The 56,859-nt window shown below is 57.8% G+C and carries 50 protein-coding genes and 2 tRNA genes (1 of these 52 only partly in view); 27 read left to right on the forward strand and 25 right to left on the reverse strand.

Features of this window, described 5'->3' with window-relative positions; translation table 11 throughout:
* Together RZA33_RS10775 and RZA33_RS10780 are read left to right on the forward strand one after the other, a co-directional pair.
* Positions 1–77: transfer RNA gene (locus RZA33_RS10775), tRNA-Arg, on the forward strand.
* Between the two features lie 65 nt (positions 78–142).
* A tRNA-Arg gene (locus tag RZA33_RS10780) sits at positions 143–219 on the forward strand.
* 194 nt (positions 220–413) lie between these two features.
* Here RZA33_RS10780 and RZA33_RS10785 read toward each other — a convergent pair.
* Entirely contained in the window at positions 414–1,412 is a 999-nt protein-coding gene (locus RZA33_RS10785; protein ID WP_317507844.1) for a tRNA-dihydrouridine synthase family protein, read from the reverse strand.
* 140 nt (positions 1,413–1,552) lie between these two features.
* Here RZA33_RS10785 and RZA33_RS10790 point away from each other — a divergent pair, with 140 nt between their 5' ends.
* From RZA33_RS10790 to RZA33_RS10800, 3 genes are all read left to right on the forward strand, one after another.
* On the forward strand, positions 1,553–1,810 hold the full coding sequence (locus tag RZA33_RS10790) for an OadG family protein (RefSeq protein ID WP_317507720.1): 258 nt from the start codon (positions 1,553–1,555) through the stop codon (positions 1,808–1,810).
* A 91-nt stretch (positions 1,811–1,901) separates the two neighbouring features.
* Positions 1,902–3,722, forward strand: coding sequence for a sodium-extruding oxaloacetate decarboxylase subunit alpha (gene oadA, locus RZA33_RS10795; protein WP_317507721.1), 1,821 nt, complete (start codon positions 1,902–1,904; stop codon positions 3,720–3,722).
* A 9-nt stretch (positions 3,723–3,731) separates the two neighbouring features.
* Positions 3,732–5,054, forward strand: coding sequence for a sodium ion-translocating decarboxylase subunit beta (locus tag RZA33_RS10800; protein WP_317507722.1), 1,323 nt, complete (start codon positions 3,732–3,734; stop codon positions 5,052–5,054).
* Between the two features lie 264 nt (positions 5,055–5,318).
* Here the strand turns inward: RZA33_RS10800 and RZA33_RS10805 are convergent, their stop codons facing one another.
* A complete protein-coding gene (locus RZA33_RS10805; RefSeq protein WP_317507723.1) occupies positions 5,319–5,945 on the reverse strand; it encodes an IMPACT family protein in 627 nt (208 codons plus the stop codon).
* Positions 5,945–6,349, reverse strand: coding sequence for a LexA family protein (locus RZA33_RS10810; protein WP_317507724.1), 405 nt, complete (start codon positions 6,347–6,349; stop codon positions 5,945–5,947). Before RZA33_RS10810 ends, RZA33_RS10805 begins: the two co-directional genes overlap by 1 nt.
* 197 nt (positions 6,350–6,546) lie before the next feature.
* Between RZA33_RS10810 and ccmA the strand changes: the two genes are divergently transcribed.
* From ccmA to RZA33_RS10875, 13 genes are all read left to right on the forward strand, one after another.
* Complete coding sequence (ccmA, locus tag RZA33_RS10815) at positions 6,547–7,167, forward strand: cytochrome c biogenesis heme-transporting ATPase CcmA (protein WP_317507725.1); 621 nt, start codon at positions 6,547–6,549, stop codon at positions 7,165–7,167.
* 117 nt (positions 7,168–7,284) lie between these two features.
* Positions 7,285–7,953 carry a heme exporter protein CcmB gene (gene ccmB, locus RZA33_RS10820; protein WP_317507726.1) on the forward strand — a complete coding sequence of 223 codons (669 nt, stop codon included), beginning with the start codon at positions 7,285–7,287 and terminating at the stop codon, positions 7,951–7,953.
* Positions 7,954–7,968: 15 nt separating this feature from the next.
* The gene (locus tag RZA33_RS10825) at positions 7,969–8,721 is read left to right on the forward strand and encodes a heme ABC transporter permease (RefSeq protein ID WP_317507727.1); all 753 of its coding nucleotides are present in this window, start codon (positions 7,969–7,971) and stop codon (positions 8,719–8,721) included.
* The gene (gene ccmD, locus RZA33_RS10830; protein WP_317507728.1) at positions 8,721–8,912 is read left to right on the forward strand and encodes a heme exporter protein CcmD; all 192 of its coding nucleotides are present in this window, start codon (positions 8,721–8,723) and stop codon (positions 8,910–8,912) included. Before RZA33_RS10825 ends, ccmD begins: the two co-directional genes overlap by 1 nt.
* Complete coding sequence (ccmE, locus tag RZA33_RS10835; protein ID WP_317507729.1) at positions 8,909–9,418, forward strand: cytochrome c maturation protein CcmE; 510 nt, start codon at positions 8,909–8,911, stop codon at positions 9,416–9,418. The genes ccmD and ccmE overlap by 4 nt, the downstream gene beginning before the upstream one ends.
* A 46-nt stretch (positions 9,419–9,464) precedes the next feature.
* The gene (locus RZA33_RS10840; RefSeq protein ID WP_317507730.1) at positions 9,465–11,471 is read left to right on the forward strand and encodes a heme lyase CcmF/NrfE family subunit; all 2,007 of its coding nucleotides are present in this window, start codon (positions 9,465–9,467) and stop codon (positions 11,469–11,471) included.
* Positions 11,468–11,995: a DsbE family thiol:disulfide interchange protein gene (locus RZA33_RS10845; RefSeq protein ID WP_317507731.1), complete on the forward strand. Its 528-nt coding sequence runs from the start codon at positions 11,468–11,470 to the stop codon at positions 11,993–11,995. The genes RZA33_RS10840 and RZA33_RS10845 overlap by 4 nt, the downstream gene beginning before the upstream one ends.
* On the forward strand, positions 11,986–12,456 hold the full coding sequence (locus RZA33_RS10850) for a cytochrome c-type biogenesis protein (RefSeq protein ID WP_317507732.1): 471 nt from the start codon (positions 11,986–11,988) through the stop codon (positions 12,454–12,456). The genes RZA33_RS10845 and RZA33_RS10850 overlap by 10 nt, the downstream gene beginning before the upstream one ends.
* A complete protein-coding gene (gene ccmI, locus RZA33_RS10855; protein ID WP_317507733.1) occupies positions 12,453–13,700 on the forward strand; it encodes a c-type cytochrome biogenesis protein CcmI in 1,248 nt (415 codons plus the stop codon). Before RZA33_RS10850 ends, ccmI begins: the two co-directional genes overlap by 4 nt.
* Positions 13,701–13,724: 24 nt before the next feature.
* On the forward strand, positions 13,725–17,219 hold the full coding sequence (gene smc, locus RZA33_RS10860) for a chromosome segregation protein SMC (RefSeq protein ID WP_317507734.1): 3,495 nt from the start codon (positions 13,725–13,727) through the stop codon (positions 17,217–17,219).
* A 373-nt stretch (positions 17,220–17,592) separates the two neighbouring features.
* A complete protein-coding gene (zipA, locus tag RZA33_RS10865) occupies positions 17,593–19,317 on the forward strand; it encodes a cell division protein ZipA (RefSeq protein ID WP_317507735.1) in 1,725 nt (574 codons plus the stop codon).
* Between the two features lie 142 nt (positions 19,318–19,459).
* Positions 19,460–21,496 carry an NAD-dependent DNA ligase LigA gene (gene ligA, locus RZA33_RS10870; RefSeq protein ID WP_317507736.1) on the forward strand — a complete coding sequence of 679 codons (2,037 nt, stop codon included), beginning with the start codon at positions 19,460–19,462 and terminating at the stop codon, positions 21,494–21,496.
* Complete coding sequence (locus RZA33_RS10875) at positions 21,496–21,771, forward strand: YheU family protein (protein WP_317507737.1); 276 nt, start codon at positions 21,496–21,498, stop codon at positions 21,769–21,771. The genes ligA and RZA33_RS10875 overlap by 1 nt, the downstream gene beginning before the upstream one ends.
* 653 nt (positions 21,772–22,424) lie before the next feature.
* Here RZA33_RS10875 and mnmC read toward each other — a convergent pair.
* Together mnmC and RZA33_RS10885 are read right to left on the reverse strand one after the other, a co-directional pair.
* On the reverse strand, positions 22,425–24,431 hold the full coding sequence (mnmC, locus tag RZA33_RS10880; RefSeq protein ID WP_317507738.1) for a bifunctional tRNA (5-methylaminomethyl-2-thiouridine)(34)-methyltransferase MnmD/FAD-dependent 5-carboxymethylaminomethyl-2-thiouridine(34) oxidoreductase MnmC: 2,007 nt from the start codon (positions 24,429–24,431) through the stop codon (positions 22,425–22,427).
* A gap of 158 nt (positions 24,432–24,589) precedes the next feature.
* Complete coding sequence (locus tag RZA33_RS10885) at positions 24,590–24,889, reverse strand: YciI family protein (RefSeq protein ID WP_088700669.1); 300 nt, start codon at positions 24,887–24,889, stop codon at positions 24,590–24,592.
* Between the two features lie 149 nt (positions 24,890–25,038).
* Here RZA33_RS10885 and RZA33_RS10890 point away from each other — a divergent pair, with 149 nt between their 5' ends.
* Both RZA33_RS10890 and RZA33_RS10895 read left to right on the forward strand, forming a co-directional pair.
* Positions 25,039–25,953 (forward strand): PHP domain-containing protein, encoded by a 915-nt coding sequence (locus RZA33_RS10890; protein WP_317507739.1) that lies wholly within the window; start codon positions 25,039–25,041, stop codon positions 25,951–25,953.
* A gap of 87 nt (positions 25,954–26,040) precedes the next feature.
* Positions 26,041–26,664: an L-threonylcarbamoyladenylate synthase gene (locus RZA33_RS10895; protein WP_317507740.1), complete on the forward strand. Its 624-nt coding sequence runs from the start codon at positions 26,041–26,043 to the stop codon at positions 26,662–26,664.
* Between the two features lie 118 nt (positions 26,665–26,782).
* On the opposite strand, the gene RZA33_RS10900 is transcribed toward RZA33_RS10895, so the two are convergent.
* Positions 26,783–27,682: a CYTH domain-containing protein gene (locus RZA33_RS10900; protein WP_317507741.1), complete on the reverse strand. Its 900-nt coding sequence runs from the start codon at positions 27,680–27,682 to the stop codon at positions 26,783–26,785.
* Positions 27,683–27,819: 137 nt separating this feature from the next.
* Between RZA33_RS10900 and RZA33_RS10905 the strand changes: the two genes are divergently transcribed.
* The 3 genes from RZA33_RS10905 to argA all read left to right on the forward strand — a co-directional run bounded on the left by RZA33_RS10905 (position 27,820) and on the right by argA (position 31,305).
* On the forward strand, positions 27,820–28,500 hold the full coding sequence (locus RZA33_RS10905) for a TIGR00153 family protein (protein WP_317507742.1): 681 nt from the start codon (positions 27,820–27,822) through the stop codon (positions 28,498–28,500).
* Positions 28,501–28,510: 10 nt separating this feature from the next.
* Entirely contained in the window at positions 28,511–29,776 is a 1,266-nt protein-coding gene (locus RZA33_RS10910) for an anion permease (RefSeq protein ID WP_317507743.1), read from the forward strand.
* Between the two features lie 215 nt (positions 29,777–29,991).
* A complete protein-coding gene (gene argA, locus RZA33_RS10915) occupies positions 29,992–31,305 on the forward strand; it encodes an amino-acid N-acetyltransferase (RefSeq protein ID WP_317507744.1) in 1,314 nt (437 codons plus the stop codon).
* Between the two features lie 30 nt (positions 31,306–31,335).
* Here the strand turns inward: argA and RZA33_RS10920 are convergent, their stop codons facing one another.
* The 16 genes from RZA33_RS10920 to RZA33_RS10995 form a co-directional block, all read right to left on the reverse strand.
* Entirely contained in the window at positions 31,336–31,893 is a 558-nt protein-coding gene (locus tag RZA33_RS10920) for a carboxymuconolactone decarboxylase family protein (RefSeq protein ID WP_317507745.1), read from the reverse strand.
* A 60-nt stretch (positions 31,894–31,953) separates the two neighbouring features.
* A complete protein-coding gene (locus RZA33_RS10925) occupies positions 31,954–33,279 on the reverse strand; it encodes an aspartate aminotransferase family protein (protein ID WP_317507746.1) in 1,326 nt (441 codons plus the stop codon).
* Between the two features lie 122 nt (positions 33,280–33,401).
* Positions 33,402–34,862 (reverse strand): NADH-quinone oxidoreductase subunit NuoN, encoded by a 1,461-nt coding sequence (gene nuoN / locus RZA33_RS10930; protein WP_317507747.1) that lies wholly within the window; start codon positions 34,860–34,862, stop codon positions 33,402–33,404.
* The gene (nuoM, locus tag RZA33_RS10935; protein WP_317507748.1) at positions 34,862–36,394 is read right to left on the reverse strand and encodes an NADH-quinone oxidoreductase subunit M; all 1,533 of its coding nucleotides are present in this window, start codon (positions 36,392–36,394) and stop codon (positions 34,862–34,864) included. The genes nuoN and nuoM overlap by 1 nt, the downstream gene beginning before the upstream one ends.
* The gene (gene nuoL / locus RZA33_RS10940) at positions 36,391–38,259 is read right to left on the reverse strand and encodes an NADH-quinone oxidoreductase subunit L (protein ID WP_317507749.1); all 1,869 of its coding nucleotides are present in this window, start codon (positions 38,257–38,259) and stop codon (positions 36,391–36,393) included. Before nuoL ends, nuoM begins: the two co-directional genes overlap by 4 nt.
* The gene (gene nuoK / locus RZA33_RS10945; RefSeq protein ID WP_317507750.1) at positions 38,256–38,564 is read right to left on the reverse strand and encodes an NADH-quinone oxidoreductase subunit NuoK; all 309 of its coding nucleotides are present in this window, start codon (positions 38,562–38,564) and stop codon (positions 38,256–38,258) included. Before nuoK ends, nuoL begins: the two co-directional genes overlap by 4 nt.
* Positions 38,561–39,106, reverse strand: a complete 546-nt coding sequence (gene nuoJ, locus RZA33_RS10950; RefSeq protein WP_317507751.1) for an NADH-quinone oxidoreductase subunit J — start codon at positions 39,104–39,106, stop codon at positions 38,561–38,563. Before nuoJ ends, nuoK begins: the two co-directional genes overlap by 4 nt.
* A gap of 18 nt (positions 39,107–39,124) precedes the next feature.
* A complete protein-coding gene (nuoI, locus tag RZA33_RS10955) occupies positions 39,125–39,694 on the reverse strand; it encodes an NADH-quinone oxidoreductase subunit NuoI (RefSeq protein WP_317507845.1) in 570 nt (189 codons plus the stop codon).
* A 9-nt stretch (positions 39,695–39,703) separates the two neighbouring features.
* Complete coding sequence (gene nuoH / locus RZA33_RS10960; protein ID WP_317507752.1) at positions 39,704–40,681, reverse strand: NADH-quinone oxidoreductase subunit NuoH; 978 nt, start codon at positions 40,679–40,681, stop codon at positions 39,704–39,706.
* Positions 40,678–43,395, reverse strand: coding sequence for an NADH-quinone oxidoreductase subunit NuoG (nuoG, locus tag RZA33_RS10965; RefSeq protein ID WP_317507753.1), 2,718 nt, complete (start codon positions 43,393–43,395; stop codon positions 40,678–40,680). Before nuoG ends, nuoH begins: the two co-directional genes overlap by 4 nt.
* A gap of 61 nt (positions 43,396–43,456) precedes the next feature.
* A complete protein-coding gene (gene nuoF, locus RZA33_RS10970; RefSeq protein WP_317507754.1) occupies positions 43,457–44,854 on the reverse strand; it encodes an NADH-quinone oxidoreductase subunit NuoF in 1,398 nt (465 codons plus the stop codon).
* Positions 44,851–45,366 (reverse strand): NADH-quinone oxidoreductase subunit NuoE, encoded by a 516-nt coding sequence (gene nuoE, locus RZA33_RS10975; protein ID WP_416337862.1) that lies wholly within the window; start codon positions 45,364–45,366, stop codon positions 44,851–44,853. The genes nuoF and nuoE overlap by 4 nt, the downstream gene beginning before the upstream one ends.
* Positions 45,366–47,138, reverse strand: coding sequence for an NADH-quinone oxidoreductase subunit C/D (gene nuoC / locus RZA33_RS10980; protein ID WP_317507755.1), 1,773 nt, complete (start codon positions 47,136–47,138; stop codon positions 45,366–45,368). Before nuoC ends, nuoE begins: the two co-directional genes overlap by 1 nt.
* Positions 47,139–47,188: 50 nt before the next feature.
* Positions 47,189–47,866 (reverse strand): NADH-quinone oxidoreductase subunit B family protein, encoded by a 678-nt coding sequence (locus tag RZA33_RS10985; RefSeq protein WP_317507756.1) that lies wholly within the window; start codon positions 47,864–47,866, stop codon positions 47,189–47,191.
* Positions 47,863–48,264 carry an NADH-quinone oxidoreductase subunit A gene (gene ndhC / locus RZA33_RS10990; protein WP_317507757.1) on the reverse strand — a complete coding sequence of 134 codons (402 nt, stop codon included), beginning with the start codon at positions 48,262–48,264 and terminating at the stop codon, positions 47,863–47,865. Before ndhC ends, RZA33_RS10985 begins: the two co-directional genes overlap by 4 nt.
* Before the next feature lie 197 nt (positions 48,265–48,461).
* Positions 48,462–49,316 (reverse strand): SDR family oxidoreductase, encoded by an 855-nt coding sequence (locus RZA33_RS10995; protein WP_317507758.1) that lies wholly within the window; start codon positions 49,314–49,316, stop codon positions 48,462–48,464.
* A 381-nt stretch (positions 49,317–49,697) separates the two neighbouring features.
* On the opposite strand from RZA33_RS10995, the gene RZA33_RS11000 reads away from it, so the two are divergent.
* A complete protein-coding gene (locus RZA33_RS11000; RefSeq protein ID WP_317507759.1) occupies positions 49,698–49,847 on the forward strand; it encodes a hypothetical protein in 150 nt (49 codons plus the stop codon).
* Positions 49,848–49,917: 70 nt separating this feature from the next.
* On the opposite strand, the gene RZA33_RS11005 is transcribed toward RZA33_RS11000, so the two are convergent.
* The 3 genes from RZA33_RS11005 to RZA33_RS11015 form a co-directional block, all read right to left on the reverse strand.
* On the reverse strand, positions 49,918–50,895 hold the full coding sequence (locus RZA33_RS11005) for a hypothetical protein (RefSeq protein WP_317507760.1): 978 nt from the start codon (positions 50,893–50,895) through the stop codon (positions 49,918–49,920).
* A gap of 79 nt (positions 50,896–50,974) precedes the next feature.
* Complete coding sequence (gene xseA / locus RZA33_RS11010; protein ID WP_317507761.1) at positions 50,975–52,324, reverse strand: exodeoxyribonuclease VII large subunit; 1,350 nt, start codon at positions 52,322–52,324, stop codon at positions 50,975–50,977.
* Positions 52,325–52,328: 4 nt separating this feature from the next.
* On the reverse strand, positions 52,329–52,919 hold the full coding sequence (locus tag RZA33_RS11015) for a DsbA family oxidoreductase (protein ID WP_317507762.1): 591 nt from the start codon (positions 52,917–52,919) through the stop codon (positions 52,329–52,331).
* Positions 52,920–53,088: 169 nt separating this feature from the next.
* Between RZA33_RS11015 and guaB the strand changes: the two genes are divergently transcribed.
* From guaB to RZA33_RS11030, 3 genes are all read left to right on the forward strand, one after another.
* Positions 53,089–54,558 (forward strand): IMP dehydrogenase, encoded by a 1,470-nt coding sequence (guaB, locus tag RZA33_RS11020; protein ID WP_317507763.1) that lies wholly within the window; start codon positions 53,089–53,091, stop codon positions 54,556–54,558.
* A 96-nt stretch (positions 54,559–54,654) separates the two neighbouring features.
* A complete protein-coding gene (gene guaA / locus RZA33_RS11025) occupies positions 54,655–56,232 on the forward strand; it encodes a glutamine-hydrolyzing GMP synthase (protein WP_317507764.1) in 1,578 nt (525 codons plus the stop codon).
* 181 nt (positions 56,233–56,413) lie between these two features.
* A protein-coding gene (locus tag RZA33_RS11030; RefSeq protein ID WP_317507765.1) for a Fic/DOC family protein crosses the window boundary here: on the forward strand, positions 56,414–56,859 show its 5' portion. 166 nt of this gene lie beyond the right edge of the window; only the first 446 of its 612 coding nucleotides appear in the window; its start codon is at positions 56,414–56,416; its stop codon lies beyond the right edge, outside the window.

Genomic DNA, 56,859 nt, shown 5'->3' on the forward strand with positions numbered 1-56,859 from the left:
GCGCCCGTAGCTCAGCTGGATAGAGTACCTGACTACGAATCAGGGGGTCGGAGGTTCGAATCCTCCCGGGCGCACCACTTTTAGTTAGTAGTGAATAGCTAGCAGTTTGCACTAAACGTTATTAGTCAACGTTGTCAATTATGCGCCCGTAGCTCAGCTGGATAGAGTACCTGACTACGAATCAGGGGGTCGGAGGTTCGAATCCTCCCGGGCGCACCAGATTCCAAAACCCGCCTTCTCATTGAGGGCGGGTTTTCTGTTTGTAGTCTGATCGCCTGTTCTTAGCTTGATCGCCTATTTCTGGCTTGACCGGAAGTGGCTCGCGCCCCGGTCATGTGATCGTGTTTAACGCCCCCGCTTCGCGGTAGGGCGTTTTTTTTGGCTATGAGGGTGGGGTTGGTAGATAGAGAGGTTTAAGCCAGCGCAGCGTGCGGCTCATCCTCTGCCACAAGGCTGTCGAGCAGTTGATCTAGCTCTGTGAGGCGCTTTACGCGCTGAAAGTTCTGCTCAGCTTCGCTACTGCCTTGGCGCATTTGCGCAAGCCACTGCTTTACCAGCGACACCACGACGCGGTCAGGCAGCTGTTGGCGCTGTCGTGCAGCGTATTCTTTGAGCACGTTGGCGCGCATCGCCCAGCTACTTTCAGGTAGCCGCTCGCCGGTTTGCAACCAGTGGCGAATGCGTGGCGCCAGCCACGGGTCCGCAAGCGCGCTACGCCCTAGCATCACATCGCGACACCCCGAAAGCGTACGGGCTTTCCAATAATCTTCCAGCGTCCAGATATCGCCATTAGCCACTACCGGGATGCTGACGTGGCGGCGAATTTTACCGATCCATTCCCAGTGCGCCGGTGGGCGGTAGCCTTCGTCTCTGGTGCGTGCATGCACCACCAGCTGTGCGGCGCCGCCTGCTTCAGTCGCTTGAGCGCAGGCCACCGCCAAGCGGCGATTGGCGAAGCCCAGGCGAATTTTGGCGGTCACCGGAATTTCGCCATCCAGCGCCTCATGAACGGCTTTAACCGCTTGATAAACACGGTCGGGTTGGCGTAGCAGTGAGGCGCCGCCGTCGTGGCGGTTAACCAGTTTGGCTGGGCAGCCAAAATTAAGGTCAACGCTTACCGCGCCCAGGCTAAGCGCTTGGCGTGCGTTAGCCGCCAGCGTGGCTGGGTCAGCGCCGAGCAGCTGTAAATGCACGGGAATGCCGCTCGGCGTTGCCACCTGGGAGTGCGCTAGCTCCGGGCAGTGCTTATAAAATACCCGGGGAGGCAGGCGAGCATCGACAACACGCACAAACTCCGTGACCGTCCAGTCGAACCCCGCATGGCGGGTCAACAGGTCGCGGGTCAGTGCATCAATCACCCCCTCCATGGGGGCTAGGCCGATTCTGCCGTTTTGTAGTAAATTAACAACCATGACTTCCACTATCGCGCCATTGCATTCTATTCTGGGTGTGGCAGGTTAGTGGATTACCTTCACTGCGCCAAGCGCCTTTCAATATCGTAGGCGTAATGAGGCGCGTATAAGCCATACGTATGAATCAAGGAGAGCGCCGTATGCAAGATCCAGGGTTGTTGCAAGACGGGCTAGAGTTAATGACGCTCGGAATGGGTTTTGTGTTTGTTTTTCTTACTGTTTTGGTTATTAGCGTTACGCTAATGTCCAGGTTGATCGGCCGCTATCAGCCGGTTCCGGCTGCGCTAAGCACGGATAAAAACATGCATAAGCCTGCTGCTACCTCCTCTCAAGACGACGAGGTGATGGCGGTGATCAGTGCTGCAGTGCATCGTTACCGAACGACACGACGTAGTTAACTTTCTCAATTTTGTCTATTTCAGTCATCTATTGGCTGTTTTTTTGTTATTTTTACTACAGACTTATAATTCTCTACGGTGAGCTAAGACCATGAACGAAATAAAACGCCCCCTAGGCATTACCGATGTCGTGCTGCGCGATGCTCATCAATCGCTTTTTGCCACGCGTATGCGGCTTGACGATATGTTGCCGATTGCCGAAAAGCTGGATCGCGTCGGCTACTGGTCACTAGAAACCTGGGGCGGTGCTACCTACGACGCCTGTATTCGTTATCTGGGTGAAGACCCCTGGGAGCGTATTCGTGCGCTGAAAGAAGCCATGCCCAATACGCCTCAGGCCATGCTGTTGCGTGGCCAAAACCTGCTGGGTTACCGCCACTACGCCGACGACGTGGTGGACAAGTTCGTTGAGCGGGCTAAAACCAACGGCGTAGACGTCTTTCGTGTCTTCGATGCTATGAATGACCCGCGTAATCTTGAGCGCGCCATTCAAGCCGTACGTAACGTAGAGGGCCACGCCCAGGGCACGATTTCATACACGGTAAGCCCGGTGCATACCCTGGATAGCTGGGTCGATCTCGCCAAAACAATTGCTGGTTTGGGCGCGGATTCTTTGGCTATCAAGGATATGGCGGGGCTGCTGACGCCCTACACAGCGTTTGATCTAGTCACCCGGCTGAAGAAAGAACTGTCGATTCCGGTGCACCTTCACTGTCATGCCACCACTGGCCTCTCCACGTCGACCATTTTGAAGGCGGTAGAGGCGGGCATCGATAACGTCGATACCTCGATCTCATCCATGTCGATGACCTATGGCCACAGCCCCACCGAGTCCGTGGTGGCCATGCTGAAAGACACCGGCCGTGATACCGGTCTGGATCTTGAGCTGCTGGAAGATATTGCCGGTTACTTTCGCGAAGTACGTAAGAAGTACGCCGCCTTTGAAGGTTCGCTGCGCGGTATTGATTCGCGCATCCTGATTGCTCAGGTGCCCGGCGGCATGCTGACCAATATGGAAGGTCAGCTGAAAGAGCAGGGCGCGGGCGATAAGCTGGACGACGTACTGAGTGAGATCCCCCGTGTGCGTGAAGATCTTGGCTTTATTCCGTTGGTGACGCCCACCTCGCAAATCGTCGGCACCCAGGCGGTCATGAACGTGATGATGGGCGAGCGCTACAAATCGATCTCCAAGGAAGTCCAGGCGCTGCTCAAAGGTGAATATGGTGCTGCCCCTGCGCCCTTCAACGCCGAGCTGCAAAATCGTGTGTTGGAAGGCGGCGAGCCGATTACCTGTCGCCCGGCGGATAACCTTTCGCCGGAAATGGATCGATTGGCCACCGAACTCAAAGAGAAAGCCGACGCTGAAGGTATTCGTTTAGCCGAAGGCAAGCGCGAAGTCGATGACGTGCTGACCTATGCGCTGTTCCCACAGATTGGTTTGAAGTTCCTTAAGAACCGCGATAATCCCGATGCCTTTGAGCCTGTACCCCAAGCAGCTGAATCAAGCGCTGAAGTGCCGGCTAAGACGGAAGACAAAGCGCCCGTGGCCAGCAGTGGCCCCGAGACCTATACCGTTAAGCTCAACGGCAAGTCCTTCGTGGTGGAGGTGTCTGAAGGCGGTGAGTTGGGCGAAGTGCAGGAGCAAACAGCCAGCAGTAACGCCCCGAAAGAGGGAGCGTCTGCACCCAGTGGTGAAGGTAGTGGAGGGAGCATTGATGCACCGCTGGCCGGCAATATCTTCAAAGTCAATGTAAGCCCTGGCAAGCAAGTCGCTGAAGGGGATGTGGTGATCATCCTTGAAGCGATGAAAATGGAAACCGAAGTGCGCGCCAGCAGCGCAGGCACTGTCTCGAAGGTCAATGTTAGCGAGGGCGACAGCGTAGCCGTGGGCGATACGCTGATCGAGCTCTAAGGGCATCCAATGGATAATTTAGTAACGCTATGGGAAGGCTCTGGGCTGTATAACCTTGAGCTTGGCCAGTTTGTCATGATTATGGTGGGGCTACTGCTGCTCTACCTGGCCATCAACAAGAAATTTGAGCCGCTGCTGCTAGTGCCGATTGGTTTTGGCGGCATCCTTGCCAATATCCCTGAAGCGGGGCTAGCTATTTCAGCGCTCGAACAAGCGATTGAGGTGGCGAAACCTGCGGTGCTGCAGCAGATGGCGGCAGCGCTGGGCGCGACGCTTGATCCGCTAGCGAATGCGGAAGCCTGGCGTGAATCGTTAAAAGCGATTGCCCACGATGGCGCCGCACCGGATCAACTGCGCGCCGCACGGGATGTTGCGGTGGGCGTTGGTTACAGCGACGGTATGCTTTACAACTTTTACAAAGTAGCGATTGGCTCGGGTGTTGCGCCACTGATTATCTTTATGGGCGTGGGCGCCATGACCGACTTTGGCCCTCTGCTTGCCAACCCACGAACGCTGTTTTTAGGGGCCGCCGCTCAGTTTGGTATTTTTGCCACGCTGTTTGGCGCGGTGGCGCTGTCGTCGCTGGGGATAATGGATTTCTCGCTCAATCAGGCCGCTGCCATCGGTATTATCGGCGGCGCGGATGGCCCAACCTCGATTTACGTTTCCAGCGTGCTAGCGCCTGAACTGCTAGGGGCAATTGCCGTTGCTGCCTACGCCTATATGGCGTTGGTGCCGCTGATCCAGCCGCCAATTATGCGTTTGTTGACGACCCAGAAAGAGCGTCAAATCAAGATGACTCAACTGCGGCCGGTGTCCAAGCTGGAAAAGATCGTCTTCCCGCTGATGCTGCTGATTCTGGTGGCGCTGTTTCTGCCCGATGCGGCGCCGCTATTGGGCATGTTCTGCTTCGGTAACCTGATGCGCGAGTGCGGTGTGGTTGAGCGGTTATCAGACACAGCGCAGAACTCGTTGATCAATATCGTGACGATTATCCTGGGTCTGTCGGTGGGCTCCAAGCTAATGGCCGGGAGTTTTTTGACTTTTGAGACGCTGGGAATATTAGGCTTAGGGATTGTGGCATTCGGGATCGGCACCGCCGCCGGGGTGTTAATGGCTAAGCTGATGAACCTGGTGAGCAATATGCCCATCAATCCCTTGATCGGAGCCGCAGGCGTTTCCGCAGTGCCCATGGCAGCACGGGTGGCGAACAAGGTGGGCCTCGAGTCCAACCCTCATAACTTCCTGCTGATGCATGCCATGGGCCCCAACGTGGCCGGGGTCATTGGCTCGGCAGTTGCGGCTGGGGTAATGATTAAATACCTGGGTTAACTAGCCCCATGCCATCAACGACATGGGAGTCCCTACACGCAATGACCGGTGAGTGTCATCGCGAAGCGAAGCGCGGCGATCTCGGTTTTGTTTGCCACCGCAGGACGAGGTTGCCGCGTCGCAGGCTCCTCGCAACGACATGGGAGTGTCATTGCGAACGCAGTGAAGCAATCTGGGGTTGGCTCCCACGGTAGGCCGAGATTGCTTCGTCGCAGGCTCCTCGCAACGACATGGATACGTTACTAAGATTTTGGCGCTGCTGCGTCATGCCTTTGGTGCAGAGAGAACCTCAATAGCGCTCTTCAAGCGGTTTTCTAACGGGGCAAGGTCAAACGTGCAGTCCCGTGGCCAGCCAATGGTTAGGCGCACGCCATCGCCATCATAGTCGGCTTGCTCAATAGGGATATCACGTTCTTCGCACCAGGTGCGGGCAATCGCTTCATTGGCAAAGTTGATCCGTAGCGTAAAGCTGTCGCGCTCAACCACTTCGCGAGTAGGTAGCGTCTCAAGGGCATGGCTAACCGCCTGAGCGTAGGCGCGGGCTAAGCCGCCGGTGCCAAGTTTCGTGCCGCCAAAATAACGGATGACCACACAGCCGATATGGCCTAGTTGACTACCCTCGAGCACTTGATACATCGGTCGGCCAGCGGTGCCGCCAGGCTCGCCATCATCAGAAAAGCCAATCAACGTTTGCTCGCCGGGTGGCCCGGCAATATAGGCAGTGCAGTGGTGGCTGGCATTGGGGTGCGCGGCTTTCGCAGCATTTAGCATGGCAGTGAACGCGCCGATATCGTAGGCACGGCAGAGCCAGGTGAGAAATTGGCTCTTTTCTACTTCGGTGTCAGCCGTATGCCATGATGCAGAGGGTAGGTCGGGAACCCGATAGCGCATTAATGCTCCGTGAAGGTATGCTTACTTTTCTGATAAGCGCTTGTATGTGGTTCAACTCCCATCACCATGCCAAGTACCTGAATATCCTGATTGTGCAAAAATAGCGCCGGCTGAAGAGTGTCTTCTGGCCAGAGTTCCACGCCAAAGCGACTGATAGAGAGCTGCTTCAAGGCAATTGTTTGCTGATTAATTTCGGCAACGGCGGTTTCGGTTTGGGTATCGTGCTGATAGCGCCGAATAATAATGACATCGCCATCGAATAAGTTGCAATCGCACATCCGGTTGCCGCGTACTTTTAACGCATAGGTATTGCGCCGTGTCACACTAGGCGTCATTACGTAGGGGCGGATAGCCGGTTGCCCACGATTGAGTGAAGCGGTAGGTGCGGTCATCGATAGTGTCATTGGTTAAGCTCCATTGCATGTTCTTTCATACAGTGGTTTTCAGTATAGACCTGTTATTGCATACAGTGCTACCCATGATTTGTTTTAATGCTTGCTGATCTGGATCACGCTGCGACCCACCGTCGCATCGTCTGAGTAGCGAGAAAGTGGCTTTCCGTGTAGAGTTCGACGCGAAATCAACGTGCCTGGAGAGCCTCTTGAGCCTGTGTCTACAAGCCCGACAGTTGGCCTGTGAACGTGATGACCGCTGGCTTTTCCAGGGGCTCGACCTCGACATTCGCAGCGGTGAAATCGTACGTATTGAAGGGCCCAATGGCAGTGGCAAAACCAGCCTGCTCAAAATCCTTTCTGGACAGCTCAGCGACTACCAGGGCGAACTCTTCTGGAATGGCGCTGTAATGAAAGATGTACGTGAACATTTTCTTGCCAATTTACTCTATTTGGGACACGCCCCAGGTATAAAGTCAGGGCTGTCAGCATTAGAGAATTTAGCTTGGTATCAGGCGTTAAGCGGGGAGAGCGGTAACGAAGAGCAGCGCTTGGATGCCCTTGAACGCGTTGGTTTGGCGGGCTTTGAAGACGCCCCAGCGGGCCAGCTCTCAGCAGGCCAACAGCGTCGCGTGGCCCTGGCGCGCTTAACGTTAACGCCACGTGCCCTCTGGGTATTGGATGAACCCTTCACCGCCATAGACCGCCATGGCGTCGCCGATCTAGAAAAACAGCTTGTTGCCCACGCCCAGGCGGGCGGCTGCGTGCTAGTAACGACACACCACGCGTTAACCGCATCCCCGCTGCTAAGACATATCGCGCTGGGGTAGAAGGAGACAGGGTTGCAAAACTCTTTAAATAGCTCTTCACAACAGAGCCCTTCACATTGTTCAGACATCAGCCAACAGGTTTCCGCAGTGTCATTGCGTGAGTACACAGGTGGCTTGATGATCGCAGTGAAGGCCACGCTCGTGCGTGATTTAACGCTGTTGTTGAGACACCGTGGCGAAGTGCTCAACCCGCTGGTGTTTTTTGCCTTGGTGATAACGCTGTTCCCGATCGCTATTTCGCCCGACCCTGAGCTTTTAGCGGTGATTGCGCCGGGCCTGTTATGGGTGGCGGCGCTGCTAGCCGCACTGCTGTCATTAGACAGCTTGTTTCGCAGCGATTATGACGACGGCAGTCTTGAGCAGCTGCTACTGGCACCGCAGCCGTTAGCCGCGTTGAGTTTGGCCAAAGTGACCGTGCATTGGCTACTAACAGGGTTGCCGTTGGCGCTGATGGCGCCGTTATTAGGTATCATGCTGGCGCTGCCAGCGGGCAGCTACGCCGTATTGGCGCTGTCATTAGCATTGGGCACGGCCAGCTTGAGTTTGATTGGCGCCATTGGGGCAGCATTAACTGTCGGCCTGGCCCGGGGCGGGGTACTGCTTTCACTGCTCGTACTGCCGCTTTATATCCCAGTCCTCATTTTTGGCGCGGGGGCGGTTCAGGCGGCTATTTTGGGCGATGGTGTCAGCGCCCATTTGGCTATTTTGGGCGCGCTACTCGCGGCCTCGCTGATGTTGGCGCCGTGGGCGATTGCCGCATCACTGCGGATCAGTATTAACGGTTAAAGGATAGGACACGCTATGTGGGCCTTTATACACAAACTGGGATCACCCAAGTGGTTCTATGGCATTAGTGCCAAGCTACAGCCCTGGTTTTGGGCCGCGGCGGCGCTATTGATCGTTACCGGATCGCTGTGGGGCCTGGCGTTTGCCCCGGCGGATTACCAACAGGGTAATAGCTTCCGGATTATTTATGTCCATGTGCCAGCGGCCTTTTTGGCCCAGTCGATTTTCATCGCCATGGCGGTTTCCGGGCTGGTGTTTATGGTTTGGAAAATTAAAGTAGCCGATATGGCGGCGGCGGTGATGGCGCCTTTAGGTGCGGCCATGACCTTTGTGGCGCTATTTTCCGGCGCAGTGTGGGGCGTGCCCACATGGGGAACCTGGTGGATGTGGGATGCACGGTTAACGTCAATGTTGATCCTGCTGTTTTTGTACTTGGGCGTCATTGCTCTGCGGGGGGCTTTTACCAGCCGCGATAGCGCCTCGCGGGCAGCCTCGGTGCTGGCCATGGTGGGAGTGATCAATATTCCCATTATCAAATACTCGGTGGACTGGTGGTACACCCTGCACCAGCCCGCTTCATTTACGCTGACCTCGCGACCAGCCATGCCTACCGAAATGTGGCTGCCTTTGGTCATTATGGTGCTGGGTTTCTACAGCTTTTTCATTGCCTTAACGCTGATGCGTACGCGCAGCGAGATTCTGCGTCGCGAAGCGAATAAACGCTGGGTACAGGAACTGGTCACTGGCCAAGCAGAGGAGGCCCGCTAATGGCATTTGACTCATTTTACGAATTTCTCGCCATGGGTGGTCACGCGCCTTATGTTTGGTCGGCTTGGGGCGTGACCGCACTGCTGCTGATCACCACCGTTTGGCATGCGCGTGTTGAACAGCGCCAACTGCTCAAAGGCTTGAAACGCCGCGCAAGGCGCGCAAACAGTGCAAGGGGGAGCACCCAATGACACCTAAACGTAAACAGAAACTGTTTGTTATTTTGGGCTTGGTGTCGCTGGCAGCCGTTGCTGTGGGGCTGACGCTTTACGCGCTACGCGCCAACATCAATTTGTTTTTTAGCCCGGTACAGATCGCTCAGGGCGACGCGCCGATGGAACGACAAATTCGCGCTGGCGGCATGGTAAAAGAGGGCTCGGTCTCCCGCGACAAGCAGAGCCTGGACGTCGAATTTACCGTCACCGATTACGTCGATGACCTGGAAGTTTATTACAGTGGAATTCTGCCCGACCTGTTCCGGGAAGGCCAGGGCGTGGTAGTGGTCGGTGAGCTTCAGGCCGATGGTCGTTTGTATGCCGATAAAGTACTCGCCCGCCACGACGAAAACTATATGCCCCCTGAAGTTGCTCAGGCGCTGGAAGAAGCCGGCTATTCGCCTGCCGACTATCAGGCCAAAGCCGCCGAAGTCGGCCAGCGCCTTGATGAAGAAGGCGTGCCCCAGGCAAGCGAATACTAGTTCTTGTCCCACCAGGGTTGGCAACAAAGCCTTATGCGGAGCACACATGCTTATAAAATTGATCCCTGAAATTGGCCACTTCGCCCTGATTGTTGCGCTATTGATGGCGGCAGTGCAGGCGGTGATGCCGCTGGCCGGTGCGGCGACTCGGCGCCCGCTGTGGATGGCCTATGGTCAGCCCATGGCGGTGGGGCAGTTTGTGTTTATTGCCGTTGCCTACGCCTGTTTGACCGCCAGCTATATGCTGGACGACTTTAGCGTGGCGAACGTGGCCAACAACTCCAACTCGCTGCTGCCCTGGTACTACAAGTTCAGCGCGGTGTGGGGCAACCATGAAGGGTCGGTGCTGCTTTGGAGCTTTATGCTCGCGGGCTGGGGGTTTGCGGCCAGCCTATTTACCGGCAACCTGCCGCGGGATATGGTCGCGCGAGTAATGGGCGTGATGGGCATGGTCTGCGTGGGCTTTTTACTGTTTATTCTGGTCACGTCCAATCCCTTCGAGCGACTGCTGCCCAATATGCCACAGGATGGCGCCGATCTTAACCCGCTGCTGCAAGACTTCGGGCTAGTGGTGCATCCGCCAATGCTCTACATGGGCTACGTGGGCTTTTCCGTGGTTTTTGCGTTTGCTATTGCGGCGCTGATTGGCGGGCGTTTAGACGCCGCCTGGACACGCTGGGCGCGGCCCTGGACGAACTTAGCCTGGGCGTTTCTAACCGTGGGTATCGCGCTGGGCAGCTGGTGGGCCTATTACGAACTTGGCTGGGGTGGCTGGTGGTTCTGGGATCCGGTCGAAAACGCTTCACTGCTGCCCTGGCTGACAGGCACGGCGCTGGTGCACTCGCTGGCGGTCACCGAGAAACGCGGCTCATTTAAAAGCTGGACCGTGCTGCTGGCGATTTCAACCTTTTCGCTGTCACTGATGGGCACTTTCCTGGTGCGTTCCGGTGTACTGACCTCGGTGCATGCGTTTGCCAACGACCCCGCCCGTGGCTTCTTTATCCTGATGCTGCTGGCCATTACGGTAACGCTGTCGCTGCTGGTGTTTGCCCTGCGTGCCCCGCGGGTAAGTCATAAAGTAGGCTTTAACTGGCTCTCCCGGGATGCGTTGCTGCTGGTTAATAATATCTTTTTGGTGATTATGACTGTCACCGTATTGCTGGGTACCGTTTACCCGCTGATTCTGGATTCTCTGGGGCTGGGGAAAATCAGCGTGGGCCCGCCTTACTTTAACGCCCTGTTTGTGCCGCTTACCGTGTTGATGTGTATTTTTATGGGGCTTGGCTCGGTAACACGCTGGAAGAGCATGGTGGCACGCGACCTGGTCCGTAAACTGTGGTTAGCAGGTGTGGCCGCATTAGTGATCGGCATATTAATGCCGCTGCTGTACCGCGGAGAGTGGAACCTGTTTGTCTCCCTGGGCATTGTCTCCGCACTATGGATTGTGCTGCCGATGGTGCGCGATGTATTCGATAAAACCCGCCATGCCAGCTCGTTTTTCACCGGTGTCCGCAAGCTATCGCTGGCGTATTGGGGCATGGTGCTGGGGCACTTGGGCGTTGCGGTTACCATTGTCGGCGTGACGGTCGTTTCCAACTACAACATTGAGCGCAATGTGCGTATGTCGCCAGGCACCACGGTCGAAGTGGCAGGGTATCAGTTCACCATGACTGAGCTGGTTGAACGTCGCGGGGGCAACTTCTTGGCGGACACCTCGATTCTACAAGTGCATCGCGGCGATAGTGGTAGCAGCTTTACCATGCGGCCCGAAAAGCGTCTTTACCTGGCCACCGGTATGCCGATGACCCAAGTGGCGCTGCGGCCGGGACTCTTCCGTGATCTTTATGTGGCCATGGGCGAAGACCTGGGCGATGGCAGCTGGGCGATGCGCGTTCAATACAAGCCGTTTGTACGCTGGTTGTGGCTAGGTGCCTTGCTAATGGCCGCAGGTGGTGTGCTTGCCGTGCTTGATAAGCGCTACCGGCGCGCCACGGTAACCCGTGATTCGAAGGTGGCTGCCAATCGTGAGACGGCACGGGAGGTGGCGGTATGAAACGACGGTTATTATTGCTACTGCTACCGGTGTGTTTTTTGGGGCTGGCGCTGTTCTTTTATCAAGGGTTGGCGCTGGACCCTTCTCAGCGCGACTCTGCCCTGATGGCACGCGAATTTCCGGCCTTTGAAGCTACCAGGCTGCGCGATGAAAATCAGCGTGTTGATCAATCACTGCTCACAGGTGAGGTGACTTTGGTCAACGTCTGGGGTGAATGGTGCCCGGCGTGCAAGCAGGAAATGCCTCAGCTGTTGGAACTGGCCGACCACGGTATACGCATGGTGGGGGTTAACTACCGCGACAGCCGCGAGAAAGGCTTGGAGTTTCTCAGCGAGTTTGGCGACCCCTTTGAAATCAATATTTTTGATCCGGAAGGCGAGCTGGGTTTTGATCTGGGCGTGTATGGAGCCCCAGAAACCTTTCTGGTCGATGCCGATGGGGTGATTCGCTATCACCATAAAGGGTACGTGTCGCCTGAGGACGTTCGCGAACGGATTTTGCCGGAGGTGGAAAAATGGCGTTGATTCGCTTAATCCTAGCGTTAACGATGCTAGTCATGGCGTCAGGTGCCGTCGCAGCGGGTATTGAGCTGCGTGAGTTTGACGACCCGGTGAAGGAGAAGCGCTATCACGATTTGACTTCCTCCATGCGCTGCCCGCTATGTGAAAATCAAGCCATCGATGATTCCGACGCACCCATTTCGGCAGATATGCGCGAGCGGGTTTACCGCTTGATAGAAGACGGCCAGTCGGATACCGAAATTATCAACCACATGGTCCAGCGGTTCGGCGAATACATCCTCTACAACCCGCGTTTAGAGAACCGCACCTATCTGCTTTGGGGGTTGCCCTTTGCGTTGGTATTACTAGGCGTCGTTATCGTTGTGTTGATGATCCGCGCCCGCCGCCATGCCTCTGCTAAAGCGCTGAGCGCAGAAGAGCGCCAGCGCATTGATGCGCTGATTAACCGTAAGGGGTCTTCATGACGCTGCTCTGGATTGCGATTGCCGTACTGCTACTACCTGCGCTCTGGCTGTTGGCGTCACCATTAAGGAACGCACGTAAGCTGCACGACCAGCAATACCGCTTTGAAGCCAATGACACCTCCGCCGAACAGAACGTGGCGATTTTTCAGCGTCGTTTGGCATCGCTAGAGGCGGCTAAAGAGCGTGGCGAGATCGACGCTAGCCGCTTTGACGAAGACCGCCTGGAGCTCGAGCGCAGCCTGCTGGAAGACACCGCAGTGACTGCCCGGCGCCCGCTCAAGCCGGCTGGCGCTGGGCGGTTTGTGGTGCCGGTGGTGATGGTCGGCGTGGTGGTGATCAGCGTGCTTTGGTACCAGCAAGAAGGCGCCGAAGGGGATCTGACACTGCTAGCGGTGCAGCAAGAAGTGCGCAATGACCCTGACGGATCGCTTGCCATGTACATTGAGCGCATGGAAGAGCAGGCCGAGCGCCAGCCGGACAATCCTAATGTGTGGAGTTCTCTGTTTCCGCTTTATCGCGAGACCGGTCAAATGGATCAGGCGGTGGATGCCCTCGAACGCCTGATCGCCATTGAAGGCCGTATTCCACCCCTGCTCGCCCAGCTGGCGCAAATTCGTTTCTTTATGGCCGAGCGTGAACTCACCGACGAGGTGCAGGCGCTAGTTGATGAGACATTAGAACAGGACCCGCGTCAGCCGACAGTATTAGGGATGTTGGGCATTCACGCCTTTGATAATGGCGATTATGAACAAGCCATTGATCGTTGGCGGCGAGCAGTGGCTAATATTGAAGACCCTGACACGGCGGCTTCACTACGCGACGGTATTCGCGTAGCTCAGGAGCGCATGGGCATTGAACCCGAAGAGGCCGCTGTAGAAGCTGCCGAGAGCAGCGGTATTCGCGTGCGTGTTTCGCTAGACGAGGAGCTCGCCGGGCGCGTCGACGGCGACGATACGGTGTTTATTACTGCCCGCGATATCGAAGGTGAGCTGCCGCCTTTGGCCGTGGTTCAGGCGCAGGTATCCGAGTTACCCATGACCGTGGTGCTGGATAATAGCGTGGCTATGTCGCCCCAGGCGCAAATATCCCAGGTGCAGGAAGCGCGCATCGTGGTGCGTGTTTCTCCTTCTGGCCAAGCCACCCCGCAGCCGGGTGATCTGTTTGGCGACCTTGAGAGCGTCAGTGTAGGGCCGATTGAGCAAGATAACGCCGTCGACGTGGTGATTAACCGTGTCTTTGAATAATCGCAACGGGAACGCCGTCTAGGTATGCGCTTAACGTCGATTCGCTTAGTCGGTTTCAAGTCCTTTGTAGATCCAGTGACGGTGCCCTTCGATGGCAACATGACCGCCATCGTGGGCCCTAACGGCTGCGGTAAATCCAACATTATTGACGCCGTTCGCTGGGTGATGGGGGAGTCCTCCGCCAAAACCCTGCGCGGCGAATCCATGGCCGACGTTATCTTTAACGGCTCCACCGGTCGTAAACCCATCAGCCAGGCGTCCATAGAGCTCAAGTTCGACAACCGCGACGGCAGCATGGGCGGTGTTTACGCCCAATACGCCGAAATCGTGGTTAGGCGTTTAGTCACCCGGGACGGGCAGTCGAACTACTTCTTTAATGGCCAAAAGTGTCGGCGCCGCGATATCGCCGACCTGTTTATGGGCACCGGCTTAGGGCCGCGTTCCTACGCCATTATCGGCCAAGGCATGATTTCGCGGCTGATCGAAGCCCGCCCGGATGACCTGCGCTCGACACTGGAAGAAGCTGCGGGTATCTCCAAGTACAAAGAGCGCCGCCGGGAAACCGAAAATCGCATGCGGCGAACCCAGGAAAACCTGGAGCGTCTGGACGATATTCGCGAAGAACTGGATAAGCAGCTAGAGCGCCTCAAGCGTCAGGCCGAAGCCGCCAAGCGCTATCAAGATCTCAAGGAGCAGGAGTATCGGCTCAAGGGCGAGCTGGCGCTGCTGCGTGGCCGCACCTTGCGCGTCGAGCAGTCGCACCAGGAGGGCCGCGTTCGCGAGTTGGAAATCGCGGTCGAAAAAGATGTCTTCGGCGTCCGCCAGTGCGAAACCCGCCTGGAGCAGGCCCGCGAGCAGCACGACGAGCTGTCTGAAGTGCTCGATCGCCACCAACAGCAGTTCTTTGAAACCACCACGCGCATCGCTCGTTTAGAGCAGGATCAGGCCCACCGGCGCAGCCGTGAAACCCAGCTAGCCAGCGACATCGCCACGGCCCGGCGCGAGTTGGACGAGCAGCGCCGCGTCAGCGAAGGTGATCAGGAACGTTTAGCCGCGATTGACGAGCGCTTTGACGATCTGCTCCCCGAACACGAAGCCCTCGAAGAGCAGCTTGAAAACCTTGAGCAGGCGTTGGCCGACGCTTCCCCCGCGCTGGAAGCCGCCGAGCAGCAGTGGGCCGATGCCGAAACCCGCTGGCGGGATGCCAGCCGCGATGCAGATCGCAGCCAGGATCAATTGCGCGACCTTGAGCAGCGCATCCAGCGCCTGCAGGCGGAAAACCAGCGCCGCCGTCAGCAGCGCAGCGAGGTAGCCGACCTCACTGCGCTGCGCGAAGAGCACGCCGTGTGCCAAGCGCAGTTGACCGAAGCCGAGGAGCAGGCAGAAGGTTTTCAAACCCAGCGCGATCAATGGCAGCAGCGCTACGGCGATGCTAAAGCAGCCTACCAGCAGGCCACTCAGACGCGGGACAATCAGCGCGCTGAACTCAGTCAGCGCCAGGGTGAGTTGGCTTCACTTCAGGCGTTAATTGACGCTGCCCTGGTGGATCACGATCCTGCTATTGGCACGACCTTAGAAGCGCATGGCTTAGCGGATGCTCCGCAGCTGGGTGAAGTACTGCACGTCGAGCCCGGCTGGGAAACGCTGGTGTCCTGGCTGCTCGCACCCTGGCTCAATGCCCGCCTGGTGGATCGCCACCAACTGGCCGCTTTGCCTGAAGCCCTAGCCACGGAGTGGCGGCTGATTGAACAGACGCCGCCCGCCGCCTCAACCTCTGGCCAGCGATTGGATAGTTTGGTTAAAGGTGCTGGTGCGTTAGGTGAATGGTTAGCAAGTATTCACTATACGCAAACGGCAGAAGAAGCACAGGCGCAGGTAGCGCACCTTGCCCCCGGCGAAAGTGTGGTAAGCCAGGATGGCGTTTGGCTGGGCCGCGGCTGGCTGCACCAACAGGCCAACGGCGAAGGTATCGACGGACTGCTATTAACGCGCCGCCGTTACGCCGAACTGACCGCCCAGCGCGAAAGTGAAGAAGAGGCGCTGGCGTTGGCAGAAGCGCAGTGTGAGGCGGCCAGCGAGACCATTGAAACCCTGGAGCAGGCCCGCGAGCAGCAGGCCGAACAGGAGCGCGCCCACGCCGCTACCTTGCAGCAGTTGGCGGTAAAAGAGCGCAGCCTGGGCCAGCGCTTGGAACATCTGGAGAGTCGCGCCACTGAACTCGATGAAGAGCTTGCCCAGCTGCAAGAGGATGAAGCGGAGTTAGCGCTTACCATCGATGAGCAGCGTGCCCGCTGGCATGTGGCGATGGAACAGTTGGAAAGCGCGGCACAAGCGCGGGAAGCCAGTGCTGAGCAGCGCAATCGGCAGCGTGAAGCGCGTGACCAGTTGACTCAGCAGCATGCCCCGCTCAAAGCGCAGCAGCAGGCGCTGGCACTTGAGCGCGAACGCTTAATCGCCGAACGCGATAGCCTGCGTTCCCAGCAGTCGCGCTCAAGCGACAGTGAAGAACGCTTGTCACTACGTATAGCCGAGCTGGAAGAGTCGCGAGAAATGCTGCTCGAACCTGACGAATTGGCCGGGGAAGAGCTGGAAGAGCTGCTGCACCAGCGCGAACAGCAGGAAGGGCGCTTAAACGCTACTCGCCAGCAGGCCCAGGCGCTGGCAGAACAGCTGCGTAACGATGAGCTGGCCCGTCAGCAGCACGAACGCAATCTGGAGCAGAGCCGTGAGCAGCTGCAGCAGCGACGTATGGACGTTCAGGCGCTGGCGCTAAAAGCCGCTACTCAAGACGAACAGTTGGAAGAGCTGGGCCATAACGTCGAAACCCTCACCGAACAGCTGCCCCAGGAAGCCACGGAAACGCATTGGCAGGAACGCCTGGAAAGCACCACGGATAAGATTCGCCGTTTGGGGGCAATTAACCTCGCTGCCATCGAAGAGTACGATCAGCAGGCCGAGCGGCGTAACTATTTAGAAGCGCAGCACGCCGAGTTAACCGAAGCGCTGGAAACGCTTGAGCGGGCAATTAAGCGTATCGACCAAGAAACCCGCGTGCGCTTCCGGGAAACCTTTGATCAGGTGAATGCCGGGCTGCAGGCCCTGTTCCCCCGCGTGTTTGGCGGCGGTGCGGCATGGCTAACGCTGACCGGCGATGATCTGCTGGAAACCGGCGTGGCAATCATGGCCCGCCCGCCGGGTAAAAAGAACAGCACCATTCACCTGCTTTCGGGCGGTGAGAAAGCGCTGACCGCGCTGTCGTTGGTCTTTGCTATCTTTCAACTTAATCCTGCGCCCTTTTGTATGTTGGATGAAGTTGATGCGCCATTGGATGATGCCAACGTGGGCCGTTACGCCAGGTTAGTAAAAGAGATGTCGGAGAACGTGCAGTTTATCTATATCACCCACAACAAGATTGCCATGGAAGCCGCCGAACGCTTAATGGGAGTTACCATGCAAGAGCCAGGCGTGTCGCGTTTAGTATCGGTGGGTATCGAAGAAGCGGCGGCGCTTATCGATTAAGGCTATTCGCCCTCGTTTAGCAAAACTAGAGCAATAAAAGCCAATGGATTATCTTTTATTGGCTAAAAGCGCAAAAAGATGGGCTTAAGCGTTCAACTTAACTATATTAGTCCTATTAATAAAAGCCTAGCCCTTATGCGAGGGTGCCACTTTTGTTTGAAGCCAAGGGCGAATTTTTCGCCTTTAACAGTGTCGATATTTCGCTCAGGTGTGAAAATCGCGTTAAATACGGTGAAAACTGGTCATTTTCCTAGCAATCGCGCTATGCTAATGGTTAATATTTGTTCAATAGCCGTTACCGTTTTCCAAATTCAGGCATGATTTTCAATCACCGTGCCTTAGCAACCGGCAAGACGACCATGGAACTTTCAACATGGAATTAAGAGAGTGGTTAATTATTTTAGGGCTGGCGTTGGTATCGCTCATCGTTATTGACGGTGTTCGAAGACTGCAACGACAGCGACGTGTACCCCGCTTGGATCAAGCGGACAAGGATACTGACAGCCAGTTTGAAGATCCCGAAGAGGCTGCCAAGGCAGCGGAAATCAATTGGGAACTGCCGAATGGTGGCGCGCGAGTCGTTAAGCCAGCCGATTACAGCGGTTTAGGCAATAAGCCAAAGTTAGAGCGTCAGGAGCACCCCGGGCCTTCCAGAGTGCTGGCTGAGTTTAGACGCTCTGCGTCGGAGAAGTCGGCCAAACGCAAAGCGATTAAAGCCGAAAAAGCCGATGCGATAGCAAACTCTCGATCCAACACGGCAACATCGCAGCAGCGAGTTGATGCCGAGCCTGCCTCCGTAAGTGCGGAGACTCATGACGCAGCAAGTGACTCAGTCGCATCAGCGAGTCATCAACAACCACCGGTTAGTAGTGAACATGAGCGTCGCGAGCCGAGTATTTCCTTGTCTCCTCAACAAATGTCCTCGCCGCAAACCGAGCAGCCTCTGCCTACTGAAACTGCGCCCGAAACCGATCCTCCAATGACGCCTAATGCTAATGCAGCGGAAACACCGGCGCCATCCCCGTATGAACAGCAGGAACCTGTGCTGCGCGCCGAGCCAGAAGATGCCGTATTCGCTAAACACGCCAATGAAAATTCGCCGAAACGGCGTCAGTTGCGCTCTGATACAGCGGGCGAGTACGACGAGTTGGATGATGACGAAATTGATGAGTATCGCTTAGTCGACTTTGAAGGCATGGGGCGCTCACTGAAGCGTCGTTTGATTGCGCGGCGCAAAGAGAAACAGCGTAAGAAAGCTGAGAAAGCGGTGCGTGATCAAGCCTTGGCCAAGCAGAAGGCTGAACGCAAAGCGCTAGAAGCAGAGCAGAAACGTGAAGCCAAAGAAGCCGCTGATGCAGAGCGTGCCCGCCTTGCTCAAGAGCAGGCCCAAGCTCGTGAAGAAGCTGCGGCTAGCGCGGCCGCTGCCGACAGGCTTGCTGCTCAGCAGCGTGCTGCTGACGAAGAGGCGCGTCGCTACGAAAGCAATGAGGTTGCAGCCCACGAAGAGGGTTTTGAGGAAAGCTTCGAGGCTGACGCTTACGACAGTCAAGCTGACGACGAACATGGGGCGAATGAACGGGTTCACCCAACGTTAGAAAAAGCACTGCGCCATGATGTGAACGGCGAACATGCCAAAGAAACGCTGACTAATGCCGAAGAAGTCGTGGTGATTAGCGTTCTCTCCAGAGACCCTGAAGGTTTCGACGGCACCAAGCTGCTTGACCTGATGATGGTGTGCGGTTTGCGCTACAGCCGCACGATGGGCGTTTTCCACCGCTTTGAAACCGAGAGCGACGATAGCGAGCTTCAGTTCTCGATGTTGAATGTGGTTAAGCCGGGCACTTTCCCCATTGAAGAGATGGGTGAGTTTATGACACCCGGCATCACGCTGCTAATGCCGCTACCTGGCGCCGTCGATAGTAGCGCTGCCTTTGAGGCGATGGTAGAAACCGCCATGGTGGTGGTTCGTCACATGGGCGGCGAGCTTAAAGACGAAAACCGCAGCGTCATGACCGCACAGACAATCGAATTCGCCCGTCAGCGGGTGCGTGAGTTTGAACGTCGCCACCGCCTGCATCGTCAACTGCAAGCGCGCTAATCGTGCTCAACTAACCGACGAAGTAGCACTTGCCGTGAAACACCCGCCTTCTTGCCAAAGGCGGGTGTTTCTGTTCAATACGAAGCACATTTTGTATTTTCAAATTTTTGCACTTTATGCTGCGAGTCTGGAACCCATTCAAATGAGTCAGTCTGATTCTCAAACGCTGGAAGAGATTACCCAACTGCGGGCCGAGCTGGACGAGGCTAACTACCGCTATTATATATTGGACGAGCCAACGCTGACGGATGCCGACTACGATCGTAAATTTCAGCGTTTACAGCGGTTAGAGTCTGAGCACCCGGAGTTGGTCACTCCTGATTCACCCACCCAGCGTGTAGGCGCCGCCCCTGCGGAGGGCTTTCCGTCGGTAGCCCACGCTATCCCCATGCTGTCGTTGGATAACGCCTTTAGCCGTGACGATATCCTCGCTTTTGCTGAGCGAGTGGCCGAACGCCTCGAATGCACGGCGGACGACGTTGAGTTTACCTGCGAGCCAAAGTTGGACGGCGCGGCCGTCTCGTTAGTCTATGAGCAGGGCATGCTGGTGAGCGGTGCGACCCGCGGCGATGGCCGCACCGGCGAAGGCATTACCTCTAACCTGCGCACGTTGCGCTCGGTACCGCTCAAGCTGATGGGAAAAAACGCGCCCGCGCTGTTAGAAGTACGTGGCGAGGTAATAATGCGCCATGCGGGCTTTGAGGCGCTGAACGAGCGCGCCCGGGAAGAAGGCAGCAAGGTCTTTGCCAACCCGCGTAACGCAGCGGCAGGCAGCCTGCGTCAGCTCGACCCGCGTATTACCGCCAAGCGCCCGCTAGAGTTTCATGCTTACCAGGCAGCGCGTTTGGAGCCAGACTTAGGGGATACGACTCACAGCGAATTAATGCAGCGTTTGTCCACATTAGGCTTTCGCGCCAGTTCAGAATTGAAGGTGGTCAAAGGCCCGCAGGCCGTTGCCGATTACTGTGAACAGTTGGGCGAAAAGCGCGATGGCTTAGGTTTCGATATCGACGGCGTGGTGATCAAGGTGAACGATCTGCGCCACCAGCGTGAACTTGGCTTTGTTGCCCGCGCGCCGCGCTGGGCGGTGGCATTTAAGTATCCGGCTCAGGAAGAGATCACTACGCTTAACGACGTGGAATTCCAGGTCGGCCGTACCGGGGCGATTACGCCCGTGGCGCGTCTTGAACCTGTCACGGTGGCCGGTGTGACGGTGTCTAACGCGACGCTGCACAACGCCGATGAGATCAAACGCTTGGATGTAATGATCGGCGATACGGTGTCGATACGCCGCGCTGGTGATGTGATTCCCCAAGTAGTGAGCGTGCATGCCGAGCAGCGGCCAGCGGATGCCAGGGCGATCATTTTTCCCGAACACTGTCCGGTGTGCGGTTCGGATATCGAGCGTATTGAAGGTGAAGCGGTCGCTCGCTGTTCGGGGGGGCTTTACTGCGCAGCGCAGCGCAAAGAGGCGCTCAAGCATTTCGCCAGTCGCAAAGCGCTGGATATTGACGGCTTGGGCGAAAAGCTGATCGTCCAGTTAGTTGATTTGGGCTGGGTGGAAACACCGGCGGCGCTGTTTCATCTGACAGTAGAGCAGCTTAAAAGCCTGCCGCGTATGGGCGAGAAGTCAGCCACCAACTTGGTCAACGCGCTTGAAACCGCTAAATCGACTACGCTGGCGCGGTTTATTTATGCGTTAGGTATTCGTGAAGTAGGTGAGGCCACAGCGGCCAATCTCGCCAACCACTTTGGTACCCTTGAAGCTATTCAAGCCGCGGAGTTGCAAGCGCTGGAAGCGGTCAACGATGTCGGCCCGATTGTGGCCGCCCATGTGCATACTTTCTTCCGCCAACCGCACAACCAGGAAACCATTGCCGCACTGATTGATGCAGGCATTACCTGGCAAGAGGCGGAAGTCACCCAAGGCCCGACGCCGCTGGAAGGCCAGACCTGGGTGCTCACCGGCTCAATGGAGAGTATGACCCGCGATGAGGGCAAAGCACGTTTGCAGGCGTTGGGTGCTAAGGTAGCGGGCAGCGTATCGAAGAAGACGACTTGCCTGGTTGCAGGCGAAGCGGCGGGCAGTAAACTTACCAAAGCCGAACAGATGGGCGTGGAAGTCGTGGATGAAGCCACTTTTATTGAACGTTTGGCAGAGTGGGAGAAACAGAGTTAATGAGCCGTTTTATTGAAGTACCCACCCGAATGCTGCCACCGGACACCCTCAATGCCCTGCTGGAGGCGTTTGTGACCCGCCAGGGCTACGACACTACCGATACAACGGGCGAGGGCATGCACGGCTGGGTAGTCGAGCTGAAAAAGCAGCTTGAGCGCAATGAGCTGATTATCGCCCACGACCTTGAGCTAGAGATGACCGAAGTGATGACCCTAGCTCAATGGCGTTCGTTTGGGCGCGATGTCGCCGACGACGAAGAAGAGGGGGATATTTAGCCTCATCTTGCGAAAAGCCTCCCAAAATGTCGTTGCGAGGAGCGCAGCGACGCGGCAATCTTTGCTGGCATTGGCAGGCAAACCCGAGATCGCCGCGCTTCGCTCGCGATGACACCCCTATGTCATTGCGAGGAGCGCAGCGACGCGGCAATCTTTGCTGGCATTGGCAGGCAACCCCGAGATCGCCGCGCTTCGCTCGCGATTACACCCCTATGTCGTTGCGAGGAGCGCAGCGACGCGGCAATCTTTGCTGGCATTGGCAGGCAACTCCGAGATCGCCGCGCTTCGCTCGCGATGACACCCCTATGTCATTGCGAGGAGTGCAGCGACGCGGCAATCTTTGCTGGCATTGGCAGGCAACCCCGAGATCGCCGCGCTTCGCTCGCGATGACACCCCTATGTCATTGCGAGGAGTGAAACGACGAAGCAATCTCAGCCTATCGGTGCACCCTCCCCAGATTGCTTTACTCCGTTCGCAATAACGCCAAATGTCATTGCGAGGAGCCTGCGACGAAGCAATCTTTGCTGGCAGTGGCAGGCAAACCCGAGATCGCCGCGCGTCGCTCGCGATGACAAGAGAGTGTTATGGTCAGGTGCGCACCCAATATGTCGTTGCGAGGAGCGCAGCGACGCGGCAATCTCAAGCTTGTCTATTAAGTCTCTCCCCGAATAATCGCACTAATAATCCGCCGCCCTGTGTGTAAATGGTCTACCAACGGTGCTTCCAGCGGCATTGGCTCGTCGCAGATTCGTGAGGCGATTACCTCGGCACAGAGCGGAGCGCTGGCGAGTCCCCGCGAGCCGTGGGCGGTGGATATCCACAGGCCTGGGTAGTGCCTGCCAGCTACTTCTGCGATACGAGTAGCATCCTTGCTCAGCAGCGAATAGTCCGCCCGCCATGCTTCTGCCACCGGCACGGGCCCTGCGTAAGGGGTTTTGTCGGGGCTTGCTGCGCGCACGGCGGTACGGCCCTTAAGGTTCTCAGGGCTCAGCTCAATGCCTGCCTGTTCCAACGCCTCTATCAGCGTGGGCAGCGTCTGGCGTAGCTCATCGATATTGCGCTGATGGTCGTTGTCCGTCACATCAGTGGTCGCATTGTTGGGTACAAAGCTAGCGCCGAAAGTCAGCACGCCATCTAAAGCAGGTGCCACATAGCCTCCGGCACATACCACGCGTTTAGGGCCCTCCACCTCATCGGGTAGCGTTAGCTCGCTAATCTGGCCGCGCACCGACTGCAGCGGCAGCTCAGCCGTTTGCGAAAAACGGTTGGCCAAATGCGCGCTGGCAATCACCACCTGATCCGCCTCCAATGCGCTGCCATCAGCCAAGTTGAGCTGCCAACCGGTCTCTCGTTGTGTAAGGGAGCGAACCTCGCCTTGCTGCATGCGAATGCCTGGCTGGCCAAGCAAGTGCTCGCACAGTGCCTTAGGCCTTACCCAGCCTGCCTGTGGATAATAAAGCCCGTGAGGAGCGTTGACAGTGATTGCCGCTGTCTCGGTTAACGCCGGGTTCTCCATGCCAGTGACGATTTCAGATGGCAGCGGGTGTTGCTCGATAAAACGCTGCTGGCGGCGCGCCTCTTTATCGCTGCTTGCCAACTGCACCACGCCGCTGGGCTGCCATAAGGTTTGATTAGCATGTTGCTGCGTTAGCCAGCGCTGGCTGTACAGCAGCCCCGCGAGGTAAACCCGGCTTTGATGGTTGGTTTCAGCAGCGAGCTTTACATACAGCGCGCCCTGGCGATTACCCGAACCGCCCGCACCGGGGGCTTCGCGCTCTACCACCGTTACCTTAATGCCCCGCTTTGAAAGCGCTGCCGCGACAGTGCTACCCGCTAATCCCGCGCCGACTATCACAACGTGCCTAGCCTGTGCCGCAGGTGGTGGGGTAAACCAGGGCGTGGCCTGGCGGCGGTGATCCACAGGCGGAGTTTCGATACTGCCCGCTAGCATTTCCCGCTTGCGCCCATAGCCCGGCACTTTCTTCCAGTTAAAGCCCGCCGCTTTCAGGCCCCGCTTGACGATGCCCGCGCAGGTAAACGTGGCGAAAGTCGCGCCAGGGCGTGAACGGGCGGCCATGGCGTTAAACAATTCAGGCTGCCACATATCGGGATTTTTAGAGGGCGCAAAGCCGTCTAAAAACCAGGCGTCGACCTGACCATCCAACTGCTCCAGGCGCTCAGTGGTATCGCCGAAATGCAGATCAAGGATGACGCGATCGGTTAAGTGCAGGCGGTGAATACCGCTAACGGCGGCTGGCCATTGAGCGCACAGCACCTGTGCATAAGTGGCCAGCGAGGGCCAGCTCGCTAATGCTTGTTCAAGGGCACCTAGCTCAAGGGGAAACTTCTCTGTGGATAACAGGTGCAGTCGTGCAGAAGAAGGGGCATGTTGTTCAAAACAGGCCCAGGCGCAGAGCATATTGAGCCCGGTGCCAAAGCCGGTTTCGCCAATCACAAAGGGCCGCGCGGCTTCCCAGACGGCAAAGCGTTCGGGGAGGTGGTTGGCACCCAGAAAGACATGCTCGGTCTCTGCGCGCCCATCGCCACGGGTGAAATAGATGTCATCAAACGCTGTTGCGTGGGGGGCTCCCTCGTTCCAGGTAAGGGTTGGCGTCGTTAATGCCGCAAGCGGTGGCAAAGCGTTTGAACGTTGGGTCACGCAGGTATCCTTATTGATGAACAGGTGGTTAAAAAATGATCAATTTGTCAGCGCTGGCGTTATCTCTGGCTTAGCGCAAAGCGTCCGCCGGGTTTGCACAGAGTTTTCCACAGGCTCTGTGAAAAAGCCGACGGACCCTCCACACTCGCCTATTGGCGTCAAGGCATAACTTTCTTGAACGGCTTAACAATTACCTTGGCATACACACCTGCAATCATGTATGGGTCGGCGTCGGCCCAGGCCTGGGCATCTTCCAGGCTGTCGAATTCCGCCACTACCAAGCTGCCGGAAAAGCCTGCATCACCAGGATTTTCAGCATCAATGGCAGGGTGAGGGCCGGCCAGTACCACGCGGCCTTCATCGCGCAGCGCTTCCAGGCGCGCCAAATGGTCGGGTCGAGCCGCTAAGCGGCGTTCTAAGCTATTGGGTACATCTTCACTCATAATGGCATACAGCATTTGGGGTTAACTCCTTGATAAGACGAGGATGCAAAGTGACCGTTAATTGACCGCAATGGCATAAGCGCGCACCATATCTTAACCATTACGAACGTTTTATTCACAGCTGAAAAAGCGCATTCTGACAAACTGGCCACACGGCGTCATTTATGTCCCGACTTCCTAATACCTTTGATGCCGATCAGCGCTACCCAGTTGATTTGCACATGCACTCAACCGCTTCCGATGGTGCGTTAACGCCCACCGAGCTGGTAACCCTGTGTGCCGAACGCGGGCTGACGCACATGTCGCTCACCGATCACGATACCATGGACGGCATTGAAGAAGCGGGCCACGCAGCGGAGAAAGCAGGGCTGTGTCTTATCCCCGGCTGTGAGTTATCCACACGCTGGCAGGGCGTCAATATCCATGTGGTGGCGCTGATGCCCGGCGGCTTACAGGGGGCAATGGTGGAGGGCCTGATTCAGCAGCGTGAAGCGCGGATACAGCGTGCAGTAGTGATCGCCGAAAGACTGGAAAAAGTCGGTTTATCCAACGCGCTGGAAAAAGCCCGACTGCACGCAGGCAGCGACCGCCCGCTAGGCCGCCCGGACTTTGCCCGCGCGCTGGTGGCAGAAGGCGTGGTGCCGGACTGGGCCAGCGCCTTCAAGCGCTATTTAGGCAGCGGTAAAAAGGGCGATGTTAAAGCCCACTGGCCGGAAATCAGCGAAGCCGTGAGCTGGATCGTCGATTCCGGTGGTGTGGCCGTGATTGCCCATCCACTGCGCCACGGCTTAACCCGGCGCAAGCGTGGCCTGTTGATGGATACTTTTCAGGCGGCGGGCGGCCAAGCGGTTGAACTGGTCAGCGGCCAGCAAAACCCGGATAGCACCCGTGATCTGGCGCGTCAGCTAGTGGAGCGCGACCTATACGCCTCCATGGGCAGCGATTTTCACTTCCCTGGCAGTCATGCGGCGCCCGGCAGCATGAGCCTAGTGCCGCGCACGGCGGCGCGCCCCATATGGCAGCACCCTCGTTTGGTGCATCTGCGCGATGCGTTACCCGGCCTACTGGCGGTCGGTTAAATCACAGCCGGGTCATTTCAGAAGCCGGTCAGTTAAAAGCCAAGTCGGCTATGCTGTATACGCAGTGTCTACGGATAGGAGTTACCAATGAGCCAATATTTTCAGATTCACCCGGAAAACCCCCAAAAGCGCCTCATCGATCAGTCGATTGCGATCATTCGTAAAGGCGGTGTGGTCGCGTATCCAACAGATTCGGGCTATGCCCTTGGCTGCCACCTGGGTGAGAAGAAAGCCATCGAGAAGATTAAATGGCTACGTTCACTGGACGATAAACACAACTTCACCCTGGTGTGCTCCGACCTCTCGGAAATTGGCACCTACGCCAAGGTGGATAACGATGTATTTCGGTTGCTGAAAGCCCATACCCCCGGCCCTTACACCTATATTCTGGATGCCACCTCAGAAGTACCGCGCTTACTGCTGCATCCCAAGCGTCGCTCGATTGGCGTGCGTGTGCCGGATCATCGTATTACCCACGCATTACTGGCCGCATTAGGCGAGCCGTTGATGAGCGTCACGCTGATTCCGGTGGGCGATGACCTGCCCATGAACGACCCGGAAGAGATCCGCGAGCGTTTTGGCGCCCACCTGGATGCCATTATCGACGGCGGCGCCTGCCATTTAGACCCCACCAGCGTCATCGACCTGCGCGAACTGCCGCCGAAAATCATCCGTGAAGGGCGCGGCGATATCACGCCTTTTCAGGCTTAGCGCTAGGCGTAAGCTAGTCAGCCGCCGGTTCTTCTTGCGCGTCTTTTTACGTGGCTCGTCGCTATTGTCGTCTAGCTGAAATGAATCCCGATACAGCCCTGAAACGAGCATCCAATGGCTAGCGCAGCGCGGTTTGGTGCGCCAAACGATGCGCGAGCGCTAACGCCGCTTTACCGTAGGCCGTATTGGGCTGGCCGTACTCATCGAGCGCGCCGGGAAGTGCCTGGGCATAGCGGCGAGCGGTGGTATCCAGTTCGGGATGGTCGGCGAGGGTGGCCAGTGCCTGCTTGGCGTCGCTTAGAAAACTGGCTTGTTGGCTGTCGTGGTAGGCGTCCAGCGCCAGCGTAGCGCGGTGCAGCCACTCGGCAGGGGAATGAGCCTCGGGCAACGGCCAATACTGGTTGCTCAGTGCATTGCCGCGAGACGCCTTACTGCTGTCCGAAGGGCGCAGCGGCACCTGTTCGGCAAGCATGAGAGCTAGCGTCCATAACGCTTCAGGTTCGCCGCTCTTTAATTCCAGTTCCAACTCGCGAATCGGCGTACGGTAGCCATCGCTAATAATTTCGCCCTCATCCAATACCAACTCGATATGACTCTCCTGACCTTGTACGCCCTCTTTTAGCTGCCAGCTACGCCGTGTGAAATCGGTGCTGAGTTGGGGGGCGAGGGCCTCTAGCACACCGCTGAGTTCGCCTTGGAAAGGAGGGAGTTTTGCAATTGAAGCGAGATCCAGCTGTGGGCTAGACACCTGCCATTCCCACTCTTCGCGTTGTGAGAGTCCACCACCGCCTTGGCCTGCGGTTTTCACCGTTTGTAGCACTTGGTTGTCTACCTGGCGTAGGCGTAGCGCAATGCGTGCCTCGGCTAAATCGCCCTGTGGGGTATCAAAGTAAGTGTTGGTCAGCGATTGCTGATGTTCGGGGTGTGCAGCGAGATGCGGGTGTTGAGTAAGCGCCGCAGGCCCTGTAGGGGCGAGGGCCAGTTTAAGTTCCACTTCCATGGGGTTTAGGCTTTTCATGACGCTAGCCACCTCGTTATCGTGACATTTAGATGAATATTTGATGACATTTGTGAACTTTTCATGACGGCGGCGGACGCACTCTTTATACTGGCGCCGCCATTTCCAGGCTCCCCGAAAACAGGCTAAAAGGCATTATGGTTACCTCCAATCCTTTTTCTTCGATGTTTGGCCGCTCGCCATTCCAGCCGTTATTGGCGCATATCGTCAAGACGAATGAATGTGCTGATCAGCTGTTGCCGTTTTTTGAAGCAACCCTTGCCAATGACTGGGACACCGCGGCAAAACTGCGCGAAAACGTCACCCATCTAGAACATGACGCCGATACGCTGAAAACCGAGCTGCGGTTGAACCTGCCCAACACCATGTTCCTGCCGGTCTCGCGTTCTGACCTGCTCGACCTGATCAGCGTACAGGACAAAATTGCCAATAAGGTACGCGACATTACCGGCATTATGCTGGGGCGTAAAATGCGCGTGCCGGATGAGCTGGCTGATCCCATGCGTGACTATATCCGAACCAGCGTTGCCTGTGTGGCACAAGCACGCCAAGCGTTGGAAGAGCTCAAGGATCTACTTGAGTCCGGCTTTGGTAAAAACGTCTCTGATGTGATGCAGAAGATGATCCGTGAACTGCATACCCTAGAACACCAAGCCGATGACCAGCAGGTGATTATTCGTCGTCAGCTGTTCTCCCTTGAGAGCCAGTTGCCCCCCGTCGATGTGATGTTTCTCTACAAGATCATTGAATGGGTTGGCGAACTATCCGACCGCGCCGAGCGCGTGGGTAGCCGTCTGCAGATTCTGACTGCCCGCTAAGGGGACTTACATGCTGATTATTGCCCAGTACGGTGAAATCTTCATTATTCTGGCCTGTTTGTTTGGCTTCTTTATGGCCTGGGGCGTTGGCGCGAACGACGTGGCCAATGCAATGGGCACCTCGGTGGGGTCGAAAGCGATCACCATCAAACAAGCGATCTTGATCGCTGTTGTTTTTGAATTTCTAGGGGCCTGGTTAGCCGGGGGCGAGGTTACCAATACGATTCGTAAAGGTATTATCGACCCTGAGCTACTGCAGGAGGACCCGCAGCTGCTGGTATACGGCATGCTGGCAGCACTGCTGGCCGCGGGAACATGGCTGCTAGTGGCTTCCATGAAAGGTTGGCCGGTTTCCACGACGCACTCGATTGTCGGCGCGATTGTGGGCTTTGCGGTCGCCGGGCTAGGCCCCGCAATGGTCGATTGGGGTGCAGTTGGCAAGATTGCCGCCAGTTGGGTGGTCTCACCCTTGTTGGCAGGCACCATCGGTTTCGTGCTGTTTAAATCGGTACACCACTTGATTTTCGAGGATGCCAACCCGTTCACGGCCGCCAAACGCTATGTGCCGGGCTATGTGTTTCTGGTGGGCTTTATCGTTTCGATGGTCACGCTGACCAAAGGGTTATCCCACGTAGGGCTCGATCTAACCTTTAATCAGAGCCTGCTGCTGTCGATTCTGCTGGGTCTGGTGATTATGGGCATCGGCCTGATCATGCAGCGGCGTATCAAGTTCGAGCACAATGCTAACGACCACTTCGGCTATGCCAACGTAGAGCGCGTGTTCGGCGTGTTGATGATCTTCACCGCCTGCGCCATGGCCTTTGCCCACGGCTCCAACGACGTGGCGAATGCGGTTGGCCCACTGGCGGCAGTGATCAGCGTGGTGCAAACCGGTGGTGAAATTGGCAGCTCTGCACTGGTGCCTTGGTGGGTGCTGGTACTTGGCGGCGGCGGTATCGTGGTGGGCCTGGTCACCTACGGTCATAAGGTCATCGCGACCGTAGGCACCGGGATTACCGAATTGACTCCCAGCCGTGGCTTTGCCGCTACCCTGGCGGCAGCCACGACGGTGGTGTTGGCCTCGGGCACTGGCCTGCCGATTTCTACTACCCACACTCTGGTCGGCGCGATTCTTGGGGTAGGGCTGGCGCGCGGCATGGCGGCATTGAACCTGCGGGTTATCGGCACAATTGCGGCGTCCTGGCTGATTACGCTGCCCGCAGGGGCAGGTCTCGCAATTCTGTTCTTCTTTATGTTCAAGGGCATGTTCGGCTAAATTTAGGCTCGAACGCTTTTAGACACCGTTAAGCGATACCATCACAGCGGCATCTTCATGTTTATCTGCATTAGATTGAGCAGATTGGCATTTGAAGGTGCCGCTGTTTTTCGTGCTCTGGTAAAGTAACCGGAGTCTGTTTTTGAGATTGTTTTTGAGATTGTTTTGAGACTGTTTTGAGACTGTTTCTTTCACCTGCTGCCGGAGAGCGGCCCTTGGATACGCGCTTCCCCTTTGTTGATTGGTTTCGTAACGCTTCCCCCTATATTAATGCCCACCGGGGACGAACCTTTGTCATCTTAATTGAAGGCGAAGCCATGGCGTCTGGCCGCGGGGAGCAGCTGATTCAGGACTTGGCCCTGCTGCATACCTTGGGCGTTCGCCTGGTGGTGGTGTTTGGCATTCGTCCCCAGGTGCATGAAGCGCTGACCGCTGCGGGCGTCGAGCCCACGCGCATCGAGGGCCGCTGGGTGGCCGACCGTGCGGTGATGGCCCATGTAGAACAGGTCGCCGCCCGCCAGCGTTTGTGGCTGGAAGCGCGGCTCTCCCTTGGCTTGCCCAGCACGCCGTTGCATGGGGTGGAGCTAAGCGTGATTTCTGGCAACCTGGTGACTGCCAAGCCGCTAGGCGTGCGCGAAGGTGTTGATTTTGATCACAGCGGCGAAGTGCGCCGGGTGCGCGCCAGCGCCATTGAAGGCCTGCTGGAAAAAGGCTCGCTGGTGCTACTGCCACCGCTGGGCTTTTCCAGCACTGGCGAAGTGTTTGACCTGGACGCCTCCGAAGTTGCCCAGCACGCCGCCGTGGCGCTAAAAGCCGACAAGCTGATTCTGCTCGGTGAATCCGAAGGGCTGGAAGACGAACAGGGCGCACTGCTGCGCCAGCTATCACCGGCGGAAGCCGAACCGCGCTTAACCCACGCCGTACCAGGTAGCGAGTTAGCCCGCCACTTGCAGGCTGCCTGCACCGCCGCACGGGAAGGGGTGGCGCGTACGCACCTGTTGTCCTGGCACAACCACGATGCCCTGCTGGGCGAGCTGTTCACCCGTGACGGTGTAGGTACCATGATCACCCAGCACCGCTACGAACAACTGCGCCCGGCCACGCTCAACGATGTGGCGGGCCTGCTGGAACTGCTGGAGCCGCTTGAGCGCCGCGGCATGCTTGTGGCGCGCTCCCGCGAGCGCCTTGAGTATGAGATTGACGACTATATGGTGATCGAGCGTGACGGCATGGTGATTGGCTGCGCCGCGCTACACGTCTTCCCAGACACCAGCATTGCCGAGCTTGCCTGCGTGGCGGTACACGACAACTACCGTGGCGGCGAGCGCGGCGAGCGTTTGGTGGAAGCCTTGGAGCGCCGCGCCCGCCAGCGTGGGCTTCAGGAAATGTTCGTGCTCACCACCCACACCGCCCACTGGTTTGTAGAGCGCGGCTTCCGCGCTGCCAGCCTGGAAGACCTACCGCCGTTGAAACGCGAAACCTACAATCACGCCCGTAAATCGAAGGTGTTGGTCAAGCAACTGGCGTAATTCGCTTATTAGCAGATCCGGATTAGCGGTTTAACGCGGGATTAGCGAAAACAGCGCCGGCTGTTGTCGCGCTTCTTGCTCAATAGCATCGTCAATCGGTGTGTCGTAGGTGTTGAGTAGATAGCCCAGCACCGAATAGAAACCCACCATGGCGATCAGGTCGATTACCGCCTTGCGCCCGATCGCTTCCGCCAGTTCTGCTTCCTGCTCCTGGGCCAGCCTGCGCTCATCGAATAACGCATCCACGGCGTTGACGATAAGGCCGTCAACGCCTTCGGGCATACCGCGAATCGCATTAACCCGGTGTGCGGAGAATCCCAGGGCGAGTGCACGACTAACATGATGGGCCCACTCGTAGGCAGAGCCCATACGCAAACCCGCACGTAAAATCACCACTTCGGTCAGTTCCGGGCCTAACGCATTCTCCTTAACAACGTGTTGGCGCAAAGGTGCCCACGCTTCGAGCAGGGCCGGGTGATGGGCCATGGTGCGATAAACGTTGAGTGCGCCAGCAAAGCCCTCGCGTAAATCGGTGATCTCCTCAGGCCAGTCGGCGTCGGCAATAGGCGGGCAGGGAGAAGAGGGCATGGGTGGTCTCCTTTCACATAGTTATTCGGGTCGTAATTCAGATCGTTGTTGAGTGTGCGATCACTCTGCGATGGCGGCGTCTATGGCCTCGGCAATGCGTTCAACGATCAGGTCTACTTCGTCAGGCTCAATGATATAGGGTGGCGCCAGCAAGATGTGGTCACCGTTAATACCATCGATGGTGCCGCCCATCGGGTAGCTGATCAGGCCTCGCGCCATGGCTTGCCGCTTGATCTTGGCGTGAAGCTTGCGAGCCGGATCGAAAGGCGTTTTGCTCTCTCTGTCCGCCACCAGCTCAATGCCGCGAAACAAGCCTCTTCCACGAATATCGCCCACATGGGGCGATGCGCCGAGTGCCGTTTCAAGGCCGCTCTGCAGTCTGGCTCCCATGGCGTTAACGTTTGCCAGCGTCTCTGGCCGTGCAATGATCTCAACCACTTTGTTGGCGGCCGCGGCGGCCACTGGGTGGCCAAGATAGGTATGGCCATGCTGAAACAGCCCAGATCCATTGGCGAAACTGGCGTAGATGTTGGCCGACAGCATCACCGCGCCGATAGGCTGATAGCCGCCGCCCAAACCCTTGGCGATCGTAACGATATCCGGCGTTATCCCATCTTGTTCGCAGGCGAAGACGGTGCCGGTTCTTCCCATGCCGCACATCACTTCGTCGAGAATCAGCAGTACGCCGTATTTATCGCAAATGCCACGCACGCGCTTGAAGTAATCCGCCTCCGAGGCAACCGCCCCTAAGGTGGCGCCGACGACGGGCTCGGCAACGAAGGCCATGACGTCTTCAGGGCCAAGTTCCAGAATCTTTGCCTCAAGCTCCTCGGCAAGCCGGGCCGCGTAGGTCTCGGGCGTCTCATAGGTGGCCTTGTCGCGATACGCATAGCAGGGCGATACATGGTGGGTTTCTGGCAGGATGGGCTGAAACTGCTGGCGCCGCATGGCATTGCCACCGGTGGCAAGCGCCCCGATGGTATTGCCGTGGTAGCTCTGGCGTCTGGCAATGATGTGCCGCCGTTGGGGCTGATTAATCTCGACAAAGTACTGCCGGGCCATTTTAAGCGCCGCTTCAACGGCTTCTGATCCCCCCGACACCAAGTAGACATAATCCAGCCCAGCGGGGGCTAAAGCCACAAGCTTTTCGGCAAGCTCCTCGGCAGCATCGGTAGTGAAGAATGAGGTGTGGGCGTAACAGAGGCTATCGATCTGCGCGCGCATCGCCGCCAGCACTTCCGGGTGGGCGTGCCCGACGCTGGTGACCGCTGCGCCTCCCGACCCATCCAGATAGCGACGCCCCGTGGTGTCCGTTATATAGACACCCTGTGCCGACGCAGCACGAGGCAGTTTCCCGCCGATACCGCGATGAAGAATACGTGTCATGGACTCTTTCCCTCATTATTAAAAGCAGTGTGTTACTGGTAAGGAAGTGTAAGGGTGAGTCGTTAACCAAGCGACGATGTTCCATTGCCCTGCACGTTTTAGGCGGTTTAAATGTTAGGCAGTCAAGCCGCCCTCGCCAATGCCGCTAACCAGTCAATCATTGGCACCGGGTAAATACCCAGCAGCAGTATGAGAACGGCAATCACCATGAGCGTCAATTCGCCTACCCGTTTTTGCTTGCCTTCAAGGCTATCACGCGGTTGGCTGCCGGGTTCGGGTAAATACAGCGTGACCATTACCCGCAGGTAATAAAACAGACCGATAGCGCTTCCGGCAACCACGCCGCCCACCAGCCACCAACGGCTGTCCGCTACGCCCAGAGCGATGATGTAGAACTTGCCGATGAAGCCAGCGGTCAGGGGAATGCCCGCCAGCGAGAGCAGGCTGAGCGTCATTACCGCCGCCAGCCAGGGGCTGCGCCAAAACAGTCCCCGGTAATGGTGCAGCTCGGCGGCGTCCTCGCCATGGGGAGAACAGGACACGTGCATGATCACGCCAAACGCGCCGAGGGTGGCAACGACATAAGTGAACAGGTAAACACCGCTGGTTTCGACCGACAGCGGGCCTTCCACCGCAATGGCGATCAGCAGGTAGCCAAGATGCGCGATGGAGGAATAGCCTAGCAGCCGTTTCAGGTTGAGCTGAAAGAGCGCCAGCAAATTGCCCCCCAACATGCTGATGAATGCCAGCAGGCTAACCAGATTTCTGAGCCACTCACTCTCAACGGCGGGTACCGCCATCATCAAGCGCAGCAGCACCAGAAATACCGCCAGCTTGCTGATCGTCGCCAGCACCAGAGTCGCCGGTGCTATCCCGCCCTGGTACACATCCGGTGTCCAGAGATGGAAGGGCATGATGGAAAGCTTAAAGCCCAAACCGACAACGATCAGCACGGCACCGCCGAGGATCCACGGGTCTGGGCCGCCACTAAGCCCTGAGGTAAACGCTGAGGTAAGCCCTGCGGTAAACGCGCCGAATTCCAGCTGGCCGGTGCGGGCATAGAGCAATGCCATGCCGAACAGTAAAAAGGCGGTGGCCGCCGCAGACAAGACCAGGTACTTGATACCCGCCTCCAGCGAGCGTTCTGTCCGAAAACGGTAAGCCACCATGCCGTACAGTGGCATTGAGAGTAACTCCAAGCTGATGAACAGCATGGCCATATGGCTGCTGGCCACCAGGCCCAGCGCACCGGTCACCGCACACAGTAATAACAGGTAAAACTCTTCTTGCGGCCCCGTGTAGCTTGCCAAGTAATGAGGGCTCATGGCGGCAATGGCCAGGGCGCTGGCAAGCACCAACACGCTGCCCATGAGCGCAATGCCGTCCAGCGTCATCAGCGGGGGCGAAGCGGCGGCGTTTGACGCCAGCGGCAGGCTCATTAGTGCCAAGACCAGGCCGCCGACGGTCAGCGCCGCCGTACCGTTGTGATGACGCTGCCAAGCGATGCCGAGCATGACCAAGATGGCCGTCGCGGCAACGATGACCAGCGGTAGCAGCCCGATGAGATCCGTCAGTGTCAGCATTAATCTACCTCCTCTGCCTGGACGGCTAAGCCTGCGCTATCGGAAAATAGTGCCGCCACCGGCTGGACCATGGAGGACGTGGTATCCAGCAGAGGTTGTGGGTTAAGGCCTACGGCCAGGGTCAGGCCGAGCAACAGCAGCATCATGGCGTATTCGCGGGCATCGGGACCTGCCAGCTGACCCTGGGAAGTTTCACGCCCAAAATGTACCCGTTGCATCAGCAACAGTGAATAAATAGCGGCCAGCACCAGCCCGCCGCTGGCGATGACGACCACCACCGGGGCGCTTGGGAACGTGCCAAACAGCACCATAAACTCACCGATGAAATTGGCCGTGGCCGGCATGCCCAGGGACGCTGCGACAAAGAACATAGTGAATCCAGGCAGCGTGGGTATCCGCCCCCATAAGCCGCCCATCTGACGCATGTCCCGGGTCTTGACGCGCTCGTAGAGCTGGCCGCTGAGAATGAACAGACCGGCGCTCGAAAAGGCGTGCGCCACCATGATCACGATGGCGCCTTGCATCGCCAGCTCCGACCCGGAGTAAAGCGCAATCAGTACGAAGCCCATGTGGGAGATGCTGGTGTAAGCAATCAACCGTTTGATGTCCTGCTGGCCGCAGGCGAGAATCGCGCCGTAAAAAATACCCACCAGCCCCAGGGTCATGGCCACCGGCGCAAAGGCTTGCGACTGCTCTGGAAACAGGGGAATCGCAAAGCGCAGGATGCCGTAGGCAGCAGTTTTCAGCAAAATGCCCGCGAGATCCACGCTGCCCGCGGTAGGCGCCTGGGCATGCGCATCGGGCAGCCAGCCATGCAAAGGCACCACGGGCAGCTTCACCGCAAAGGCAATAAAAAACCCCAGCATCAACCAGAAGGCCAAACCGTCGGGCACATCGGCATCCAGCAGGGCGTTATAGCTGAAGGTCATGACACCGGTGTTGGAATAATTGACGAACACCAACGCTAGGATGGCCACCAGCATCAGTAGGCCGCTGGCCTGGGTATAGATAAAGAAACGGGTGGCGGCGCGGATGCGGGTTTGCCCAGGAGAGCCGCTGTGCCCCCACAGGGCAATCAGAAAATACATGGGCACTAGCATTGCTTCCCAGAACAGGAAAAACAGGAACAGGTCCAGGGCTAGGAAGACACCCACGACGCCACTCATGATAAACAGCAGATTCAGGTGGAAAAAACCCACCCGCTGAACAATCTCGTTCCAGGAGCAAAGTACCGCCAAGGCGCCCAGCAAACCCGCCAACGCCACTAAAATCAGCGATAAGCCGTCCATGGCCAGGTGAATCTCAATACCAAAACGCGGAATCCACGGCACTCGCCACTCTAGTAGCCAGGGGCTTTCGCTAACGCCTGGCGGGCTGAAATCCCCGCCTACCCAAAGCACCAGGCTGGTGACCAGCACCAATAGCATGGTGCCCAGGGCAATCCAGCGCGGTGCCTGTTGGTTCCATCGCTCTGCTTGCCAGCACAGCAGGCTGCCGAAGAAGGGAATCAAAATCAGCCAGAGTAGTATCATCTGCCTCCTCCACTCGTCAGCACCAGGCTGATCAGGATGACCGTGACCCCTAACACCATCACGCAGGCATAGGTTCGCACGCGGCCGTTCTGAGTGCGCACCAGGCCGGCGTTGCCAGCGCGCGCGATCAGCGCCAACAGGTTCATGCCTCGGTTGATGAAGTCAAAACGCAGCCCACGCACCAGCCACTGCCAGGGCCGAACCAGCCCCCATTTGAACAATGCATCAAAGCCCCAGGCGCGGTTCAACAGCGCCCAGCAGCGTGCGCCAGCGCCCTTGCCAGCGATGCTGTGAAGCCATTGCCGACGCATCACGAACAGCCAGCCAGCCAGGGCCAGCCCGGCGATGACCGCGCCTGTCGCCAATACCTGCAGCAGGGTATGGCTGGTGTCGCTAGTCTCGCCCGGTGCTGCCGGGAATAGCTCGCCAAGCCCAGGGTAGAGCCAGGCACCGAGGAAGGTGGACAGCACTGCAAGGACGATGAGGGGCAGGTGGTGGGTGAAGGGGTTTCTGCCAGGCTCGGGGTGGCGTGCGTGGTCGCTGCCCGGTTCACCATGAAAGGTGCCCAGGATCAGCCGCACCGTATACAGGCCGGTCAGCACCGCGCCCAACAAACCGGCGATCAGCAAACCGGTCTGGTCGGCGGCCATGGCCTGCCACAAAATCTCATCCTTACTGAAGAAGCCTGCAGATATCAGCGGTAGGGCCACCAGCGCCGCGCCGCCGACGATAAAGCCCGCATAGGCCACCGGCAGCTTCCGCCAAAGCCCGCCCAGTTTGTCCATCTCCTGTTCATGGTGGCAGCTAATGATCACCGACCCGGCGGAGAGAAACAGTAGCGCCTTGAAGAAAGCGTGCGTCGTCAGGTGGAAAATAGCCGCATCAAAGGCCCCAACCCCCAAGGCGACAAACATGTAGCCGATCTGGCTCATCGTTGAGTAAGCCAGCACGCGTTTGATGTCGGTTTGGGCCAAGGCAGCAAACGCCGCCAGCAGCAGCGACACCGCCCCGATAACGCCGACCAGCAGCAGCACGTCCGGTGCCAGCAGAAACAGCCCGTTCAGGCGGGCAATCAGGTAGACCCCGGCGGTGACCATGGTGGCCGCGTGGATGAGCGCCGAGACCGGCGTGGGGCCGGCCATGGCATCCGGCAGCCAGGTATGTAACGGCACCTGCGCCGACTTGCCCAGTGCACCGCCGAGAATCAGCAGCGCCGCAATATTGGCCGTCGTGCTGCCCTCGGCCCAGACGCGTGGCGCCTGCTCCAACACCTGCCCGATATCCAGGGTGCCGAGTTCGACGAAGATTAAAAACATTCCCAGGGCGAGAAAAACATCGCCGATACGCGTGACGATAAACGCTTTGAAGGCCGCCCAGTTATTGGCTTCATGCTGATAGTAATAGCCGATCAGCCCGTAGCTGCACAGGCCGACGCCCTCCCAACCCAGAAACAGCAGCAGGAGGTTATCCGCCAGCACCAGGGTCAGCATGCTGAACACAAATAGGTTCATCCAGGCATAGAAGCGGGTGATCCCCGCCTCGCCAGCCATGTACCAGGCGGCAAACAAGTGGATCAGAAAACCCACGCCGGTGATTACCGCCATCATCAATAGTGACAGGCGGTCCACCGTGAGCCCCATGGTGGGCTGAAAATCGCCTACCGCAACCCATGTCCAGAGGGTGACGCCTTGGCTTGCGCCCGAATACGCCAGCAGCGCCCAGGCGGTCGCCAGGGCGGCCAGCCCGACGCTGCCCACGCCAATGAACGTGCTACCGCGTGGGCCCAGCCGCTCACCGGAAAAAGCCAGCATCACCGTGCCCGCCAGTGGCAATAGGAACGAGAGTATGGTCGCTGCTGTCATCATCCACGCATCCTGCTGACGTTATCGAGCTTGAGTGAATGGAAACGTTGGTAGAGCTGTATCATCAACGCCAACCCCACGCTGGCTTCAGCGGCCGCGAGCGTAATCACCAGCAGGAACATGGCCTGCCCATCCGGTTGATTCCAGGCGGTACTGCCCACGATAAACGCCAGCCCGGCGGCGTTGAGCATGATTTCCAGGCTCATGAGAATAAACAGCATGCTGCGCCGAAGCATCAGTCCTGCCAGCCCTAGGGCGAACAGAATGGCGGCCAGCATCAGGCCATGCTCCATCGGGATCCCGTTCATGGCGTATCTCCACGGTCAGGGGCTTGCCGCGACGCTGGGGTGGTGTGCCCTGGGTCGTTGCGCCGCCCCACGTGAGAGGCCGTCACCAGTGCGGCCAGCAGCAGAAGGGCGGACAGTTCCACCACCATGAGCCAGGGGCCGAACAGCGTCAGGCCGATACCCCGGGCGGTGATGAGCTCGCCGTCAATGGTCATATCGACCTCTCCCGATGCGATGAGCACCACCAGTACCGCGAGTAACGCTAAGGCCAGCAGGGATGGCCCTACCCAGTAGAGCGGTTGCCGCCACTGGGGCGCGCGTTCTTCATCCCCGCGCAGGTTAAGCATCATGACCACGAACACGAACAGCACCATGATCGCCCCGGCGTAGATGATAATCTCCAGGGCGCCGGCAAACGGCGCCCCCAGGGCGAAGAACACCAGCGCCACGGCGATCAGCGAGACAATCAAATAGACCACCGAATGCACCGGGCTGGTGCCGGTGATCACGCCCACGGTGGCCAGCACCGCCACCAGGCTGCTGAGATAGAAAGCCAGTTCCATCAGTGCCTCCTTGTTCGGTTAGGGGAGCAGGGTACGAACATCTTCCGGCGCCTCCTCGTCCTTTGCCTGGCCTTTGTCTTTACCCCCAATGGCCATGCCGGCCACCTTGTAGAAATGGTAGTCGTGGTCCTTGCCGGGGCCGTTGATCAGCAAGTCTTCCTTCTCGTACACCAACTGCTGGCGGTCGTATTCGCCCATCTCGAAATCCGGTGTTAGTTGGATGGCGGAGGTGGGGCAGGCCTCTTCACACATGCCGCAGTAAATGCAGCGGGAAAAGTTGATGCGGAACCACTCCGGGTACCAGCGGCCGTCGTCCATTTCCCCCTTCTGCAGGGAGATGCAGTCCACCGGACAGGCTACCGCGCACAGGTTGCACGCCACGCAGCGTTCTTCGCCGTCCGGGTCGCGGGTAAGTATGATTCGGCCCCGGTATCGGGGCGGCAGGTAGACCGACTCTTCCGGGTAGCTGACTGTCTCCCGCTTGCGAAAGCCGTGCATGAACACCGTGCCAAGCGTGCGTAACAGTGAGCCGGTGGCGGGCACCAGCCGGTATGCGGTGTCGATGATCGGATGCTTGTTTCTATCCATCATGTCTCCCTAGGCGCCTACCCAGAGCATTACCGCTCCGGTGGCCAGTAAGTTGATGAGGGTTAGCGGTAGGCAGACTTTCCAGCCAAAGCTCATTACCCGGTCATACCGGGGGCGCGGCAGTGCCGCGCGCAGCAGCATGAACAGCAACAGAAAGCCGCTGGTCTTGAGGGCAAACCACACAAACGGTGGCAACAAGGGGCCGTGCCAGCCGCCGAAAAACAGCGTGACGATCAGCGCCGAGACCAGCACCATGCCCACGTATTCGCCGATAAAAAACATGCCGAACTTCATGCCGGAATATTCTATATGGTAGCCATCCGCCAGCTCCTGCTCCGCCTCCGGCTGATCAAAGGGGTGCCGGTGAGTAACGGCAACGCCCGCGAAAAGAAAGGTGATAAAGCCAAAAAACTGGGGAATGATGAACCAGAGGTTTTCCTGGGCGGCGACGATGTCGCGCATGTTGAAGGAGCCGGCCATGGCCACCACGCCCATCAACGAAAGCCCCATGAAAACTTCATAGGACAAGGTTTGCGCCGAGGCCCTTAATGCCCCGAGCAGGGCGTACTTATTGCCACTGGCCCAGCCCCCCAGTAAGACCGAATACACATTGATGCCTGCCAGGGCGAAGAAAAACAGCAGCCCGATATGCATATCGGCAACGCCCCAGCCAGGGGTGATGGGAATAATCAGAAAACTCAGCAGCAGTGAAGCGAAGGCCAGAATGGGCGCCAGCAGGAATAGGCCACGGCTGGCAAAGGGGGGAATCCAGTCTTCCTTGAAGAAGATTTTCAGCATGTCGGCCACCAGCTGAAGCGTGCCGAATGGCCCTACCCGGTTGGGGCCGTAACGGTCCTGCCAAAGCCCCAGAAAGCGGCGCTCCACCACGGTCAAGACGGCGCCCAGCAGCACCACCCCTAGCAGAATGACCAGGGCCTGGAACATGCCCCAGAAAATTGCGGTTACCTGAGGTGTCCACCAGCTCATGCCTGACCTCCCGCAGATTTGTGCAGGGTGATGGATTCTCCTTGCAGTACTCCCGCCATCAGCCCGGCGGGCAGGCCCACCCAGCCGCTGGGCCAGTCTGGCTGCTCAAAGACCGGCAGCGTTGCCCCTTCACCGATGTTCACTGTGTCGCCGGTCTTTAGCGCTAGGCGTTGGGCATCATGAGCGCTGAGGATGACGCTGGGCTGTGTTGTTCGCTGCTGGATAGGCGGCGCCAAAGAGGAGGTTTCTTCACCACCGAACAGGCGCGGCAAAATCAGCGCCCGCAGGGCATTGGCGTCCCCAGCGCTTTGCACCGGCGGGTGATAGTGGCCCTGGTCAGGCGCTGGATGAATCAGGCGTACCCCGGGGTCGCCGCCACGCAGGTGTCCGCCTACCTCGTCGGTGAACTTGTTCCAGGCCTGCGGTGAGTTCCAGCCCGGCGCCCAGGCAAAAGGTACCTGCTGGCGTGGCCGGTCGAACCCGCTATACCCTTCCATCGAGTGCGCAAAGGGCGTATCCGGGTCTTGGGGAGGGCGCGGTTCATTGACATTGAGGTGGGCGCGCATGGCGGTGCGCCCGCTGTAGCGGTGAGGCTCCCGTGCCAGCGGCAGGCCCGCTATACGATAATCAGCCCCGGGGGCTGCCTGCGCCATGCCAGCTAGGCTTGGGTAAGCCTCGGCACAGGCCTGCGTGGCCTGATCCAGATGGATCTCGCTGGGGCTTTCTCCGTGGAGGCTGACGGCCAGGCTATGCAACCAGTGCCAGCTTGCGTGAATCCGTGCTTCGGGGCGCAGGTAGGCGGGCTCGTACACCTGGAAAAAACGCTGGGCGCGCCCTTCAAGATTAACCAGGGTGCCGCTTGTCTCGGCAAAACTGGCGGCGGGCAATAGGACGCTTGCCTTGTCGGTGGTTTGCGTTCGCTGATGGTCCACCACGATGCAGGTATCCACTCGTGCCAGCGCTGCATCCACCTGCTTTTCAGGCAAGCGCTGGTAGAGGTCATTTTCCAGCACCACCAGCGCATCGGCGTTGCCCTGGTTCAGTTCGTCCAGCGCCCAATCAAGGGGTTGGCCGCCCATCAGGGCAAGCCCGGTGCTGTTGGCCTCGCGGCGGATCAGCACCAGGCCAGCCTGTTTGGCGCGCTTGGCAAGCGCCTTGGCAATATTGCCGGCCGCCTCAAGGATCGCTTCGGAAGCCAAAGTGCCACCACTGACCACCAGTGGCCGTTCCGCTGCCATCAGCGCCGCCGCTATACGCTTAGCGGCCTCTTCAACACCGGCTGGCGCGCTTTCCACCGCCGGGGCCGCTGGGTCGATTGCATGGGCGACGGCAACACCGAGCTGGGCAATCCCCTCCGGGCCCAGGGCATGGCGAGCCTCGGCCACATCATCGAGCTCGGTGGGGGCGGGCCAGGCGATAAACAGCGGGTGATAAAGATCCTGCCCCAGGGTTTTCAGCGCCTCTGCGTTCCAGGCTGGTACATCAATCTTCTCGCCCATCGCCTCCCGCCGTGCCAGCGCCGCCTGGCGCAGGTTCAGCCCCAGGCGTCCAGCGCTTTGTACGGGGTCCTCCCCCAATATCAGGACGGCGTCGTGGCGCTCGATTTCGCGAGGCGTGGGAGTGGTCAGGCCGGTCGTACGCTGGAGGTCATTCATGCGTTCCAGGCAGGCCTGTTCGCGGGCCTCAATGCCGGTGGAAAAATTGTCTCCCCCCACCAGCTCGCGCAGCTGATGGTTGCTCTCCAGGCTTGCCCGTGGGGAGCCAATGCCGATCACCCGCCGGGCATAACGTAACGCATCGGTGATATGCGCCAGGGCGGTATCCACCTCTAGTGAGGTGGGGGGCTGGTCGGGCTGCGCTCGCCACTCCGGCACCTTGGGCCGGTCGCTGCGATTGACGTAGCCGTAACCAAACCGGCCACGGTCGCAGAGAAAGTAGCCATTTACGTCGCCGTGGTAGCGGTTCTCGATACGGCGGAGGCTGCCATAGCGTTCGCCGGGGCTGATGTTGCAGCCCATGGAACACTGGTGGCAGATGCTGGGTGCGAACTGCAGGTCCCACTTGCGCGTGTAGTGTTCAGAATGGCTCTTGTCGACGAATACCCCGGTAGGGCACACCTCGGTGAGATTCCCGGCGAAGGGGCTCTCCAGGGTGCCTTCTTCATAACGGCCGAAATAAACGTTGTCCTTGCTGCCAAAAGCGCCCAAGTCGGTGCCGCCGGCGTAGTCGTTATAAAAGCGCACGCAGCGGTAGCAGGTGATGCACCGGTTCATCTCATGACCGATAAACGGCCCCAGGTGCTGGTTGCGGCGGGTACGCTTGGCAAAACGATAGCGGCGGCGGTCGTGGCCGGTCATGACAGTCATGTCCTGCAGATGGCAGTGGCCGCCTTCTTCGCACACCGGGCAGTCATGGGGGTGATTAATCATTAACCACTCCACGACGCTGGCCCGAAATGCACGCGCCTCCTCGTCTTCGATATCAATCCGGGTGTTATCCTTCGCCGGCGTCATGCAGGACATGACCAGCATGCCCTGATCGTCATCTTCGTCTTTATACTGGCGCACAGCGCACTGGCGGCAAGCCCCGACACTGCCCATCGCGGGGTGCCAGCAGAAGTAGGGAATATCTAGGCCCAGGGACAGGCAGGCCTGAAGCAGGTTATGCGCCCCGTTCACCTCGTACGCTTGTCCGTCTACATGAATGATGGCCATGGCTAGTCCCGTTGGTTCCTGTTCTTACTGGTAATAGTCGTGCAAGTAATCGCCGTGCTGCTCATGTTGACCCCACTGGAAGCGAGCCCTCGTGAGTTTCGCTACGGCGTTGGCTAATCCCCTGTTCAAATTCGTGCCGGAAGTGTTTCAGCGCCGTCTGTAACGGCATGGCGGCACCCGGGGCATGGGCACAAAAGGTCAGGCTGGGGCCGCAGTCCGCGGCCAGTTTGTCGAGTAGCTCAATGTCGCCGGGCTCGCCTTCACCATGCTCCAAAGCCAGTAACAGCTTGACAGTCCAGGGCAGGCCGTCCCGGCAAGGCGTGCACCAGCCGCAGGATTCCCGGGCAAAGAATTCCTCCAGGTTACGCATCAGCGTCACCATGCTTTGCGCTTGTGGCACCACCGTTATCAGGCCGGTGCCCAAGCGGCTGCCTTCCTTGCCGACGGTGTCGAAATCCAGTGGCAGCGCTAGATGCTCCGGCAACAAAAAGCCGGTACTGGCGCCGCCGGGAAGCCAAGCCTTGAGCCGGTGTTTATCGCGCATGCCACCGGCTCGGTCGAGTAGCTCAGCACCCGTGGTGCCGATAGGCAGCTCCCACAGGCCGGGTTTTTCCACCAGGCCCGAAACGCCGTAGAGCTTGGTGCCGCCGTCGTCGGTGCGCTCACCGGAAAGGCCTTGATACCAGTCGGCGCCGTTTAAGATGACCCCTGGCGCGTTGCATAAGGTTTCCACATTGTTGACGACCGAGGGTTTGCCCCAGGCGCCCGATTGACCGGGAAACGGCGGCTTGGTCCGGGGGTTGGCACGCTTGCCTTCCAGGGCGTTGAGCAGGGCGGTTTCTTCACCGCAGATATAGCGCCCCGCCCCCGTATGGACGGCAATATCAAAGTCGAAACCGCTGCCGTTGATATCGGCACCCAACCAGCCCGCTTCCCTGGCTTCGCCGATGGCGCGTTTGAGTACCCTGGCGGCCTCAACGTATTCGCCCCGCAGGAAGATGTAGCCATAACGGCTGTTGTTGGCGTAGGCACCCAGGATCATGCCCTCGATCAACAGGTGGGGTTGCTGTTCGAGTAGCAACCGGTCTTTGAAGGTGCCGGGTTCCATCTCATCGGCGTTGCAGATCAGGTAGCCCCGGGGCATGTCATCCCCCTGCAGGGTTAGGCTCCACTTGAGCCCGGCGGAAAAGCCGGCGCCGCCGCGGCCTCGCACATTGGCCTCCTTCATGGTGGCGATGATGGTCTGGGGATCACCGTCGGCGAGTGCCTTGCGCACCGACTGGTAGCCGTCTTTTTCCAGGTATTCCTCAAACCAGACTGCCTCGCCGTCGTCGCGCAGCCGCCAGGTTAGGGGGTGCGTGTCGGCGTGGCGCTCCGCCTCTGGCTGCAGTAGGCGGCTGCGATAGCGCACTGAACTTCTCTGGTTAGCAATGGGTTGGTTGGCAATGGGCTGGCTCATGGGTAATTCTCCAGCAGGGCGGGCAGGTCGTCTGCCGTGACCGGCCCGTAAGTATCGTCGTCGATCATTAGCGCTGGGGCGCCGTCGCAGGCCCCCAGGCAGCACACCGGCAGCAGGGTGAAACGGTCGTCTTCGGTGGTCTGGCCATAATCAATTCCCAGCTGGTTCACCAGGGCCTGCCTGAGCTCGTCAAACCCGCTCAAAAAGCAGGCGCTGCTGTCGCAGACCAACACGATATGGCGCCCCACTGGCTGGCGAAAAATCAGGCTGTAGAAGGTGGCGACGCCTTCCACCTCCCCAGGGCCAATGCCAAGCACCCGGGCAATCGCGCCGATGGCTTTATCGGGCACCCAGCCGTGGCGGCGCTGGACAATCTTCAGAGCGTCGATGCAGGCGGCTTGGGGCTGCTCGTAATGGGCCATTTCCTGGCGCATCGCGGCTTCGTCCTCGGCGTGCAGTTCGAAGCCATCGCTGTCGATAATCCTGTTGGTTTGCGGTGTCGTTGCCATCATCAGCGGTCCACGTCTGCCATCACGAAGTCGATACTGCCCAGGTGGGCGATCAGGTCTGGCACAAAGCCGCCGCGCATCACCGAGGGTATCTGCTGCAAGTGCGGGAAGCTCGGTGTACGGATGCGGGTGCGGTAGCTCATGGTGTTGCCGTCACTGGTCAGGTAGTAGCTGTTAATACCCTTGGTGGCCTCTACCATTTGCAGGGATTCCTGCGGCTTGAGTACCGGCCCCCAGGACACCTGCAGGAAGTGGGTAATCAAGGTCTCGATGTGCTCCAGCATGCGCTCCCGGGGCGGGGGCGTGGTCAGCGGGTGATCCGCCTTGTAGTCGCCGGCGGGCATGTTATTGACGCACTGCTGGATGATGCGCAGGCTCTGGCGCATTTCATCAATGCGTAGCTGTCCTCGGTCGAACACATCGCCGTTGTGGCCGAGTGGCACCTCGAAGTCGAACTGTTCATAGCCCGAATAAGGCCGCTGCTTGCGCAGGTCGAAGTCGCAGCCGGTGGCCCTCAGGTTGGGCCCGGTCACTCCCCATTCCAGCGCCTCGGTGGTATTGAAGGCTGCTACGTGGCGAGTGCGGTCGCGCACGATGGCGTTTTCCATCATGGCCCGCTCGTACTCTTTTAGCCGTGGGGGCATCCAGTCGAGAAAGCCTTGTACCAGCTTCTCCCAACCCTGGGGCAAGTCCTGCATCACGCCACCAATGCGGTACCAAGCCGGGTGCATGCGAAAGCCGGTAATGCCTTCAATGACGTGATAACCGCGCTGCCGGTCGCTGAAGGTGTAAAACACCGGCGACATGGCGCCCAGGTCTTGCAGGTAAGTGCCCAAAAACAGCAGGTGACTGGTGATACGGAACATTTCCGCCATCATCACCCGGATCACTTTTACCCGGTCCGGCACCTCAATGCCCGCTAGCTTTTCAACCGCCAGCACGTAAGGCAGGTTGTTCATCACCCCGCCGGTGTAGTCGATGCGATCCGTGTAGGGAATGAAGCTGTGCCAAGACTGGCGCTCGGCCATTTTTTCAGCGCCGCGGTGGTGGTAACCGATATCCGGTACGCAGTCGACGACTTCTTCGCCATCCAGTTGCAGCACAACGCGAAAGGCACCGTGGGCCGAAGGATGGTTGGGCCCCAGGTTGAGGAACATGAACTCGGCGCCGTTTCGCTCCCGCTGCATACCCCAGGCTTCCGGGTCGAAGCGCATGGCTTCCTGCTCGGTCTCCTGACCTTCAACCGTCAGGGTGTAGGGGTCGAACTCAGTCGCCCTGGCAGGGTAGTCCTTACGCAGTGGGTGGCCGGTCCAGGTTGGTGGCATGAGGATCCGTGTCAGGTGCGGATGACCGGCAAAACTGATGCCGAACATGTCCCAAACTTCCCGCTCGTACCAGTTAGCCGCCGGGAAAACCTTAACCGCAGTGGGCACGCTCAGGTCATCGGCTGAGAGCGCCACTTTAAGCATGATGTCTGCGTTGCGGGTAACCGACAGCAACTGGTAAAACACCGTGAAATCAGCCGGCGGTAACCCTTGGCGATGCGTTCGCAGCCGTTCGTCGATGGCAGAAAGGTCGTAGAGCAGATCATAGGGTGCGGTCAGGTTCTTCAGATAATCCAGCAGCTTGGTCAATACGTCCCGTGTCACCCAGAGCACCGGCATACCGGTATAGGTGCTTTGCTCGTAAAGCACTTGGTCGCCAAACGTTTGTTTCAGGGCTTTGAGCAAGTGATCATCGGAGTTGTCTGAGAGGCTACCGGTATCCATAGTCATGGTCGTGGTTCATCTCCTGGCCATCGGTGGTGAAACGACGGAGAACGCCGTCAGAGTTTGTCCGGTGTTCTCAATTCCGTGGCTTGAATCCGTTGATCGCGATGTTTTTCCCGCTGGGAAGGCATATCGGCTTTATAAACACCTTGGTCCCCGACCACCCAGGAAAGCGGCCGACGCTCCTCTTGGATCGAGTCCTGCAGCAACTGCAAGCCCTGGAGGAAAGCTTCTGGCCGGGGCGGGCAACCGGGTACGTAGACATCCACAGGTAGGAATTTGTCGACGCCTTGCACCACCGAATAGATATCGTACATGCCGCCTGAGTTGGCGCAGGAGCCCATGGAAATAACCCATTTAGGTTCCAGCATCTGATCGTAGAGCTGCTGGATGACCGGTGCCATTTTGATGAAACAGGTGCCCGCAATGACCATGAAATCCGCTTGCCGCGGCGAGGCCCGAATAACTTCTGCACCGAAGCGGGAAATATCATGAGGCGCGGTAAACGCGGTGGTCATTTCCACATAGCAGCAGGACAAGCCAAAATTGTACGGCCACAGCGAGTTTTTACGCCCCCAGTTGACGGCGGAATTGAGTACCTCGCTGAGCTTTCCGGTGTACACATTGCGTTCGAGTTGGCGCTTCACCGGGTCCTCTGACGGCTCCCCTTTCTGGGTAGGGTAACGGCGGCTGCTTTCGGCGGGTTGATCGGCCCTGGTCAGGGTATAGCTCATTTTTCACCTCCAGATGAGCCCGGCGCCCAGTCCAGGGCACCGGTTCGGCTGTCGTACAACAGGCCTGTCAGCAGAATGAAAACAAAAACGGCCGCGCCCCAAAACCCTGTCCAGCCCGTGTCTTCAATGACAACAGCCCAGGAAAACAGGAACACGGCCTCAATATCAAAAATCACGAATAACATAGCAACCAGGTAAAACTTGACGGAAAAACGCTGGCGGGCATCACCCGTGCCGACAATGCCTGATTCAAAGGGAAGGTCTCTATTGACCCCTTGGCTGCGACCGCCCAGCAGGCTGGAAATGCCTACCATTAGGGCGCATAGCGCCAAGGCGGCGACCACAAAAAATCCTGTCGCCCAATAGCGGACTAGCAAGTCATTGACAGTCTCAGCCATACCTTTCCCTATTGAATGATCACGCTATCCATCGCGCCTGAGAAGAAACGCCAGGGCGATTAAAGCGGTTGCATTAACGTGGGTCTTTAAAAAAAGCGTAGCTCATTAATTAAGCTTTTGTGCAATAAATGCTCATTTAAGTGGTGAATAAAAATTAATCACACACTCATGCCGGTGAGTTCATCTTGTTGATTAACTTACGTATTCAGGATAACGCCGCCGTTTAAGTGCAGTGTTTGGCCGCTCATGTAGGACGATTCCTCGCAGGCGAGGTAAACATACGCAGGCGCTATTTCGCTGGGCTGACCGGCGCGTTTCATGGGAACTTGGTTGCCGAACGAGGCCACCTTCTCGTCTTCAAAACTGGCGGGAATCAGCGGTGTCCATATTGGCCCTGGCGCCACGGCGTTAACGCGAATACCTTGATCCATCAGCGACATGGCCAACGAGCGTACCAAGCCCTGAATGGCGCCTTTGGTCGCAGAGTAGTCGATCAAGGTGTTGTTGCCTTTAAAGGCATTGATCGAGGAGGTGGCAATAATTGTATCGCCCTTACTGAGATGCTTAACGGCCGCTTTGGTGAGATAAAAGTGGCTAAAAATATTGGTCTGGAAGGTGCGCTGTAGCTGGTCGTCGGGGATCTCGGTGATGTCGTCCCAGTCGTACTGTTCAGCGGCGTTGTTAATGACAATATTGATCTTGCCAAAGTGGTCGAGGGTTTGCTTAACAATCTCGCGACAAAAAGCCGGGTCAGCCACATCGCCTTTCAACACTAAGCAGCGGCGCCCTTCGGCTTCCACTAGCCGCTTGGTTTCTTTGGCATCTTCATCTTCTTGCAAGTGCACGATTGCGCTGTCAGCGCCTTCGCGAGCGTAGTGCACCGCCACTGCACGGCCAATCCCACTGTCGCCGCCGGTGATAATCGCGACTTTATCAAGCAGCTTTTCAGCGCCGCGGTAGCTGTCGCGAATGTACTCGGGTTCCGGGCGCATGGCGTGTTCATCGCCCGGCTGCTTGTCTTGATGCTGGGGAGGTTGCTGTTGATCGCTCATGTGCGGTCACTCCTTTGCTAACGCACTGCTATAAACCATCATTAACGTAGAACAAGGTAGTAACAACGGCAAACCACGCTGCGAGCGCTTAGCAACAAAGCGGCAGGTAAAAAATGCAAGTGATAGTGGCAAGCTATGAGTATTATCGGCATTGCTAATATATGGTTTGTTTGATTTTAATTTATTGTTTATGAAAGGTTTTTATTTTAAATGTATCGCCAAGGCCCATGGGCATAAATTGCAAGTTGAAAGAGAGGAGCTACAATTATTTGGGTCTAGAAGTTAATGCATTGACTACTTTTTCTACCCACTTCAGGGAGCCCTGTGGCCGTTGCGCCAAGGGATTGGAGAAGCTAAGACCACCAAGACAAGGATGAAACGATGACTCAACCTTCTGAACACGATAAGAAACCTCAAAAAGATCGGGACGATCATTTTCATGAAGGGAATCCAATGCCGGATACCCACCACGTCAATCCCAAATCCGATGACCCTAAAAAGTCGCACAAAGACGATAAAAACAAGCGTTGAGAAACACTGTTTAGCCCGGCGCTAAACGGTCAAGGCGTTACTGATGAGTAGCGCCTTTTTTCATTTAACGCTAAACCTCTATGTTGATAGAGGGCGTGGCTACGGAAACATCACCTAGCGAGGTAGGCAGCAACTGCCCTAATGAGGAGTAGAGGGCGTCTGAGGTTGATGCTGCAACCGCTTGATCCGTCTTGTCCATGACGCCTTCAGCTTTCTTCAGCTCACGGCGGGCTTCTTTATCCTCTTCGTTCAGCCTAACCTTGAGTGCGTTAACGACTTCGCGCAGCTCTTTCTGAGCATCCGTCAGCACGCCGCGTAGTATGTGTTCACTAGCGCTGGGTCCATTGGATGTTGAGCGGTTGTCTTCATTCTGGATGAGGTTGGGCAGGCTGGGTAATAAGCCGAGCTCAGTGGCTTGATCGCCTTCATCGCCTGCTGATTTTTCGGCTTCTTGCTCAGCTTTTTCCTCAGTGCTTTCTTCAGTACTTTCCTCAGTACTTTTCTCAGCATCATCTTTGGCTGTTTGTGCACTGGCTTCGGCTTGCTGCGCGTCACTCGACACCGTTGGCTGGGCGTTCTCGTCGCCGCCTGCCTGAGCCGCGGCTGAATCAGCTCCGCTGGTTTGAGTCACGGCCGGTTGAGCTGCTGTCGTTGCAACCACGGACGGGATAGCGGTCATGCCTGCACCACCGCCACCTTGATTGTTCAGTAGCTTAGCTGCACCGGCAAGCTCACGGGCGATGCTCTTGAGCTCCTTGGCCATGTTTTTAAGCTGTTCAGGGGAGGCAAAGGCCATCATGGCTTTCAGCATTTCAAGCCGCTGGCGCAGGAAGCCCACTTTATCAGTGGCCTGCTGCTGGGAGGCTTCCTTTGGCGTCGGTAGCGACGCCAAGCTCTCCAACGCTTCCTGCTGCTTTTTAAGCCGCTTTGTGAACGGGTCGTCTTCAGCAGGCTCGCTCTTTTGGGGGGCGACACGGGTAGAGATCAAAAACTGCGGCTTATCTTGGCGCTGATTAATCAGCGTCAATGACGAAAATCCAATCTTCATGGCGGTACCCTCTCCTTATTGTTATAAGGTATCGGCCATTTTACTTCTGTCTTTAACCCCCGGTCTTTAACCCCGGACTTTAACCCCCGGACTTTAGACGTCGCTTAACTTCCACGCTTAGCCTGCCTTTACCCAGCTTCAGTTTCAGCTTCTGGCCGGGCTGGGTATCTTCCGCGCGGCGAATGACCTGACCCTGCTCATCCTGGGCAATCGCATAGCCCCGGCCTAGAACTGCCAACGGACTGACCGCGTTTAATTCCCGCGCTGCCGCTTTTAAGCGGGCCTGTCGGCTCTCCAACTGGCGCTGCATCGCACTCCCCAAACGGCGTTGTAACTGGCTCACGCGTTCGCTTTCCGCGCTGTGCAACCGGGTCATGTCCTGGCTGGCCAAGCGCCTGCTTAGTTGCGCTACCTGGGCTTTTTGCTGGCCGAGCGCTTGTTGTATAGCGCGATTCAAACGCTGATTGAGAGCGGTTAAGTGCTGGCGCTGGCGGTTGAGCTGTTCGCCGGGGTGGCGCAGTTTGGCGCGCAGGGTATCCAGCCGCTGGCTATCGCGCTCCAGGCGCGCTTGCATTGCCCGCTGCAGGCGGCTGTGTTGATGATCAAGTTGACGCTTGAAGGTGTTCTGGTCCGGCACCAAACGTTCAGCGGCCGCCGATGGAGTGGGGGCGCGCATATCGGCGGCGAAATCCGCTAGGGTGATATCCACTTCGTGGCCTACTGCTGACATGACCGGCAGCCGGGAGTGGAAAATCGCCCGCGCTAGGTGCTCATTATTAAACGCCCACAGGTCTTCCAGGCTGCCGCCGCCGCGGGTGATCAAAATCACGTCCCGCTCTGGGTCTAGCCGCGCCTGACGGTTAAGCAATGCCAGCGCCGAGATCATCGCAGGCGCCGCTTCGGCGCCTTGCACCGGTACCGGAATCAGCGTGACGTCCGCCAGCGGCCAGCGCGCTTCCAGCACCGCCAGCACATCGCGAATAGCCGCCCCGGTGGCCGAGCTTAAAATCAGCAGCTTGCGGGGCGGGAAGGGTAGCGGCCGGGCGTTGGCAAACACTCCTTCGCCTTCCAGTTGGGCTTTTAAACGCTCAAAAGCGGCCAGCAGTTCACCCAGGCCCGCGGCCTGAACGGCCTCGGCAATCAGTTGATAGTCGCCCCGCGGCTCAAACAGCGACACCCGCCCGCGCAGCTTGACCTGATCGCCGTCGCGCATTGGCGCCGAGACAAACCGCGCCCGCTGACGAAACAGCGCACAACGGATCTGCGCCCGGTCATCCTTCAACGTGAAATAAACATGCCCTGATGCCGGACGCGAAACGTTAGAGAGCTCGCCCTCCACCCACACCTCGCCCACATCGCGCTCAAGGGTTTGCTTGGCGCGCTGGTTGAGTTGGCTGACGGAGAGTGCCTGGGGAGTGGGGGAGGCCATAGAATTAACCGCGCTCGATCAGAAAACGTTTGAGGGCGGCGGGGTCGGGTACGCCCTGAATCACTTCGCCATCGATGACCAAGGTAGGCACCGACTGAATGCGTGCCTCTTCCATCGCGTGGCGCAGCGCCGCTTGATGCTGCTCGCGGTAGCGGCCTTCGGCCAAGGCATCAAGAACCGCCTGGCGTTCAAGGCCCACCGACTCACCAATATCCGCCAGCTCTTCCGGATCGCCGATATCGCGCTCTTGCTGGAAAAACGCTTTTAAGGCCGCCATTGAGTAGGCGTGGCCCAGGCCTTGCTCTTCGGCCATGGCGAACACTTCAAAGGCTTTGTCGGTACGTGGCTGCGGCGAGATATTGGGTAGCTTGATGGGCACACCGAGCTTTTTAGCCATGGGGTAGACCGAATCCTGCCATATTTTAGGCAAGTAAGGGTCTTCCACCTTCAGTGTGGGCACCGGGGCAGGGCGCAGCTCGAAGGGCCGCCAGCGGATTTCCACATCCATACCCTCGGTTGCCTGAACAATGGCCTCTTCGGCTAGTAGGCAGAAGGGGCAAACGTAATCGGTGTAGACAATAATCTGTTGAGACAAAAGGCCCCCTTTAAATAAAAAATAACCCACTAACAGCCTACCAGCATACGTCATTAGCATTTGGTATAAGCACAACAGCGTGACTGCATTGCTGGAAAGGCCCTCAAAACGCTATAATAGGGGATTAACCTTTCACGCCCCACTTCCTCTCAATCAGGGTGTTGCCGCTATGCTACGTATGGCCCAAGAAGCACTAACGTTCGATGACGTACTCCTCGTTCCCGGCTTCTCCGATGTCTTACCCAAGGATGTCAGCCTCAAAACCCGCTTGACCCGCAATATTTCGCTCAACATTCCGCTACTTTCTGCCGCGATGGACACCGTTACCGAAGCGCGTCTAGCGATTGCGATGGCTCAGGAAGGCGGCATCGGCATCATCCATAAAAGCATGGCCATGACCCAGCAAGCCGCTGAGGTGCGCAAGGTCAAAAAGCACGAAAGCGTGATTGTCAAAGACCCGGTCACCGTTAGCCCCAAGGCCAAGCTCGAAGACCTGCTCACCATGGCGCGTGAAAACGGCTTCTCCGGGTTCCCCGTGGTGGAAGGCGAAACCCTGGTGGGCATTGTGACCGAGCGTGACATGCGCTTTCAGCCTAATCACGGCGACAGCGTCTCGGACATCATGACCCCCCGCGATCGGCTGATTACCGTCAAGGAAGGCACCGACCTCGAAACCAGCAAAGCCAAAATGCGCGAACACCGCATTGAGAAAATGCTGATCGTCGATGACGAGTTCCACCTGCGCGGCCTGGTGACCTTTCAGGATATCGAAAAAGCCCGCACCTACCCCATGGCCGCCAAAGACAGTGACGGCCGTTTGCTAGTTGGCGCAGCGGTCGGCACCGGCCCGGAAACCCCGGACCGCGTCGCGGCGCTGGCTGAAGCAGGCGTAGACGTGATCATTGTCGATACCGCCCACGGCCACTCTAAAGGTGTTATCGACCGCGTTCGCTGGATCAAAGAACACTTCCCACAGATTCAGGTGATTGGCGGCAACATCGCCACCGCCGCCGCCGCCCGAGCGCTAGCCGAAGCGGGTGCCGATGCCGTAAAAGTGGGTATTGGCCCGGGTTCAATCTGCACCACGCGCATCGTCACAGGCGTTGGCGTGCCGCAAATTACCGCGGTTTCCAACGTGGCCGAAGCACTCAAAGAGTTTGATATTCCGCTGATTGCCGACGGCGGTATTCGCTTCTCCGGCGACCTTTCAAAAGCCATTGCCGCAGGCGCGAGTGCCGTGATGGTCGGTGGCCTGCTGGCCGGTACCGAAGAAGCACCGGGCGAAGTAGAGCTTTACCAGGGCCGTACTTACAAAGCTTACCGCGGCATGGGCTCCATGGGCGCTATGTCTGAGAACCAGGGCAGCGCCGACCGCTACTTCCAGGATAAAAGTGAAGGCGCCGAGAAGCTGGTGCCGGAAGGCATTGAAGGCCGCGTTCCCTATAAAGGCATGATGGGCGCCATCGTCCACCAGCTAATGGGCGGGCTGCGCGCCTCCATGGGCTACACCGGCTGCCGCGATATTCAGGAAATGCGCACCAAGCCGGAGTTTGTACAGATCACTGGCGCTGGCTTTAATGAATCCCACGTACACAACGTGCAGATCACCAAAGAAGCTCCCAACTACCGGGTGAGCTAACCAGCGCTTTTAGTTAAAAACGGCGGCGGGCACAGCTCGCCGCTTGCTTTTTTGGCCTTACCAGCGGCACCCACACCGCTCAACTGAGACCCCGCCATGAGTGACATTCACGCCCATAAGATTCTGATTCTCGACTTCGGCTCGCAGTACACCCAGCTAATTGCCCGCCGGGTGCGCGAGATCGGTGTGTTTTCCGAAGTCCGCGCGTTTGATATCACCGAAGAAGAGATTCGTGAATATAACCCCAACGGCATCATCATGGCCGGTGGCCCGGAATCCGTCACCGAATTGGACTCCCCGCGCGCTCCCCAGTGCGTGTTTGAAATGGGCCTGCCGGTGTTTGGTATCTGCTACGGCATGCAGACCATGGCCGAGCAGCTGGGCGGTAAGGTAGAAGGCTCCAACCAGCGCGAGTTTGGCTACGCGCAGATTCAAATCGACGAAAATAACGCGCTGTTCAAAGACATCAAAGACCACGTAGACGCTAAAAGCGGCAAAACCCTGCTGGACGTATGGATGAGCCACGGCGACAAGGTGGCCGAAGCGCCCGCCGAGTTCACTGTGACCGCTTCCACGCCGAGCTGCCCAATTGCCGCCATGGCCTGGGAAGAGAAGCAGTTCTACGGTGTTCAGTTCCACCCGGAAGTGACTCACACCCTGCAAGGCCAGCGCATTCTTGAGCACTTCGTGCTGGATATCTGTAAAGCCGAAAAACTGTGGACGCCTGCACAGATCATCGAAGACCAGGTTCAGCGCGTGCGCGAGCAAGTGGGCGACCGCCACGTACTGCTGGGTCTCTCCGGCGGCGTGGATTCTTCTGTGGTTGCCGCATTGCTGCACAAAGCAATTGGCACCCAGCTGACCTGCGTGTTCGTCGACAACGGCCTGCTGCGTAAAGCGGAAGGCGACCAGGTAATGGAAACCTTCGCCAAGCACATGGGCGTGAAGGTGATTCGCGTAGACGCCGAAGACCTGTTCCTCGGCAAGCTGAAGGGCGAAAGCGACCCGGAGCTGAAGCGCAAAATCATCGGCAACACCTTTATCGACGTATTTGATGAAGAAGCCAGCAAGATCGACGGTGTCGATTTCCTCGCCCAAGGCACGATCTACCCGGACGTGATCGAATCCGCTGCCTCTAAAACTGGCAAAGCGCACGTGATCAAATCCCACCATAACGTAGGTGGCCTGCCGGAAACCATGAAGCTCAAGCTGGTCGAGCCGCTGCGCGAACTGTTTAAAGACGAAGTGCGCAAACTCGGCCTGGAACTCGGCTTGCCTTACGACATGGTCTACCGCCACCCATTCCCCGGCCCTGGCCTGGGCGTGCGTATTCTGGGCGAAGTGAAGAAAGAGTACGCCGACATCCTCCGCGACGCTGATGCCATCTTCATCGAAGAGTTACGCGCCTCCGGCTGGTACGAAAAAACCAGCCAAGCCTTCGCCGTGTTCCTGCCGGTGAAATCCGTAGGCGTAGTCGGCGACGGCCGCCGCTACGAATGGGTCATCGCGCTACGCGCGGTAGAAACCATCGACTTCATGACCGCCCGCTGGGCGCACCTGCCCTATGAGCTGTTGGAGAAGGTTTCCAACCGGATTATCAATGAGTTGGAAGGGGTTTCGCGGGTGACTTATGATGTTTCTAGCAAGCCGCCTGCTACTATTGAGTGGGAGTGATCGTCTCCACTTAGTGTGATGATTGGCTAGACTCATCAAGGCCGCTCGACGTATCGAGCGGCCTTTTGTATTTTGTGAGTATGCTCATTGTGAATTGCATGGCGAGCAAATTGAGAACAAACGGCATCGTGGGGAGCTGAGGCATGCGATATACAAAGAGGCGGCGGGTTAGGTCAGCCTTATGAGTCGCTATGTTGTTTCAGGTAGCGAAGGCGAATACCAACCCGGCTCGGAAAATAGGGTGCTGGGAAATCTCGTAGAAATCACTGACCCAACAGAGATGAATATTGCAGAAACGGAGCTGCTTGACGCTCTCTATATGCATGTTCTTGACGCCTTACCGGAAACGCTTACTTTCCAGTCAATTTGTCAGTGGCACAGAGCCTGGCTGGGCAATGTGTATCTTTGGGCGGGTGAGTATCGAACCGTTGATATGTCCAAACCAAATATTCGGTTTGCATCACCTATACAAATCGCAAGGCTGACAAAAGAGTTCGAGGAGCAGTATCTCTCACGTTTTGCAGAGCTACCGAAGATGGGCGACGAGCAACTGGTGGCCTTTCTTGCCGAAATGCATGTTGAGTTCATACTGATTCACCCTTTCCGAGAGGGCAACGGACGAATATC

The sequence above is a fragment of the Halovibrio sp. HP20-59 genome (assembly GCF_033052795.2).
Lineage (GTDB): Bacteria > Pseudomonadota > Gammaproteobacteria > Pseudomonadales > Halomonadaceae > Vreelandella.

Bases quoted from the DNA above. Each gene is read 5' to 3' on its own strand.
- RZA33_RS10895 (WP_317507740.1), top strand. From the start codon at position 26,041: ATGAGCCAATATTTTCAGATTCACCCGGAAAACCCCCAAAAGCGCCTC.
- RZA33_RS11000 (WP_317507759.1), top strand. From the start codon at position 49,698: ATGACTCAACCTTCTGAACACGATAAGAAACCTCAAAAAGATCGGGAC.
- nuoC (WP_317507755.1), bottom strand. From the start codon at position 47,138: ATGACTATGGATACCGGTAGCCTCTCAGACAACTCCGATGATCACTTG.
- ndhC (WP_317507757.1), bottom strand. From the start codon at position 48,264: ATGGCTGAGACTGTCAATGACTTGCTAGTCCGCTATTGGGCGACAGGA.
- RZA33_RS10925 (WP_317507746.1), bottom strand. From the start codon at position 33,279: ATGACACGTATTCTTCATCGCGGTATCGGCGGGAAACTGCCTCGTGCT.
- RZA33_RS10800 (WP_317507722.1), top strand. From the start codon at position 3,732: ATGGATAATTTAGTAACGCTATGGGAAGGCTCTGGGCTGTATAACCTT.
- ccmE (WP_317507729.1), top strand. From the start codon at position 8,909: ATGACACCTAAACGTAAACAGAAACTGTTTGTTATTTTGGGCTTGGTG.
- guaA (WP_317507764.1), top strand. From the start codon at position 54,655: ATGAGTGACATTCACGCCCATAAGATTCTGATTCTCGACTTCGGCTCG.
- RZA33_RS10805 (WP_317507723.1), bottom strand. From the start codon at position 5,945: ATGCGCTATCGGGTTCCCGACCTACCCTCTGCATCATGGCATACGGCT.
- RZA33_RS10845 (WP_317507731.1), top strand. From the start codon at position 11,468: ATGAAACGACGGTTATTATTGCTACTGCTACCGGTGTGTTTTTTGGGG.
- RZA33_RS10790 (WP_317507720.1), top strand. From the start codon at position 1,553: ATGCAAGATCCAGGGTTGTTGCAAGACGGGCTAGAGTTAATGACGCTC.
- nuoK (WP_317507750.1), bottom strand. From the start codon at position 38,564: ATGAACGGGATCCCGATGGAGCATGGCCTGATGCTGGCCGCCATTCTG.
- RZA33_RS10900 (WP_317507741.1), bottom strand. From the start codon at position 27,682: ATGAAAAGCCTAAACCCCATGGAAGTGGAACTTAAACTGGCCCTCGCC.
- RZA33_RS10985 (WP_317507756.1), bottom strand. From the start codon at position 47,866: ATGAGCTATACCCTGACCAGGGCCGATCAACCCGCCGAAAGCAGCCGC.
- ccmB (WP_317507726.1), top strand. From the start codon at position 7,285: ATGATCGCAGTGAAGGCCACGCTCGTGCGTGATTTAACGCTGTTGTTG.
- RZA33_RS10810 (WP_317507724.1), bottom strand. From the start codon at position 6,349: ATGACACTATCGATGACCGCACCTACCGCTTCACTCAATCGTGGGCAA.
- nuoN (WP_317507747.1), bottom strand. From the start codon at position 34,862: ATGCTGACACTGACGGATCTCATCGGGCTGCTACCGCTGGTCATCGTT.
- ligA (WP_317507736.1), top strand. From the start codon at position 19,460: ATGAGTCAGTCTGATTCTCAAACGCTGGAAGAGATTACCCAACTGCGG.
- ccmD (WP_317507728.1), top strand. From the start codon at position 8,721: ATGGCATTTGACTCATTTTACGAATTTCTCGCCATGGGTGGTCACGCG.
- nuoJ (WP_317507751.1), bottom strand. From the start codon at position 39,106: ATGGAACTGGCTTTCTATCTCAGCAGCCTGGTGGCGGTGCTGGCCACC.
- RZA33_RS10850 (WP_317507732.1), top strand. From the start codon at position 11,986: ATGGCGTTGATTCGCTTAATCCTAGCGTTAACGATGCTAGTCATGGCG.
- RZA33_RS10910 (WP_317507743.1), top strand. From the start codon at position 28,511: ATGCTGATTATTGCCCAGTACGGTGAAATCTTCATTATTCTGGCCTGT.
- nuoE (WP_416337862.1), bottom strand. From the start codon at position 45,366: ATGATGGCAACGACACCGCAAACCAACAGGATTATCGACAGCGATGGC.
- RZA33_RS10890 (WP_317507739.1), top strand. From the start codon at position 25,039: ATGTCCCGACTTCCTAATACCTTTGATGCCGATCAGCGCTACCCAGTT.
- RZA33_RS10785 (WP_317507844.1), bottom strand. From the start codon at position 1,412: ATGGTTGTTAATTTACTACAAAACGGCAGAATCGGCCTAGCCCCCATG.
- RZA33_RS10875 (WP_317507737.1), top strand. From the start codon at position 21,496: ATGAGCCGTTTTATTGAAGTACCCACCCGAATGCTGCCACCGGACACC.
- RZA33_RS10995 (WP_317507758.1), bottom strand. From the start codon at position 49,316: ATGAGCGATCAACAGCAACCTCCCCAGCATCAAGACAAGCAGCCGGGC.
- nuoH (WP_317507752.1), bottom strand. From the start codon at position 40,681: ATGAGCTGGTGGACACCTCAGGTAACCGCAATTTTCTGGGGCATGTTC.
- ccmI (WP_317507733.1), top strand. From the start codon at position 12,453: ATGACGCTGCTCTGGATTGCGATTGCCGTACTGCTACTACCTGCGCTC.
- oadA (WP_317507721.1), top strand. From the start codon at position 1,902: ATGAACGAAATAAAACGCCCCCTAGGCATTACCGATGTCGTGCTGCGC.
- RZA33_RS11005 (WP_317507760.1), bottom strand. From the start codon at position 50,895: ATGAAGATTGGATTTTCGTCATTGACGCTGATTAATCAGCGCCAAGAT.
- zipA (WP_317507735.1), top strand. From the start codon at position 17,593: ATGGAATTAAGAGAGTGGTTAATTATTTTAGGGCTGGCGTTGGTATCG.
- nuoI (WP_317507845.1), bottom strand. From the start codon at position 39,694: ATGGATAGAAACAAGCATCCGATCATCGACACCGCATACCGGCTGGTG.
- RZA33_RS10905 (WP_317507742.1), top strand. From the start codon at position 27,820: ATGGTTACCTCCAATCCTTTTTCTTCGATGTTTGGCCGCTCGCCATTC.
- nuoL (WP_317507749.1), bottom strand. From the start codon at position 38,259: ATGATGACAGCAGCGACCATACTCTCGTTCCTATTGCCACTGGCGGGC.
- RZA33_RS10840 (WP_317507730.1), top strand. From the start codon at position 9,465: ATGCTTATAAAATTGATCCCTGAAATTGGCCACTTCGCCCTGATTGTT.
- RZA33_RS10825 (WP_317507727.1), top strand. From the start codon at position 7,969: ATGTGGGCCTTTATACACAAACTGGGATCACCCAAGTGGTTCTATGGC.
- guaB (WP_317507763.1), top strand. From the start codon at position 53,089: ATGCTACGTATGGCCCAAGAAGCACTAACGTTCGATGACGTACTCCTC.
- smc (WP_317507734.1), top strand. From the start codon at position 13,725: ATGCGCTTAACGTCGATTCGCTTAGTCGGTTTCAAGTCCTTTGTAGAT.
- nuoF (WP_317507754.1), bottom strand. From the start codon at position 44,854: ATGAGCCAGCCCATTGCCAACCAACCCATTGCTAACCAGAGAAGTTCA.
- RZA33_RS10920 (WP_317507745.1), bottom strand. From the start codon at position 31,893: ATGCCCTCTTCTCCCTGCCCGCCTATTGCCGACGCCGACTGGCCTGAG.
- xseA (WP_317507761.1), bottom strand. From the start codon at position 52,324: ATGGCCTCCCCCACTCCCCAGGCACTCTCCGTCAGCCAACTCAACCAG.
- RZA33_RS10885 (WP_088700669.1), bottom strand. From the start codon at position 24,889: ATGCTGTATGCCATTATGAGTGAAGATGTACCCAATAGCTTAGAACGC.
- nuoG (WP_317507753.1), bottom strand. From the start codon at position 43,395: ATGGCCATCATTCATGTAGACGGACAAGCGTACGAGGTGAACGGGGCG.
- nuoM (WP_317507748.1), bottom strand. From the start codon at position 36,394: ATGATACTACTCTGGCTGATTTTGATTCCCTTCTTCGGCAGCCTGCTG.